Genomic DNA, 57,671 nt, shown 5'->3' with positions numbered 1-57,671 from the left:
GATACAGCAGCGTTCCGATACCGTTAAACAGCAGCACCGTCGCGGGGTTGATATGAAACAGAACTGGCACCAGCACGGTCGCGCCAAACATGGCGAAAAGGTGCTGTAAACTAAGCGGGATTGTCTGTAAAAGCGGCGGTCTTTCACTCACCCCGATAGCACGGCGCGTCATAGTGTTTTCCTCTAAGTGTGTTTGTTATGAGTTGTTTTATTCAAAAAAAAGCCGACTCTTAAAGTCGGCTTTTAATTATTTATTCACTTACTTGGTACCAAAAATCTTATCGCCGGCATCGCCAAGCCCCGGAATAATGTATCCGTGCTCGTTAAGCCCCTGATCGATAGAGGCGGTGTACAGTTCAACGTCCGGGTGCGCTTTTTCCAGCGCCGCAATGCCTTCCGGCGCGGCGACCAGTACCAGCACCTTAATGCTGCTACAGCCTGCTTTTTTCAGCAGGTCGATGGTCGCGATGACAGAACCGCCGGTCGCCAGCATCGGGTCGACGATCAGCGCCATGCGCTCATCAATGTTCGATACCAGTTTCTGGAAATAAGGTACTGGCTCAAGCGTCTCTTCGTTACGGTACATCCCGACTACGCTGATACGCGCGCTCGGTACATTTTCCAGAACGCCTTCCATCATGCCCAGACCCGCCCGCAGAATCGGCACAACGGTAATTTTTTTACCTTTGATCTGGTCGATTTCCACCGGGCCATTCCAGCCTTCGATGGTGACTTTTTCCGTTTCCAGGTCGGCTGTCGCTTCATACGTCAGCAGGCTGCCTACTTCTGAGGCGAGTTCACGAAAGCGTTTAGTGCTAATGTCGTTTTCACGCATCAGACCCAGCTTGTGTTTGACGAGTGGGTGTTTGACTTCCACGATCTTCATACTCTTCTCCTATCCTCAGATGACTGGCAACCACAAAAAAAATCGCCGGATTATACCGCTTTTCCTCTCTGACGCAACACAATGTATGCTTGACCTGGATCAACCAAAAGCGCAGATAGCGGAAAAGTGAGTATAAATCACTCACGTTGAAACAGGCGATAAAGGCTAACAACCGTTTGAATCTTAGCAATTTTAAGGATGAATAGCCTGTCCAGGCCACCTGTCGTAAACCAAGTGCTGGATATCCTTTTCTTTTTTACCAACAGAGAAATTTTCAAGCAGCGACCGAAACCATGCCAAAAAAATCGTCCGGATATCCAGGGCGCAGACCACGCTCGCAAACGTTTGCTTTCCCTGTTAGAATTGCGCCGAATTTAACTTTTACCGCAAGAAAAAACGTGGGGAATCAGGCAGTGACCGATAAGACCTCTCTTAGCTATAAAGATGCCGGCGTCGATATTGATGCGGGTAACGCTCTGGTTGATCGAATCAAAGGCGTAGTGAAGAAAACTCGCCGCCCGGAGGTTATGGGCGGTCTGGGCGGTTTCGGTGCGCTGTGCGCGTTGCCGCAAAAATATCGTGAACCGGTACTGGTTTCCGGCACTGACGGCGTAGGCACCAAACTTCGCCTGGCGATGGACTTAAAGCGTCACGACGCTATCGGTATTGATCTGGTGGCGATGTGCGTAAACGATCTGGTCGTTCAGGGCGCGGAACCGCTGTTTTTCCTCGATTACTATGCCACGGGTAAACTGGATGTCGATACCGCCGCCAGCGTGATCAACGGTATTGCCGAAGGCTGCCTGCAATCCGGCTGCGCGCTGGTTGGCGGCGAGACGGCGGAAATGCCGGGCATGTATCACGGCGAAGATTACGATGTGGCGGGTTTCTGCGTCGGCGTAGTCGAAAAATCAGAAATCATCGACGGCTCCCGGGTTGCCGAAGGCGACGTGCTGATTGCGCTCGGCTCCAGCGGCCCGCACTCGAATGGATATTCGCTGGTGCGGAAAATTATTGACGTTAGCGGCTGCGACCCACAGACCACTCTGCTGGAAGGGAAGCCGCTGGCCGATCATCTGCTTGAACCGACCCGTATCTACGTAAAATCGGTTCTGGAACTGATTGAAAACGTCGATGTACACGCTATCGCCCACCTCACCGGCGGCGGCTTTTGGGAAAATATTCCGCGCGTTCTGCCGGAGAATACCCAGGCGGTAATTAATGAGTCGTCATGGCAGTGGCCCGCCATCTTTACCTGGCTGCAAACCGCCGGTAATGTCAGCCGACATGAAATGTACCGTACCTTTAACTGCGGCGTCGGCATGGTGATTGCGCTCTCCGCTCCGGAAGCGGACAAAGCGCTTGCTCTGCTAAACGAGAAAGGTGAAAACGCATGGAAAATCGGTATCATCAAAGCCTCTGATTCCGAACAGCGTGTGGTTATTGAATAATGAATATTGTGGTGCTGATTTCCGGCAATGGAAGCAATTTACAGGCGATTATCGATGCCTGCGAAGCGAAGAAAATTAAAGGCACCCTCAGGGCAGTATTCAGCAATAAGGCCGACGCGTTCGGCCTTGAACGCGCCAGAGAAGCAGGCATTCCGGCGCAAGCGCTGACTGCCGATCGGTTTGACAGCCGCGACGCCTTCGATCGCGAGTTGATTCGCAAGATAGACGCGTATGCGCCCGATGTGGTCGTGCTGGCCGGTTTTATGCGTATTCTGAGTCCGATGTTTGTCGCGCATTACTACGGGCGTCTGCTGAACATTCACCCTTCCCTGCTGCCAAAATATCCGGGGTTGCATACCCATCGCCAGGCGCTGGAAAACGGCGATGAGGAGCACGGTACCTCGGTGCATTTCGTGACAGACGAACTCGACGGCGGCCCGGTCATTCTCCAGGCGAAGGTGCCGGTTTTTGCCGACGACAGCGAAGATGATATCACCGCACGCGTACAAACTCAGGAACATGCGATTTATCCGCTGGTGATTGGCTGGTTTGCGCAGGGGCGTCTAAAGATGCGCGATAACGCCGCCTGGCTGGACGGGCGTCGTCTGCCGCCGCAAGGTTATGCGTCTGACGAATAATACGTCATCGAACAGGACTGCGTCTGCTTGCCGGATGGCGGCATAAATGCCTATCCGGCCTACTCTTTTCCCTTCCTTTATGCTATCAGTTTATTGTCATATTTTTCTGGCGCAGTTGGACATTAACGCGTAATGCTCGCCATAATCATCAGGCAGTGTCCCGTGAATAAAACGGAGTATAGGTAGTAATGGGTCAGGAAAAGCTATATATCGAGAAAGAACTGAGCTGGTTAGCATTTAACGAACGCGTGTTACAGGAAGCAGCGGATAAATCCAACCCGTTGATTGAGCGGATGCGGTTCCTGGGAATCTATTCTAATAACCTCGACGAGTTCTACAAAGTGCGTTTCGCTGAACTGAAACGACGCATTATTATCAGCGAAGAACAGGGTTCAAATTCTCATTCACGCCATTTGTTAGGCAAAATTCAGTCCCGCGTGTTGAAAGCAGACCAGGAGTTCGACGGCCTGTACAACGAATTACTGCTGGAAATGGCGCGTAATCAAATCTTTCTGATCAACGAGCGTCAGCTCTCGGTGAACCAACAAAGCTGGTTGCGCCACTATTTTAAGCACTATTTGCGCCAGCATATTACCCCGATTCTCATTAACCGGGAGACGGATCTTGTTCAGTTTTTAAAAGATGATTACACCTATCTGGCGGTGGAGATTATCCGCGGCGATACCATCAACTATGCGCTGCTGGAGATACCGTCCGACAAAGTCCCACGCTTCGTTAATCTGCCGCCGGAGACACCGCGCAGACGCAAGCCGATGATTCTTCTGGATAATATTCTGCGCTACTGCCTGGATGACATTTTTAAAGGGTTCTTCGACTATGACGCGCTTAATGCCTATTCGATGAAAATGACCCGCGATGCCGAATATGACCTGGTGCATGAGATGGAATCCAGTCTGATGGAGCTGATGTCTTCCAGCCTGAAGCAGCGCCTGACCGCTGAACCTGTGCGCTTTGTCTATCAACGCGATATGCCCGCCGCGCTGGTCGACGTGCTGCGGGAAAAACTGACGATCTCCCGGTATGACTCAATCGTACCCGGCGGGCGCTACCACAATTTTAAAGACTTTATTAATTTTCCGAATGTCGGTAAAGCCAACCTGGTCAATAAACCGTTACCGCGGTTACGCCATCTTTGGTTTGATAAAGAGAAGTTTCGTAACGGTTTCGACGCGATTCGTGAACGTGATGTGCTGCTCTATTATCCTTATCACACCTTTGAACATGTGCTGGAACTGCTGCGTCAGGCGTCGTTTGACCCAAGCGTGCTGGCGATCAAAATCAATATTTATCGCGTAGCGAAAGACTCGCGCATTATTGACTCGATGATCCATGCCGCCCATAACGGCAAAAAAGTCACCGTGGTGGTGGAGTTGCAGGCGCGCTTCGATGAAGAGGCGAATATTCACTGGGCCAAGCGGTTAACCGAAGCGGGCGTCCATGTTATTTTCTCTGCGCCTGGGCTGAAAATTCACGCCAAACTCTTCCTCATCTCACGAAAAGAGGGCGATGACGTGGTGCGTTATGCGCATATCGGCACCGGTAACTTCAACGAAAAAACAGCGCGGCTGTATACCGATTATTCGCTGCTGACCGCCGATGCGCGCATTACCAATGAAGTGCGCCGGGTCTTTAATTTTATTGAAAACCCCTATCGCCCGGTCACTTTCGATTATTTGATGGTTTCTCCACAAAACTCACGGCGTCTGCTGTATGAGATGATCGATCGTGAAATCGCCAATGCCCAGCAAGGCTTACCGTCAGGGATTACGTTAAAGCTTAACAACCTGGTCGATAAAGGGTTGGTCGACAGGCTATACGCCGCGTCGGGTTCGGGCGTCCAGGTCAATCTGCTGGTGCGCGGTATGTGTTCTCTTATTCCGCAACTGGAAGGCATTAGCGATAATATTCGTGCGATTAGCATTGTGGATCGCTATCTGGAGCACGATCGGGTTTATATTTTCGAAAACGGCGGTGATAAGCAAGTTTGGCTCTCTTCAGCTGACTGGATGACGCGTAATATTGACTACCGTATCGAAGTCGCTACGCCTATCCTCGACCCGCGGCTTAAACAACGCGTCCTGGATATCATTGACATTCTGTTTAGCGACACGGTAAAAGCGCGTTTTATCGATAAAGAACTCAGCAACCGCTACGTGCCGCGCGGCAATCGCCGTAAAGTCCAGGCGCAGCTGGCAATTTATGACTACATCAAATCACTCGAGCAACCAGACTAACGCTATGCCAATTTACGATAAATCCCCTCGCCCACAGGAGTTCGCTGCGGTCGATCTCGGCTCAAACAGCTTTCATATGGTCATTGCCCGCGTGGTTGACGGCGCAATGCAGATTATCGGGCGCTTAAAACAGCGCGTCCATCTGGCGGACGGGCTGGGCGCGGATAACAAACTCAGCGAAGAAGCCATGGAACGAGGGCTTAGCTGTCTGTCGTTGTTTGCTGAACGCTTACAAGGTTTCTCCCCTTCCAGCGTCTGTATCGTAGGCACCCATACGTTACGTCAGGCGCAAAATGCCGCTGATTTTCTCAAACGCGCGGAAAAGGTTATTCCCTACCCGATAGAGATTATTTCCGGTAACGAAGAAGCGCGCCTGATTTTTATGGGCGTAGAACATACGCAGCCGGAAAAAGGCCGCAAGCTGGTGATCGATATCGGCGGCGGGTCAACAGAGCTGGTCATTGGCGAAAACTTCGAACCCAGGCTGGTTGAAAGCCGTCGTATGGGCTGCGTGAGCTTCGCGCAGCTCTACTTTCCCGGCGGCGTTATCAATAAAGAAAACTTCCAGCGCGCCCGAATGGCGGCAGCGCAAAAACTGGAAACCTTAACCTGGCAGTATCGTATTCAGGGTTGGAACGTGGCGATGGGCGCTTCCGGTACGATTAAGGCCGCTCATGAAGTTCTCCTGGCGCTGGGTGAGAAAGATGGCTTCATTACGCCGGAGCGCCTCGATAAACTGAAGTCAGAAGTGTTGAAGCACCGCTCCTTTAATGCGCTCAGCCTGCCGGGTCTGTCTGAAGAACGAAAAGCGGTCTTTGTGCCGGGCCTGGCGATTCTGTGCGGCGTTTTTGATGCTCTGGCTATCCGCGAGCTTCGCCTTTCCGACGGCGCGTTGCGCGAAGGCGTGCTGTATGAAATGGAAGGCCGCTTCCGCCATCAGGATGTTCGCAGCCGTACCGCAAAAAGTCTGGCCAATCAATACAACATTGACAGAGAACAGGCCAGACGCGTGCTGGAAACCACCATGCAAATGTACGAGCAGTGGCAGGCCCAGCAGCCAAAACTGGCGCATCCGCAGCTTGAAGCGTTGCTCCGCTGGGCGGCAATGCTGCATGAGGTTGGACTGAATATTAATCACAGCGGTTTACATCGCCATTCGGCTTATATTCTGCAACACAGCGATTTGCCCGGCTTTAATCAGGAGCAGCAAATGATGATGGCGACGCTGGTGCGTTATCATCGTAAAGCCATAAAACTGGATGATATGCCCCGCTTTACGCTGTTTAAGAAAAAACAGTATCTGCCGTTAATTCAGCTACTTCGGCTGGGCGTATTACTGAACAACCAGCGGCAGGCGACCACCACGCCGCCGACGCTGCGGCTAACGACCGATGACAGCCACTGGACGTTATGTTTTCCGCATGACTGGTTCAGCCAGAATGCGCTGGTACTGCTTGATCTGGAAAAAGAACAGCAGTACTGGGAAGCGGTAACTGGCTGGCGTCTCAATATTGAGGAAGAAAGCTCGCCGGAGATCGCCGCGTAAATTGTGGATCAGACGCCGCGCTGCGGCGTCTGCCTTTACTGAATCTCAGATAATAGCTGCGGCTCGCCAATTAAATATCCCTGAAGATAGTCGATCCCCAACGACAGCACGACGCTTCGTATTTCTTCGCTCTCGACATACTCCGCGACGACCTGCATTTTTTTCATTCGCGCTAAATGACAAATAGAAGCCACGATCTGATAATCGAGACTGTTTGACACTATATTGCGAATAAAACTGCCATCAATTTTAAGAATATCGGCGTTAACGTTTTTCAGCCGCGCATAGCTGGCGTAGCCTGTACCGAAATCATCAATCGCTATCTGACAGCCAAACTGCTGTAGCTGTCCCAGCGTCAACTGCGCCTGCTCAGCATTGGTGAGAGAGTTGCTTTCCGTTACCTCAAAAACCAGTTGCCAGGGTTCAACCTGATATTGTTTAAGCAACTGCTTAACTTCTGCAGGAAAACGGGCGCGACATACCGATGTTGGCGACAGATTAATGGCAAAACGATGCGCGGGCATATATTCCCGGCTGGCCGCCATAAACCGCAGCGTGTTTTCAATCACCCAGAGATCGATAGCGGAAGACAAACCAAACTCATGCGCCACGGGTAAAAAATTGTCTGGGTTGATAACGTCGCCGTTATCATCCCTGAGTCGCAGTAAAATTTCATGGTAAACGTCCCCACGAACACCGAAAATAGGCTGCGCCATCAGGAAAAAATGATCGTGCTCCAACGCCTGTTGCAGCCGATTCATCATCGCAATTCTGCCCTTCAAATCGCGCTGCAGGTGCATTGCGCCGCGCCGCTGTAAATCCTCCGGCGCGTTAGTCGTCAACGAAAGATCGGAACTGGTGCTTAATTCGCCCAACAGCAGATAAAGGTGGCTAACCGGAGAACGCACGCAGCAGTAGCTCACGCCGACAGGCGGCTGTAGCGGCAGTCCGTCCCAGATAAACCGAAACTGCTTAATATGTTTATCCAGCGCTTCAATACGCTGCTGATGCGCCTCTGTATTAAGACGCAGCACCAGGTCGTGCCCTGACATCTGGTAGACGCACTCATTTGAGGCCAGCATCGGCGTAATCCAGTGAGAGAGCTTTTGCTTATACTGGATGCGTAGCATGACGCCATAATTTTTACCCAATAGCTCCAGACCCGGCACGTGTAAAAAACAGATCGTAGACCAGGGCGCATTTTGGAGCGCGCGGTTTAACGCACGTAAATTGGGAAGATGTACAACCGGGTCAAGATAGGCCAGCCGCCGTGCGCGACCACTCACTACGCGCTGGCGCGTGGCCAGCACAGACATATAATTAACAATAAAAGAAAAAACCAGATAGCTCGAAGAGGTAATCGCTAATTGCGTATCATAACCTGAATACCAGGGCATATAACGCTGATAATAATGAATTGACGTAATTAGCACGACGGCCCAGATAATTGAAATAAACTTATAGCCATAGCGCATCGCGCCCCACAGCATGACCGGCAATAATAACGAAAGCGTATAGTTGGTACTAAATATTGAACTATTATCAGTCAATGGCATACACAGTATAAACATTAGTGTAGTCAATACGGCCAGCCAAATAACGATCTCTTTTTTAGTGACCTTGCTATCAATCTGTAGCTTTAATTGCTGATAATACCCGCGCAGGTGCAGCGGATTGCGGAGAGTACGAATAATAAAATAGCACAATGGCACGCCGATAAGGTTACCGACCAGTAACGCCTGGTAATTAATCAGCGTGTTGATATTAAAGGGCATTACCCCCATCAGGCTGGCTTTACTTTCGTACATGCCAACAAAAGCGGCAAACTGGTAGATGACCAGAAATAATGTTGCTGAACAAAATACCTGCCAGAACATTCGTTGAAACAACAGGTGGGCGTCGCCGTGGGAAACATTATTTCGCCGGGGGGAAAAGACACGATAACCGCCCCAACTTAGCACGATAGTAATGATAAAGTGCATTGTCACAGAAAGGGTTTCATACAGACCTGTCTGCGGGTATCTGCGCCAGAAGATAGCAAGCACAATGCCCGGCATTGCTGCCCAGCCGAAAAAGAGCATCAGGCTAAGCATAAAAGCTAACGGCAGGTAAAAAAGAACCACATTTCCAGTGCTGGTAAGCGCATAAGTATTTGCGCTACTTAAAACAGGTAGTAAAATCGAAGGGAGAATGAGCGGTAGTCCCCACCATTTATCTCTGATATTTATATAAGTTTTATTTAGTTTCATAGATGCTCAGCAGAACCCCCCAATCCCAAAGGGGCGTTAACAGACAGGCATCCCACCTGACTTTAAATTGATGATGCGATATACATCACACGATAGTCATCGATTGTAATTATTAAACAAAAGTAACATTTGATTTAAGTCAATTATTACCTTTCTCCTGCAGCCTTTATTCGTCTTTTTATTCTTTGTTATCATTAATTTATTATTAATGTAAATACTAAAATTATCTTCCATAACAATATAAGATAAATCAACTGACGCAATTTTACATTAAGAGGAATTGACCATCGGTTCGCAGTATGCCTTAATGTAGAGTGAACGCAGGCTTGTTACGTTCTTCGCCTTGATAATACCCTTGAAGAACCCAGCCTGATCCCGCCCATACCGCTGGGCCAACGTTAAGGAACCCTTTGTGAGTCAGGCCAACAGTATGCGAAAACGACATCGATTTAACACTCGCATGACCCGTATCGTACTGCTTATCAGTTTTCTCTTCTTCTTTGGACGTTTCGTCTACTCTTCTATCGGCGCCTGGCAGCACCATCAGGATAAAAAAGAAGCGCAACAGTCATCGCTTTCTGTCACCACGCCGGGACAACGTTAAGCTGTTATCCGTTAAAAAGCCCGCGCAAGAAAAAGGAGCTTTAGCGTTAACGCAAAAAGACAATCCCACTCAATGGGTTCAGGCCATGATCAGACGCTTAAAGAGCAACCGCGGCATATCCTGCCTGGGTGATAAGATCATATGCGCGGTTACTAAGATTCCCTCGACCGAATACAAAATCCGATAGCCTTCAGCGTGGTTAAACTCCCGGTAGCTGGCACAAGTTCAGGGCAAATCTGGCATCCCAGCGGGCACTGGCGTACGGTACTCTCAAACTGTGTGAGTATCTCTACGATAGCCGGATGCGGCTCAACCTCAACGCGCTTCAGGAAACCCGCTATTGTGTCGATGCAGTGCTTTACCGTAAACGTATACTCAAAGGTCACCTGCGGTTCCGCCCTATCCGCCAGAGCCAATGCGAAATCAGGAAGATAACCATCGTGGGAGGAGAATAAGGTGACCAGTCCCATACGTCAGAATTTGTTTTGTAAAGAGCCACGAGGGATCAGATTACCAACGTTGACAGGCAAAACCATCAATTCATTGCAGCTAAGCTCAACGAATAATTTAGGTCGTTTCGTTGGTCGTAATGTACCCTGGCTCGGTTGGGTTATGACATTCACTACGATTTATGATATCCAGCGTGATATTAAAGATACATTTAATCGTGTGGCGGTTCCTAAAGATCGCATTCAGTGGACGTACTTCTAATGAGAGATATTGAGAAAGAAATTATCGATTTTATCGATCAGGAATATAACACTAAAAAGTACTTTCTCTGTGGGTCAAAGCGAACCATCACGCTTGATACCAGTATTAGGGATGATCTTAAACTCGTTTTTGAAGATAGTGAAGAATTTCTACAAGAGTACTTCAAGCGTTGGAATGTAGATTCAGAAGGATTTGACATACTCAACTATCTGAATCCAGAGTATTTTGGAAGTAAAGAGCCTGATCCGCGTAAGCCACTAACAGTTGGTATGCTCGGTGAAAGTGCTAAAGCTGGACGTTGGTTATATAGTTGAAGAATAAGTTATTATATTTTAAATACCCCTTATTTGGGCTGAATCGCCACGGATAATCTGGACACTTCTGAGTCGTTGGTAGATCTTTTTCTTTATCCGCTCACGCTTCAGTAGCTGGAAAAAGCTTTCTGCAACCGCATTGTCATGACAGTTGCCACGACGGCTCATACTGCCCTCCAGTCCGTGCGATTTCAGGAACGACTGCCATTCATAGCGGGTGTACTGACTACCCTGATCAGACTGAACCAGCACCTGTTTTTGGGGATGACGTCGCCACACGGCCATCAGAAGCGCATTCAGGACAATATCTTTTGTCATTCGTGGTTGCATTGACCAACCGATAACTTTGCGCGAGAACAAATCAACGACCACGGCAAGATACAGCCAACCTTCGTGGGTTCGTAATTACGTCAAATTTGCCGTCAAGAGCTGTGCGCTACACAGAAAGCTCATCTATGCACATAAATAAAAACCCTCTGTAAAAACAGAGGGTTAAATTCACCTTTACCTGTTCATGAAAACACAGGAAGGGTTATCGGCTTATTCCCACTCAATGGTAGCCGGTGGTTTACCGCTGATGTCATACACCACACGGGAAATCCCGTTGACTTCATTGATAATGCGGTTGGAAACACGACCCAGGAAGTCATACGGCAGGTGCGCCCAGTGCGCGGTCATAAAGTCGATGGTTTCGACGGCACGCAGGGAGACCACCCAGTCATACTTACGACCATCGCCCATGACGCCTACGGAACGGACCGGCAGGAAGACGGTGAACGCCTGGCTGACTTTGTCGTACAGATCCGCCTTACGCAGTTCTTCAATGAAGATAGCGTCCGCGCGACGCAGCAGGTCGCAGTACTCTTTCTTCACTTCACCCAGTACGCGCACGCCGAGGCCCGGCCCCGGGAACGGATGGCGATACAGCATGTCGTACGGCAGGCCCAGCTCCAGACCAATCTTACGCACTTCGTCTTTGAACAGCTCTTTCAGCGGTTCAACCAGCCCCATCTTCATCTCTTTCGGCAGGCCGCCGACATTGTGGTGAGATTTGATGACGTGCGCTTTACCGGTTGCAGACGCCGCAGATTCGATAACGTCAGGGTAGATGGTGCCCTGCGCCAGCCATTTCACGTCTTCCAGTTTGAGCGCTTCTTCGTCGAACACTTCCACAAAAACGCGACCGATGATCTTACGCTTGGCTTCCGGATCGTTCTCACCAGCCAACGCGGACAGGAAGCGGTCTTCTGCCGGTACGTGAACAATGTTCAGACCAAAATGGTCGCCAAACATGTCCATCACCTGCTCGGCTTCGTTGAGGCGTAACAGGCCGTTGTCGACGAAAACACAGGTCAGATTTTTACCGATCGCGCGGTGCAGCAGCATTGCGGTTACGGAGGAATCCACGCCGCCGGAGAGACCGAGGATTACTTTGTCGTCGCCCACCTGCTCGCGAATGCGCGCCACGGCGTCGTCGATGATCTTCGCCGGCGTCCACAGGGCTTCACACTGGCAGATATCACGCACAAAACGCTCCAGCATACGCATACCCTGGCGGGTGTGAGTCACTTCCGGGTGGAACTGTACGCCGTAGAAGCGTTTTTCTTCGTTGGCCATAATGGCGAACGGACAGCTCTCGGTGCTGGCGACGGTCACGAAGTCGGACGGAATCGCCGTCACTTTATCGCCGTGGCTCATCCACACGTCTAGCAGCGGTTTGCCGTCGGCGGTCAGGGAATCTTCAATACCGCGAACCAGCGCGCTGTCGGTCAATACTTCGACCTGCGCGTAACCAAATTCACGCTCATTAGAACCTTCTACATGACCACCAAGCTGCATCGCCATGGTCTGCATCCCGTAGCAGACGCCAAATACCGGCACGCCTGCTTCAAAGACATACTGCGGCGCGCGCGGGCTGTTTTCTTCGGTGGTGCTTTCCGGGCCGCCGGAAAGAATAATGCCGCTTGGGTTGAAGTCACGAATTTGTGCTTCTGTCACATCCCACGCCCATAGTTCGCAGTAAACGCCCAACTCACGCACGCGGCGTGCAACCAGTTGAGTGTACTGAGAACCGAAGTCCAGAATGAGGATGCGATGCTTATGAATGTTTTCCGTCATTGACGCTTATTCCGAGGCAAGTGAAACAGATTAAATAAATCGCCCGACACGAAGGTCGGGCGAAGAAAATCAGGAGCCCAGACGGTAGTTCGGGGACTCTTTGGTGATGGTCACGTCGTGAACGTGGCTTTCCTGGATACCCGCACCGCTGATACGCACAAACTCCGCTTTAGTACGCAGTTCGTCGATGGTAGCACAACCGGTCAGCCCCATACAGGAGCGCAGGCCGCCCATCTGCTGGTGAATGATCTCTTTCAGGCGACCTTTATAGGCTACGCGGCCTTCGATACCTTCCGGCACCAGTTTGTCGGCGGCGTTGTCGCTCTGGAAGTAACGGTCGGAGGAACCTTTGGACATCGCGCCCAGAGAACCCATACCGCGGTAGGATTTGTACGAACGGCCCTGGTAGAGTTCGATTTCGCCCGGGGATTCTTCGGTACCGGCCAGCATAGAGCCCACCATGACAGCGCTCGCGCCTGCGGCGATGGCTTTGGCGATATCGCCGGAGAAACGGATACCGCCGTCAGCGATAACCGGAATCCCGGTGCCTTCCAGCGCTTCAACTGCGTCAGAAACAGCGGTGATTTGCGGAACGCCCACGCCAGTCACGATACGAGTGGTACAGATGGAACCCGGGCCGATACCCACTTTCACCGCGCTGCAACCGGCTTCCGCCAGTGCGCGAGCGCCTGCGCCCGTCGCGACGTTGCCGCCGATGATTTGCAGGTCAGGATATTTAGCTCGCGTCTCACGGATACGTTGCAACACGCCTTCTGAATGACCGTGAGAGGAGTCGATCAGCAGTACGTCAACGCCTGCCGCCACCAGCGCGTCAACGCGCTCTTCGTTGCCCGCGCCTGCGCCAACCGCCGCGCCGACACGTAAACGGCCCTGCTCATCTTTGCAGGAGTTTGGTTTACGTTCCGCTTTCTGGAAATCTTTTACGGTAATCATGCCAAGCAGATGGAAGTTATCATCAACGACCAGCGCTTTTTCAACGCGTTTTTCGTGCATTTTTGCCAGCACGACTTCACGGGCTTCGCCTTCACGAACGGTCACCAGACGCTCTTTCGGCGTCATGTAAACACTCACCGGCTGGTTCAGGTCAGTCACAAAACGCACGTCACGACCGGTGATGATACCCACCAGCTCGTTATCTTCAGTCACCACCGGATAGCCCGCGAAGCCATTACGCTCGGTCAGGGCTTTCACTTCATGCAACGTGGTGGTTGGCAGGACGGTCTGCGGGTCGGTCACTACGCCGGACTCGTGTTTCTTCACGCGGCGAACTTCTTCCGCCTGGCGCTCGATGGACATGTTTTTGTGGATAAAACCAATGCCGCCTTCCTGGGCTAGGGCAATTGCCAGGCGCGCTTCCGTCACGGTGTCCATCGCCGCAGAAAGCATAGGAATATTCAGACGAATGGTTTTCGTCAACTGCGTGCTGAGATCGGCAGTATTCGGCAAAACGGTGGAGTGAGCGGGAACAAGGAGGACGTCGTCAAACGTCAGGGCTTCTTTAGCGATACGTAGCATGGGCAATATCTCACCTGGGAGGTTAATAAATATTGCCGCGGCATTATACAGAACGTAATCGGTTGCATCTACATTTTTTTGCAAATAGTGCTTGCGATCCCCCGTGAGCAGGTTACTATCGATTGAATAACCTGCTGATTTAGAATTTGATCCCGCTCACATGTTATCCTCTCAAACTTCCTCAATTTTTACCGTAAGCCGCCTTAACCAGACGGTTCGTCTGCTGTTGGAACAGGAGATGGGACAGGTATGGATCAGCGGCGAGATTTCTAATTTCACGCAGCCTGCGTCGGGCCACTGGTACTTTACGCTCAAAGACGATACCGCTCAGGTGCGCTGTGCGATGTTCCGTAACAGCAACCGCCGGGTGACGTTCCGCCCGCAGCACGGGCAGCAGGTGTTAGTCCGCGCCAATATCACGCTGTACGAGCCGCGCGGCGATTATCAAATCATCGCCGAAAGTATGCAGCCCGCGGGCGAAGGCTTGTTGCAGCAGAAATATGAGCAGCTAAAAGCCAAACTGCAGGCCGAAGGCTTGTTCGATCAGCAGCATAAACAGCAGTTGCCCTCCCCGGCCCACTGCGTTGGGGTGATCACTTCGAAAACCGGCGCGGCGCTGCACGATATTCTCCACGTGCTAAAGCGTCGTGACCCATCCCTGCCCGTTATTATCTATCCAACCGCAGTCCAGGGCGACGACGCGCCGGGGCAGATCGTTCGTGCTATCGAACTGGCGAACGCGCGCGGCGAATGTGATGTACTGATCGTCGGACGCGGCGGCGGTTCGCTGGAAGATTTGTGGAGTTTTAACGACGAACGCGTGGCGCGGGCGATTTTTGCCAGCCGTATTCCGGTGGTCAGCGCCGTCGGTCACGAAACGGACGTGACGATAGCTGATTTTGTCGCCGACCTGCGCGCGCCGACGCCATCAGCAGCGGCAGAAATTGTCAGCCGCAACCAGCAGGAGTTGTTGCGTCAGATTCAGTCCGCCCAGCAGCGCCTGGGCATGGCGATGGACTACTACCTCGCCAACCGCAGCCGTCGTTTCACGCAGATTTTTCACCGTCTGCAACAGCAACATCCGCAACTGCGTCTGGCCCGCCAGCAAACCGCGCTGGAACGTTTACGCCAACGGATGGGATTTGCGCTTGAGGCCAGAATTAAGCAGGCCACTCAGCGCCAACAGCGCGTAAGTCAACGCCTGAGCCAGCAAAATCCGCAGCCGCGCATTCACCGTGCGCAGTCGCGCATCCAACAGCTGGAATATCGTCTGACGGAGAATATCCGCTCACGGTTAAGCGAACAGCGCGAACGCTTTGGCAACGCGGTCACGCATCTGGAGGCGGTCAGCCCGTTAGCCACGCTGGCGCGCGGCTATACGGTTTCGACGACAACGGACGGCAAAGTGCTGAAAAAGATCAAACAGGTCAAAGCAGGCGATATCATGACCACGAGACTGGAGGACGGCTGGCTTGAAAGTGAAGTCAAATCCGTCACGCCGGGCACGTAATCCAACATTCCCCCACCCTTTGCAGCGCGATGTTGGGGTTCGACTTCGCCTCAGCCAACCTACGCGCCACATTGGATAAGGTGTAGCCATAATCTGACGATCAATCGGTTTGTCATTCGCCTCAAAACCGGGCAGGGAACGCCCGCCCGGTTTTGTCTAACTTACCAGTTATAGCGCAGATTGAGGCTACCGTTCAGATCGCCAAAATCATTGCTGCCAGTCTGCCCGGCAACCTGAGCGCGAACGCTCCACTGCTTATCGATATCTGCCTGCAGACCTACTTTCAGCTCCGCACGGTTAGCCGGAAGATCCTGTTTCACCGTAGCATCATCAAACGATACCGACACATCATCGCTGGTGTGCAGCCAGTTAGCTTCAGCAAACGGCTGGATAACCGTACGACTGCCCTTGTACAGCTTGCCGTCAACTCGCAGACCCAGGCGCGTTGTCCAACTGTCACTATCCTGACCGTCGATCCGGGTGCCGTAGTTATCCTTCACGCTATCCGCTGAGTAATTCTGCCAGACAACCTGCGCCTGCGGCGTCAGACTGACAGTATTGCCGTTACTCAGCGCAATATCGTAGCGATAACCGGTTTCCAGCGAGACAGCGTTAGCGGTTGAATCGTAAGATTCAGAACCCGCATCACCGCTCTCTACGCTGTTGTTGTAGAAACCATATTGGTACCAGCTGTCGACATACGCGCCGCTATGCGTTTGGGCATCGGCAAACCAGGTGGCATAGACGCCAAGGTTGTAGCCGTCTACGTTGCTGCTGCTGGTGAACTGGCTACCGTCCGCGCCACGGTTACCGGTGCTGTCGGTATCGGCGTTGATGTAGCTCGCCATGACGCCAACGGTAACGCTCTGCTGGCCGTTGCCCCAGGCCAGAATGTCGCCGCCTAACTGGAACTGGGAGTAGTTGCTGTCCATATCGATATTGCCGCTGACAGCCTCGGATTCCGCTTTACCCGCTTTGAAGCGCGCCCATACGCTACCATCGGCGTTACGATACTGGCTACCCTCGCGGTCATAGAGGGTCTGCATTTGCAGGTTGCGCGCCATCCACTGGTTGCCCATGTACGCGCCGATATCCGCACGGTACTGCGGTGCGACATCGCCGCCATCGTCCGGAGGCGTGACATTACCGCCATCGTCGCCGTCGTCCGAAGGCGTGACATCACTGTCATCATCTGGAGGCGTGACATCACTGCCGCTGTCGTCATCATCAGACTGTGCTTTTGACGCCAGATACCAGTCGTTGTCACTTTCATTCCAGTACAGACGGTAGGTATACAGACTGGCGTTAACTTCATTTTTTAACACAAACGCATCGCTTGTCGATGTGCCGCCAACATCCACCACTTCGATACCGTTAGTGGTCTGCGCCCCATTGCCGATGCCGTTGATGTACAGATCGGTGGTGCCGGAGGCATCGCCGGTAATGACTAACTTATCGGTCGCCGAATCATCGTCGCCCAGGACGGTATTCAGGTAAAGCGAGCCGCCGTTGCCGGTGTAATCGCCATCGACATAAAGCGTATTGCCAGGCGTGCTGGAGGAGCTGCCGCTGGCGAGCGTCCCCATGTTGATCAGATCGCCATTGAGGGTGAGGATGGCGCCAGTTTCCTCGCTGTCGCCGAAGACCAGCGTCCCTTCGTTGGTCACCTTACCGTTAACGGTCGTACCGTTGCTGCCGCCGAAGGTCGCGTCAGAGGCGACGTTCACCGCCTGCTGGCTGCCCATTTCGCCAATCGTACCGTCCCCGGACAGCCACAGTGTGCCTTCCTGTACGTTGGTATCGCCGCTATAGGTATTCGCGCCGCTCAGCGTCAGTTTACCCGCGCCCAGTTTGGTCAGCGATTTACCGTCCCAGTCGCCGTTGCCGGTTTTATCGCCCAGTACGCTGGTGACTTCAAAACTGTCGCCTGCGCCCAGGGTAAACGTGCCGTGTGCTGGCGTCGCTGACGTGGCGGTCGCATTCCAGCTCAGCCCTTCGGTAAGCAGATATTCTGACGCATCTTCAGGATTGATTGTCCCGGTTACGGTCAGATAGTCCGGCTTGTCAGTAAGGTTCATCGTCAGGCTGGTAAAGTCGCCGCTGATATCGCTGTCCATATCCATCAGTTTAAAGGACTGGAACTCCGCGTCGGAGGCGCGCGCTTGCAGGCTGGCGTCGCTGACGACCAGATCGCCGCCAAGCGTGGCGCTGCCGCCGGTAATCAGCGGTTGCACTGAGTCACTATTCAGCTCAACGTTCAGCGTACTGCCATCTTGCTGAATTAACGCGCTGTCGCCGAGATCCAACGAGGTGCCGAGCGCCAGTTGGGTCGTCGCGCCGCTATGAGTGGTGATGCCGCCCACCGCGCTGACTTCACCATCTGCGTCCAGCACCAGCGTGGCGTTATTGTCGACCAGGCCGGTGCCCAGCGCCGTCGTACTGGCGGCGACCAGCGTACCTTCATTGATGGTGGTGCCGCCGCTGTAGTCGTTGTCGCCGGAGAGGATCAGCGTGCCTGCGTCTTCTTTGGTCAGCGATTTACCGTCCCATGTGCTATTCGGATCAAGCGTGTCGTCAACGTCTGTCAGATTAGCCGCAACGTTAAAGCTGCCGTCAGGGTCGCTAAGGGTAAAGGTACCGTGAGCGTCGGTAGAAGCGTTGTCTCTGTCCGCATACCAGGAGAGGGAGGCCGTCAGATCATAGTGGGTGTTGTCTGCTTCGTCGACTTTTCCGTCGATAGTCAGGAAGTCAACATCTTCTCTATTCATTCCCGCGACGGTCAGATTGTCGAAATCGCTGGTAATGGCGCTGTCGCTGTCAATCAGCGTGTAGGTGTATGCCTCAGGCGTCCAGCTGTCTGTAACACTGCCGATGCCGGTGACGTTCAGCGTGCCGCCCAGCGTGACGCTGTCGGCGGTAATGGCGCTTTCACCGTTGGCCTTACTGAGGTCAATATTCAGCGTACTATCGGCTTGCTGAGTCAGCGAGTCGACGTTGAGCGTCGTACCTTTGGCCAGCTCAGTCGTTGCTCCAGACTGGGTTGTGACATTCGCAAGGTTGAATTCGCCCTCCGCGTCCAGCTTCAGCGTACCCGCGTTATCGACATCACCGCCGCCCAGCGCGTTAACGTTGGCGGCAATCAGCACACCGTCGTCAATAGTGGTGCCGCCGGAGTAAGTGTTATCGCCGCCTAACGTCAGCTCGCCCGTACCGGTTTTCACCAGCGAGCCGCTGCCAGAAAGCGTATTTTCCAGCTCGCCTTCGCCGACCTGAAGCACGCCGCTGTTGGCAATAACGCCAGTGCCCAGTGAATCCGCATAGTCAGCCGTCAGCGTACCGCCGGTTATGGTGGTGCCGCCGCTGTAAGTGTTATCGCCGGTCACGATCAGCTCATCGTTACCGGTTTTGACAATTTGGCCCCCACCGGTCACGTTGTTATCCAGCGTGCCCTGACTCAGCGCAAGCGTTGCGCTTTCTGTAATCGTCACATCGCCAGTACCGAGCGAGGCGGCGTCTTTGGCGGCCAGAATGCCGCCGTCAATTTCAGTGTCGCCGTAGTCGTTGCCAGTGTTGCTGAGGATCAGCGTGCCGTCGCCCTGTTTGGTTAGCTTGCTGCCATCCCAGTTGGAGGTCGCCGTGGTTTCGTCCAGTTCGCTGGTGACGGTAAAGGTACTGCCTGCATCAACGGTAAAAGTGCCATGCGCAGCGCGCGTAGAATTTGCGCCCGCGTACCAACTCAAGCCCGTAGACAACTCGTAGTTGGTATTATCATTCGCATCAACGCCCGCGTTGATCGTAAGGTAATCCGGCATAGCAGAGATGTCGGCATCCAGCGTTACGCTGTCAAAATCGGTAGTGATCGCAGTTTGCGAATCAATCAGCGTGAACGATCCTAAGTGTTCGTCGGTTTCGGGCGCGACAAAGGTGGCCGTTGAGCTAAGGTTCAGCATCCCGTCCAACGTGACGTTGGCGGCTTTGATAATTGGCGAGCTGTTGGCGGTATCCAGCGTCGCGTTTATCTGGCTGCCGTTCTGCAAGGTCAGGGTATTGTCCACCGTCAGCAGCGTACCTGTCGAACCGCTCGCGTTGCCCAGCGTAATGCCGCCGTCGTTGGTCAGGTTGCCGACGGTTGACGGGTCGGTCATGTTCCACTGGCTGGTTTCGTCAAGCGTCAATGAACTGTTCAGGCCGTTGACGCTCCCTTGCAGTGAGGATTTTTCGGCCAGCGACAAGGACGATACTGTGCTCCCCGCGTCAATGTTGCCATTCAGCGTTGTGTTGTTGGCCTCTACGGTTGCCGCATTATCCAGTTTAATAGCCGTTGGGCCAGTCAATGTGCTGTCGGTTAATGTAATGGGCTTTTCCATCACCGTGTTTTTATCAACGTGCAGCGCGGCGGCGTCGTCTGAGGTCACGTCCGCATTATTGACCGTCAGCCCGGAGTTATTGCTGTAAAAACTGCTGCCCCCCGTGGTCATCAAAATACCATCGCCTTTGGCGATGATGGTGGCGCCGTCAATGTTGACGGAAGATTTGGCGCTCTTAATGCCGATATCTTCGGACGTAATGACCATCGAGTTTTTATTATCGCCGGAAATGGTTACCGTTGAGGCATTACCAGCCTCAATGGCTGCGCCTTTGGCATTATCGTGCATGATGGTTGAGTTCTTGATATCAAGAATACCCTGGTTGGAGGCAATAACCGTACTTTTCGTGCCCGTAGAACTCACCGTACTATTGGTCACATACAGAAAGGCGTTGCTTGTCGTGTTACCAGCCACGCTCAATTGACCATTCGTCAGCGTAACTTCGCTTCCGTCCTTTATTTTCAGCGTGCTGCCCTCGCCAACCGATATGTTGCTAGTGGTTTCCGCTGTTGCTGTTACCTTGATATCGCTCAATGTCGCTTGTGACTCGCCGCTGAGCGTCATGATGCCGTAATTGCCTTTGACCTGGAGGGTCCCTCCCGTTAGCGTTATGCTGCTCTGTCCGGTGAGTTCGATACCAGTACTATAGTTTCCTGTCGTTGAGATTTCTGCGTTGGTGAGATTAAGCACCGCGCCGCTGGCGAGCTTAATCGCCGTGGCGATTGCGTAGCTACCGTCCGGGAGGAGATCTCCGCCGCCGTCCGTCTCAATCACAACGCCCGTGCCTGTGCCTGAGGTTGGCTGCCATCCCCCCTTAGCCGTTGCCAAACCTTCCAGATACAGAGCCGTACCCTGGCCGGTACCTGAATAAGAAATTGGCGACGTTTCTGCGTTCAGGTCGTGGTCGGTTCCGTCAATGTAGGACACCGGATTATCGGCCATAGCCAGCGGACTGGCGAACCCAAGCGCGGCAACAATTGCGAAGGCCAGCGCATTGTGTTTTGCACTAATTGTCCATCCTGACTCAGGCTTTTCAATAGAAAGGGCGACTTCATTAGCGTGCGCCTGTATTTTAACTTTGCTGTGGCCTCGCGCCAGTTCTGAAGCCACGACATACATATTTCGCACGGCGCTCCAGACGATACTGTAGGTCCTGTTCAATTTTTAAATTTCCTTTTAATAACGTTCACGAAGCAAACTTGATTTTGATTGGCTGTAAATAGCTTTTAAATGGTGTATATAAATGAGATAAATAATAAATAACAAAAATATAGCTCTATGAATGATTACAATCATCTGTAACAATATATTATCAAAGACAGATTATTAACTAATTTCAAGGTCTATTTCAATGCCAGGTCAACCTTTGATTAATTTATAATTGATATAAATACATCCATCCATTTTATAAATATTTATATTATGAATGATATTTAATGGTTTCATATATTGAGATAAATAGATGCGTGAGGAAAAAGGTGTGATTATCATGCGACACCTGGTGTTATTGTAAATATACTCGTCATACTTCAAGTTGCATGTGCTGCGGCTGCGTTCCCTCACCCCAGTCACTTACTTTATGTCGCCTTCCTGCAACTCGAATTATTTAGAGTATATGGGTAGCGCTAGATGCCGGGTTGCAGAAGCGAGACGGCGCTTTTACACACTCGCGGCAAACGGTGGTGACTCCAATTAGCAGAACATATACTTTTCAATGAATGTGTCGATTACTTTTTCATGAAGCTCAATGGAACGTGAAAAGCAGATTTTTTTCGTGCCAGACGCTTAATACGTTAATCCACGCACGTCGCATAACCTGCTGAACTTGCCGGCTTAATGGCGCAGTTTTGATTCCTGGTATTCTCATCCACGCCGCAATACATGCCGCCGCTCGAGGTTGATTTAGATAAATAGGGGTAGCCCTGCGTCGGCCAGCCTAACGAGCTAATGGAATGATACAGCGTCAACAGGTCGTTATTATCCGGTGCTTTGCTAAGGCTACCGCACTGCTTGGCAATATCCCATTTAGTGTTGTCCACCGTATGCGCCATCGCCCAGTACTCGTTATTTGTATGCACTCCGTTGGTAAATACTGGCGTCACGCCTGACAGCAGCTCAGCCTGAAGCCACGGACGATGCAGCGTTTTTCCGTTAACGGATGTCGTATCCGCCATATTTCCCCAGAACAACGCTTTATCCGTATCCGGACTGGTAAGTACCATAAAAATCACATCCAGTGATGCGTGAAGAGTCGTATTGTCCGTCAGTTTCACCGTGAGTGGCGTTTTCAGCCCCAGGCTTTTATCCTGATTAAGCGTAAACGTTGCCGTACCGTCGCTGCCGGTAGTGCCGGTAAAGACAATCCCGGTGGTGGTCATACTTTGGCTGGCGCTTGCGGGTGTCAGCGCTTTAAGCATGAGATCGTCTGCTCCGGCATCCGCTGCCACGTCGCCATCCGTTACCACCGTACCTGCCCGATTTTTCGAATCGCCACGTGACAACGTAAAACCGACGTTGGCGACCGGGTTACCGCTGCTATCTTTTACCGTCACCGTTAACGGCATCGCGCTTCCCTTCTCCACTACCGCCGCGTTTTTCGCGCCGTCCATCGCCGTCGAGGTCAGCGTAATACTGGCAGGAGTAGAAGTACGCGGCTCGACCAGACACACCTGAGCGCCGGTGGCAGTCGATGAACTGGCGGTGCCTTTATCGCCGCTATTCAGGTTTATAAATTGGTAATATCCGGTATTCGGCGCACGATCCGCCGCCCACCAGGATTTGTTCCCCGCCACCGGCCAGCCGTAGTTTGTACCGATTGCGCCGTCAGGATTGTCGCCATACAACGTTTGCAGATCACCTGACAACGGCTGGTATTCGACATCACAGCCGGTTGCGCCCGCTTTTTCAGTGTTCGCTGCGGTGACTAAGGGCCATGTTTCATTGTTAACCAGGTAAGTACCGCTATTCGATGTCATCTCCGCCGCCAGTAGCGGACGCCGGAACTTCACGCCCGCGCTGTTAGTCACGGTTTCCGGCATATGTCCCCAGTATTTGGCTTTCTCGCTGTCCGGGCTGGTAATGACGGTGAAAATGACGTCCATATCGCTAACTGTCAGCGGATCGTCGACAAGCATCGCCTGCAGCGGTGTTCTCAGGCCACGGGAGTCATCCTGCGTCACTTCGAGTTGCGCTTTACCATCCTCATCCGTAATGCCATACCAATAACTTGTGCACGAAGATACCGTGCAGTTAAACGTCATTGAGCCCGTAGACGGCGCAACCGATGTGAGTACCATGCCTCCGCCGGAACTGCCATCAACGACACCCGCCCGGTCTATCGAAAGCGTTCGTCCCAAACGGATAGCAGTATTGGGCTGCGGCGTGCCAGAACCATCCCTCACAGTGACGGTCAACGGCAGACTCTCGCCCTTCTTCGCCACTGGAGCGCCTTTATCCGCATCCATGGCGCTGGAGGTGAGTTCTATCGACAAGTCCCGGCGCTTTGCCAGACAAAGCTGCGCCGTGGCGGTATTGGCTTTGGTTGTCAGCGTATTATTATCGCTGAGTCTGACATACTGGAACTGACTGTCTGAGTGCGTGGCATCCGGTACTGAGTTACCCGCCCCCCAATATTTTCCTGATGCCACTGGTAGGCCAAGCGTTGTCGTGAGTGCGCCATTGGGATAATCGGTATATAGCGTCTGTAAATCATTTACCGTCGGCAACCCCAGCCGATCGCACGGGCTGGCGGTGTCCTGATACATATTCGGATAACGGCTCCAGGTATACCAGGACTCGTTATTTTCCGTATAACCCGACGTGTCCGCCGTTGAAGAAAGTTCAGCGCGCAGCAGCGGTCGCTTAAATTCAACCCCCTTACTGTTGGTAAAGGTTTCCGGCATATGGCCCCAGTATGTGGCCTTGTCGGTATCCGGGCTGGTGATAACGGTAAAGATAGCGTCTTTACTGTCCGTCAGGTTGCTGCCGTCCATCGTGGCGGCGCTGATAGTGGTCTTTAAACCTGTGGTACTGTCCTGAGCCAGGGTAAATGTCACCTGACCCAGTTCATCAGTTTCCACGTACAGATATTTCGCGGAGGTATCCAGCAGGGATGTCGCAAGGCCGGACGGCATCACATTACGTAGCGTAATATCGTCTGTGGCGCCTGAAGCCGATGCGGCGCTGTTGGCGCGATTGTACGACGTTCCCCGGCTGATTTTCACCATCACGTTTTTCATCGGCTGGCCTGCGGCGTCTTTCACCGTGACGGTGGCGGCAATCTGCTCGCCCTTCTTCGCCTTTGCGATTCCGGTGGCTTCATCCTGGCCTGCCAGCGTCAGCGTCAGGCTGGCAGCGGCGCGGCGCGCCGAGACAAGACAGGTCTGCATGTAGTAAGCCGTGGTGCTGGTCGTCGTTTTGACATCATTGCCGTCGTTAAACAGGTTGACCGCCGCGTACAGCGACTGCGCTCCGTCTGACGATATCACGTAATCCCCCGCCCACCAGTAGCGGCTGACGTTGTTGTTGCCCGAACTGGTCATCGGCCAGCCGTTACGGCTGCGCATGGCATTATCAGGCCAGGTATTGTACAGCGTCTGGAGGTTGCTGACGCTGGGCAGATAATCGCGCCCGCAGCCGCCGCTGACGCCGTTCCAGGCTTTATCGACGGTTATCATGCCCCAGGTTTCGCCCTTGTCGTAGTAGCCGTTGGCGATGGTCAGCGTTTTGCCGGGCGTAGCGCTGAACTCGCTCGCCAGCAGCGGACGTTTGTACACAACGCCGCTGCTGGCGGTTAACGTTTCCGCCATATGGCCCCAGTAGCTGGCCTTCGGGGTGTCCGGGCTGGTAACCACGGTGAAAATAACCGGCAATGGCGCGGTCGTTGTGGCGTTGCTGTGCTCTATCGACGCCATCAGCGGCGTTTTAAAGCCAGCGCCCCCGTCCTGGCTGATATCCAGCGTCAGCGTACCGTCCGCGCCGGTAGCGGTGTAATACTCAACGCCGCTGTTGCGCGCGTCGCTGTGGTTAATCTGTATGGCTGCCGCCTGCGAACCGTTAACCTCCTGATTCGCCCGCCCAATGCTGTCGCCGCGCGTAAAGATAACCGGCGTGTCCGCCACCGGCTTGCCCTGGGCATCCAGCGTGGTGATGGTGACCGGAATCGTCTCGCCGACCTTCGCTTTAGCGAAACCATCGCTGTCGTTATACTGCGGCGAAGTCAGCGTTATCTGCGTCGCCACCGGATGGGCGTTTTGCAGGCAGACAAAATAGAGTTTTTCAGCCCACAGCAGCGAACCGATGCCGCCGTCGCGCAGATTAATCGACTTAACGTAGCGGTTTTCCGATGTCCTGCTTAAATCGGCGGTGCTGTCCTGGTAGTTTTTACCGTCCAGCGGCCAGCCCTGCTGGGTATTCATGGCGCCGCCGGGCCAGGCGTCGTACAGCGACTGGAGATCGGCAAGCGAGGGCACAAATCCCGCGCCGCAGGCGTCTTTCGCTACATCAAAATTCACGCTGCCCCAGGTTTCGTTATTTTCCGTATTGCTGCCGTGGGTAATGCCGCTGGCGATTTCAGCCGATAACAGCGGGCGCTTAAATACCTCGCCGTTGGCCGCCGCTACCGTTTCCGGCATATGGCCCCACATTTTAGCCTTATCGCTGTCGGGGCTGGTGACCACGGTAAAGATGGTGTCGATACTGGCCGTCGCGCTGGCGTTATCGTACAGCGCCGCCGTAATCGCGACCTTCGTACCGTGGGTATCCGGGCGGGTGACGGTGATAATTTTGCTGCCGTCCTCGCCGGTCAGTTCGCCGATTTTGGTGGCGGTATCGTTGAGCGATTCACCGTCGATGACCACCGCAGAAACGATGCCGTCGCCGCTACCGGCGATATGTTTTTCCCCCTGGCGGGTATAGCCGTCGCCGCGACTGAGCACAAACGGCGCATCCGGGACCGGATTGCCGCTGGCGTCTTTCGCCGTCACCTTGAGCTGAAGGGTGTCGCCTTTTTTCACTTTCACCGCGTGCTCGCCGCCGACGTCATACCACAGCGACGTATCTACCGGTTCGATGGTAATTGAGGCGGCCGTGGGATTGACGCCAACCAGGCAACTCACAAAATCGGAAGCGTCGCCGGAAGCGGTTTTGTCGCCGGAGGCCAGCGATACCGTCTGCCACGAACTGGCGCTGGCGAAGGTGGAAGACCAGTAGTTATACGACGTCGGCCAGCCGGATACGGTGTGAATTTTATTGCCATCGTTCGCGGCATAGAGTGCGCTAAGCTGGTGATCTTGCGGCAGATGATTAACCTCGCAGCCTCCGGCGTTGGGGTTGTTCAGCGCATCGGCATGGGTAACGCGCGCCCAGGTTTCGTTATTCTGATCTTCGGTCCTGGTCGCGGCAGTCGCTTCCGCCGCCAGTTTTGGCCGCTGGAATTCCATATTGTCCACGGTGATAGTATCCGCCATATGTCCCCACATATGCGCTTTTGGCGTGTCGGGGCTGGTGGGTACGGTGAATTTCACGCTGCGGTTGACGGGGGCGGTGATCAGCGAGTGGAGCGGCAGTACGGTCAGCGGCGTCAGCAAGCCGACGCCCTGCGGCTGTTCAATCACCAGCGTGGCGTTCCCCTCGGCATCGGTGATGCCCTGATACGTCATCGACGCCTGGGAGGAGCCAAACGAGGTTCCCCCCATGACCAACGTTCCGTCGCTGGGATCGGTAAAACCGGTCGTCGCGTTGTCGCGATTTTTGCCATGCGACATGGTCACGGTAAACGCGGCGTTAGGCACAGTCAGTCCGTTCAGCGCGTTGACGGAGTGCACGTTCATCGTTACCTGTTCGCCCACTTTGGCGACCACATTGCGTAACGACTCGTTGCCATCGAAGTAAACGTTCAGGATGGTCACCAGTTCGTTGCCGGAACAGGAAAGATAGTTCGGTTCAGCGCCGCTGAACATGCTGTCCGCGCCGGTCGCCAGGTTGACGTGCGCGGTGGTGGAGCCATCGGTATCCGCCGCGATATAGCTGTGTTTCTGCGTCGGCCAGCCGTAGGTCGTTTCCATCGCGTTGCCGGAATGGGCCGCATACAGCGTATCCAGCAGCAGTTGCCCCGGCACCTGGCCCGCGCCGCACTGGTTTGTCGCCGCCGTTACCGAGTTAAACGTGGCCCAGTATTCGTTATTCTCAAATTCAGAGCCGGTGTCCTGCGCGGCTTCGTCCGCCAGCAGCGGACGTTTGTAGATATTGCCCGCCTCCACCACGCCCTGCATATGGCCCCACATGCGCGCCTGCGCCACGTCCGGGCTGGTGACTACGGTAAAAATGACGTTCTGCGTCGCTTCTGTCCCGTCGAACAGCACCACGCGCACCGGGGTTAACACGCCCGCGCCCCGATCCTGGGTCAGCGCCAGCGAGAACTGGCCGTTGGCGTCGGTGACGCCGTGATAGTGACCGTCGCTGCCTGCCAGATTGGTGATAATTACCGGATCATCCGTCCACTGATGCCCGCTATCAATATCGGCGTTCTTTTGATTCTGACGATTCTGCTCGTCGCCCAAGTAGACATTAAAGTAGCGATAAGGCAGCGGTTTAGTGGTGGCGCTGTCGGTGACGGTGATCTTCATGTTGATGTCATCACCGACCTTCACTTTCGCCGCATTGACCGTTGAATCAACATTATCGGCGCTAATCACTAACTTCGGCGTAACCTCCGGCGAGGCTTTATCCACGCAGCTTACCAGCGATTGCGTGGCGTCCGGCATTTGCGTAAGGCTGCGGCTGCGCATATCAATGCTGATATGGTCGGCGGCGATCGACCCCTGGGAGGAGGACCAGTACTCTTCATCTCCGGATGTCAGCCCCACCGGCCAGCCGAGGGTGGTGGATAAATCGCCGCGCTCAATTTTTAACCCTTCCAGTTGGCGCGCATCCGGCAGAATATCGCAGTGTTTATCCGCATTAGCCCAGTTGAACTGCGCCCAGCTTTCATTGTTGATACTGACGGCGCGGTCTTCGCCGTCGGTTTCCGCCGCCAGTTTGGGGCGGCTAAAGGTGTAGCTTTCGCCATCCACCGTGGCGGTGGAATTGTCCGCCATATGGCCGTACATATTGGCGCTGCCGCTGTCCGGGCTGGTGAGGGTGGTAAAAATCACGTCCACGTCGGCTTTCAGCGCAGGCGCGCCTGACGGGTGCGCCACCAGCGGGGTTTTTACCCCCGGACCGTTAGCCTGGGTGACGGTCACCGTCGCCACGCCTTCCGCATTGGTGGTGCCGTGATATTCGGTGGCGGTGGTGGTCAGTTCGGTATTGCCGACGCGTACCGGCACGGTATTGTTCACCACGCCCTGGCGATTCAGCGCATCGCCGCGGGTAATCACGAACGCGATATTGCCCGCAGGCTCGCCGTTACAGCCTTTGGTATTCACCGTCAGCGTGATGCTTTCACCGGCTTTGACCTTCGCGGCGTTGAGCGACTCGTCCAGATGATCGGCGGCGAGCGTTACCGGGTCGCCCACGGCGGGGGCAATATCCACCGCAATCTTTTGATTGAGTATCTCTACCGCGCTGTCATAAGGCACGCCGGTGCGGGTAAGCAGCCACAGCGGCGGTACGGCGGTTGAGGTATCCAGTTGCGGCCAGACCACCAGGTGGCGGCCCGCCATATTTTGCTCACAGAACGTCAGGTTTGCCGATGGCTGCGGAGACAGCGGCGTATCCGGCGTGGCGGCGTCGGCCCAGACCAGCGTGACGGTGGGCGCGCGTTCAGCCTGCCAGGCCAGCGGCGGATCGGCGAAAATATCGCCTTCAGTATCGTGCGGGTTGGTTAAGGTCATCGCGCTGCCGGCATCGCTGGTGCTGAACTGGCTGGGTTTCGCGGAGTAATCAACAGAATTAGCCGCATCAGAGCGCAACTGCACGCTGCCCTGATAGACCGGGATCGTCACACTATCGGCCTGAGGGGGAGTACCGTTAATAGCCGCAGTTTGCTCAGTGAGTTCCTGCCATGCACCGCTGCTTCGCACGGCCTGCGCGAAGAAAGGCGTTAAAATAAAGGCGCATAACAGCAACCAGGATAAAAAACCGACACACTTTTTCGATTTCACTGACGTACCTGAGAAAAGTCCATTTCGTTGCAGCTCATTCCATTAATACAAGGAATTAAAAATGCATCGCGACCGGCACAACGCCAGCCGCAAGGGATACTCAGGTTGGGCGCGCCTCACCCAACCTACTGCACCCGGCACGAGGCATAAGCAAAACCTTGACTTGAAAGCGTACAGTTTTCCGTATTGGTCGTTTCGTTAAATGAGCAATACTTACCGCCAACCATCGTTTGCGATGCATAGTCATATGTATACGACGACGCCGGCGCAGCCGTAGGCCAGTGCAGGTCGCCAATGATGTTCTTCAGCGCCTTCAGATCGTCCAGCGTCGCGGCGTTTTCCAGCGAGCCGCAAAGATAAGGCAGCGATGTCGTAGCATGAATGGATGTTTCACCATAATCAATATAGTTCGCCGCCCAGGTTTCATTATTAAGCGGCCAGGTGCCTGGCGGCATTTTGGACATCTCTGTTTTCAGGAATGGGCGGCGCAGCGTAACGCCGTTAACCTCAACGGTATCCGGCATATGGCCCCAGTATGACGCATACGGCGTATCCGGGCTGGTTGGTACCGTAAAGATCGCATCGACGCTCGCCGTCTCGCCAGCCAGCTCCGAAAGCGTCGCCGTGATGGATGTTCTCAAACCCAGCGATTTATCCTGGTTTAACGTGAACCGCAACTTACCGTCATCGCCGGTGACGCCATACCATTTCGTGCTGGTTCCCCTCTGGTTATTAAACACCACTGCCGCACCCGCAGGCGATACCGGCGTCAGGGTCATGTCTGATAACGCGCCTTTGGACGCAACCGGCTCGCCAATCACACCGGCCTGAATGTATTTGCTATCCACCGTGCCACGCGAATAAGAGTAATCACGCGTCAGCATAACCGTCGCCCCCGCCTGCGGCTGCCCGGCGCCGTTAGTCACCGTTACCGTCATCGGTATCGCCTCGCCTGTTTTCGCCACCGCCGCCGATTTATCCGCGTTCCACACGTCCGTAGATAACGCAATCTTCATCTGTCGCGGTTCCGTCAGACAGAGCTGGTAATAGAAATTCCCCGGAGTTTCCAACGTGGTGCCGCCATTACCCGTATTGAGATCGGTAAATTGCCAGTAAATGGATTGATTTTTTACCAGGCTGTCGCCTGCCCACCATTTTTTCTTGATGGGTAATCCAATGTCGGTCGTGATCTTACCTTTGGGGTGATCGCGGTACAGCGACTGGAGATCATCCTGCGTGGCCATCTGATTTATCGGGCACGCGCCATAATTCCCGGTATTAAAATTATTCACCGTAAACCAGGTTTCATTGGTTTCGAAGTAACTCGACGTATGATTCTGCGATGAGAGTTCGCCATACAGCAGCGGGCGCATAAACTCCGCGCCGTTGCTGGCGGTGAAGGTTTCCGGCATATGGCCGTACATATTGGCCTTGTCGCTGTTCGGGCTGGTGATGACGGTAAACACTGCCGGCAGCGACGAGGTTACTGTCGGCGTATCATACAGGCTGGCAGTCACCACGCTTTTCACCCCGACTCCGCCAGGTTCGTCAAGCGAAAGGGCCAACGTACCGTTCGCCCCGGTCGCCCCATAAAGAACCGATGAACTGTAGGCAAACTCTTGCGTCGCGCCACCAGACTGCGTCATCGTCATGGTGTAGCTGTTGGTAAACGGGTAGTCAGCTTTACGCGGCGTCCCGGCGTCGCGCTTAAGCGAAAACGTCGTATAAGGCACCGGATTACCCGCCGCATCGGTGGTGGTGACGAGCAGTGGGATCGACTCACTGTTTTTAGCCTTCACCGCCTGAATAGTGTCATCCGTCGCCAGCGTGGAGGTGAGCGTAATTTGCGTAGCCTGCGTCTTCGGCGTCGTTGCGCAAATTTGGTATTGCCTGTCGTTCACACCGTCATTAACGACGCCCCGGCGCGAATCATCATCCAGATCGACAATGTAATAGGATCGGGGCTTTCCGCCGGTTAACGACCCGGAACTGGAACCGCTCCAGTAAGAACGGTTGATCGGCCAGCCCTGGGCGGTTTTTATCGTGCGGTTTGGGTATTTGCTGTAGAGCGAATCCAGCGCCTCGACGGAAGGGAAATAGCCCGCAGCGCAGTTAACAGCGGGGTCGGTTTTTGAACTGTCTGGCCCATAAAGCCCCGCCCAGATTTCGTTGTCTTCGGTATATTGCGCGGCACTTGCCTGATTGGCTAATTCAGCGTAGAGCTGTGGACGCTGATACTCCGCGCCATCCGCCGCCGTGAGCGACGGCAACATATGCCCCCACATGCGGGCAACGTCGACATCCGGGCTGGTGATGACGGTAAAGATGGTGTCAATGCTGGCGCTCACGGCGGCATTTTCATACAGCGCGGCGATAATGGCCGTTCGGGTGCCGTGTGTGTCCGGGCGGGTAACGCTGATGATGCGGGTGCCGTCAGCGCCGGTCAGCATCCCCATTTTGGTGGTGGTCCAGGCCAGGGATTCGCCATCGATCACCACGGGCGTGACGATGCCTTGCTGATCGTTGCCCTCACTGGCGGTGTACTTCTCGCCCCTGCGATCGTAACCGTCGCCGCGGGTGAGCACAAACGGCGCTTCCGGGATCGGGTTGCCGCTGGCGTCCTTCACCGTCACCTTCAGTTGCATCGTGTCGCCTTTTTTCGCTTTGACCGCGTGAACGCCGCTGCCATCGTACCACTGCGACGCATCCACCGGTTCAATGGTAATCGAGGCCGCCGCCGGGTTATCGCTGGCCAGACAGCTGGCGTAAATGGAGACGTTGGCGTTGGCGAATTCACTGCCGCTAAACAGCGAGATCAGTTTCCACGTGGTAGCGCTCTGGAAGGTCGAAGACCAGTAGTTAAGCAGCGTCGGCCAGCCCTGGGTGCTTTTCATCACGCCGTCGCTGTTGGCGTTGTACAACGCCTCAAGCTGATCGATGCGCGGCAGGCGGTTCGCCGCGCAGCCGCCCTTATCCGGGTTGCCCGCCGCGTCAGGATGCAGAACGCGCGCCCAGGTTTCGTTAGCCTCAGCCTGAGTACGTTCCGGCGTCACTTCATCCGCCAGCTTAGGCCGCTCAAAGGTCAGATCGCCGACGGTGATGGTATCAGCCATATGGCCCCACATTTTGGCTTTTGGCGTATCCGGGCTGGTGGCGACGGTAAACTTCACGCTGCGGGAAACGGGCGTGCTGATTAATGAATCGACGGGCGCAATGCTTAACGGCGTCAGCAGCCCTACTCCCTTCGGCTGGGTGAGGATAATGGTCGCATCGCCGTTGGCGTCGGTGATCCCATGATAAGCCTGCCCGGCAAGGTAGCCCACGTCATCAAACAGCATCTGACCATTGCTGGTGTCGGTAAAACCGGTCGTCAACCCGTCGCGCCGTTTGCCGTTCGCCATGGTGACGGTGAAGTCGGTATAGGCGATCGGCATGCCGTTGAGGGCGTTGCGCGAATGAATGTTCAGCTTAATCTGTTCACCCACTTTGGCAACCATATCGCTGTTTTTGGTCGCCGGGTCATCGTTGAAGTAGACGTCCAGCACCGCCACCATTTCGTTGGCCGAGCAGGTCAGGTAGTTCGGTTGATTGGTAAATTTACCGCTATCGCCGTTTTCAAGGTTGACGTGCGCCGTTCCCGAGGCGTCGCTGTCCGCGGCGATGTAATAGTCTTCGGTTGGCCAGCCATGTTCGCTTTCCATCTTGCCGCCAGCATGTTCGCTGTATAAATGCGCCAGCGATGACTGATCCGGCACCTGGCCGATGCCGCACTGCGCGGTGGCTTTTTCCACTGAATTAAACGTCGCCCACTCTTCGTTGTTTTCGCTGAACTGACCGTCTTTGTGGCTGGTTTCCACCGCCAGCAGCGGGCGTCTATACAGGTTGCCCGCGTCCACCACGCCCTGCATATGGCCCCACATGTTGGCGCCGTCCACATCCGGGCTGGTTATCACGGTGAAAATTACGCTAAAGGGCAACTCGATGCTGCCGCCTTCATCATCCGGCATCACGATGCGGATGGGCGTATCTACGCCCAGGCCGCTGTCGTGTTTTAACGTCAGGTGTACCTAGCCGTTGGCGTCGGTCACACCGGTATAGTGTTCCGGCGACGAGGCGCGCATATCTTCGGTGTTGATTGTAACCCGTTGGTTATCCCACGCGTCCTGATGCTCTCCTTTGCGGTTTTTCGCAGGGTCAATGAACAGCTCCATATAGCGATAAGGCAGCGGCTTTTGCGTGTCGCGATCCACAACGGTCATCACTAAATCAATCGATTCCCCCACCTGTGCTTTATACGGCCCCTCTGGAGAGAGCGTTATCTGCGGATGCGCCGCAGGCTGGGCCTTATCCACACAACTGACCAGTAGCGTGTCGCTGTTGGCGGCCCTGACGACCGACGCGCTGTTCATATGCACGGCAGCGTGGTAGTCGTTTATCTGATCTTTGGTTGACGACCAGTATTCCGCATCGCCCGTCACCGGCCAGCCGGTGTACGTTGCCAACGCACTATGCTCATGCCTTAGCGCCACCAGTTGTTCGGCATCCGGCAGAATGTCGCAATGGTTATCCGCGCCACTCCAGGTAAACTGCGCCCAGGTTTCGTTGGTGTCCACAACGGTGCCGCCATTTCCGCTGGTTTCCGCCGCCAGTTTCGGGCGGGTGAAAGTGTAGGTCGTACCGTTCAGCGTCGCCGTGGCGTTCTCAAGCATATGACCGTACATGTTGGCCTTATCACTGTCAGGACTGGTGATGGTAGTGAAAATGACGTCGACATTGTCGGTCAGCGTGGGATAGCTTTGCGAAGAGACGATGAGTCGTGTTTTTACCCCCGGACCTTGCTCTTGCGTCACCACCACCGTGGCGTTGCCCTGCTCGTCCGTTACACCGTGATATTCTGTTTGCGTAGTCGTTAACTCGGTATCGCCAACGCGCACCGGGTTAGCGTTATTGACCACGCCCTGGCGATTGATTGCATCCTCGCGACGGATCACGAAGGCGGCATTCGGCGCCACGTCGCCATTACAGGCTTTGGTGGAGACAGTGAGGGTAATGCTCTCCCCCGCTTTGACTTTCGAGGCTGCAAAGTTGGCGTCAATATGATCGCCGCTCACAGAAACAGGATCGCTCACCGCCGGTTTGATATTCAGCGTCACTTTCGGGCTAAGTAGCGGAATGACCGCACTGTTCGGCACCCCGGTACGGGTATAAAGCCACAGTGCGGGAACGCTGTTCTCATCTTCCACCTGCGCCCAGGCAACCAGTTGCCGCCCGGCGAGGTTTTGGGCGCAAAAGGTCTGGTTAAGAATCGGCTGCGGCGAGAGCGGCGTATCCGGCGTGGCGGCATCGGCCCATACCAGACTCATGGTCGGCGGTTCTTGATTTTCCCAGGCGATGGAGGGCGGATCGGTAAAGAGATCGCCTTCCGTATCGGTGGAGTTGACCGCACGCATCGAGGTTGAGGAGGCATCAGCGCTAAAATCGCGCGGCATGGCGGTAAACTCGATATCGTAGGTCTTGGTAGGGTCAAGCAGCATACTTCCCTGATACAGGGGAATAGTGGCACCGTCGGCCAGCGGCGCGGTGCCGTTAACCGCGCCGGTCGTCGAGTTCAGCTCTTGCCAGGTTCCGCCCTTCAATAGCGCCTGCGCAGGCGCGTTCGACACTGCAAACATGATCAGTAATGTCAGTAAGAAATGTACCACTTTATTCACTTGCCGATTCCTGTTCATGAGCGATAGCCACCCGTATTCATTCTCTGTCGTGATTCAACCCACTTTGCTTAGCGTGCAGCTAAGCAAAGTGCGCGGAAAATACCACTCCCCGCAGGGAGTGGTATGTTGAGGACAACTTATTTGCGTCTGTAGTCGATGGACAAACCAAAGCCCTGGACACCGTCGGTACCCACGGTAACGCCGCCGTCTGCTCCCTCGAACGCCGTTTTCGCTTCGGCGTTGGTGACAGGGATGACAAGGTCTTTATCGTTCCAGCTTTCGTTAACGATACCGCCGGTACCAGTACCTGCAATTGCGCTGGTGCCAACGAATTTCCAACGGTAGTCGTACTGGCTGGTAACCTCTTCACCGGTATCGTATTTACCTGCCGTACCACCCTCTTTATCTTTCCACAACAGAACTTTATAAGTTGTGTTGGTTTTGAGCGGAGTAGAGGTACCCAGCAGGTTGGTGGTTGAGCCAGACTCGTAGATAACCACATGGACGTTTTCATCCACCACCGGACCTTCCGGAATATCGTCACCATCCGCACCACCGCCCGCATCGGTCGACAGGTCTTTCAACAGCAGTTCAGTTGCCACGGCAGGATCACCGGTGGTGGTGGTTGGCGTGATTTTGATACCGATATAGTGGTCGGCGTCACCCGCCTGAATTTCATAGGTATCGCTACCTTTGGTGCCAATCTCTTCGGGATTGCTACCATTCTGGTCGCTGTATCTCATCCACTGCACCGTCAGTTTCGTGGCGGCGTTGTCGGTATCCAGGTCACCTTCCTTATCGCCAATCGCCCAGTTCACCGTGACCTTATCGCCAACGTGGAACTGCTTATCGCCTTCGGTCACAACGGTACGATCGCCGCGATCGATAGTTACCGTTACGTGATCTTTGTCGGTATCCGCGGTTTTATCCGCCGCACGGGTAATCCACGGCACCGTACCCTGAATGGTGCCCGTCTGTTCAGAGACAATCTGCCACTGTCCCGATTTCAGATTACCGTTTGCCGCCACCGCTGGCGCGGCGCAATACCCGGCAACTACTAATGCTAAAGCGACCTTCGTCAGCCGCCGTTTTACTGTTGCTTGCATTCAGACTCTCCTTTTTCTCAAAATTCAGCGGCTGGCTGGTCAGCCACAACGCTGACGCTATTTCTGGCTATACGTAACGCGTATGCCGTAACCCTGAACGCCATCTTCCTCATTGGCGGCAAACTTCTGCGCCGCCTCTTTATTGGTTACTGGCAGGACAAGATCTTCATTCATGGTGTTGGCCAGCGCGCCGGTATGTCCGTTTGTACTCTGCCCGGTAAACTCCCACTGGTAGTCGTACAGCGCCATCTCTTCTTCCGTGAGCTGCTCGGACATCTGAAAAACATTGTCTTTATTCTTGTCGCGCCACAGCAGGAAACGGTAGGTATTATTGACCGTAGGGTGCTTATCTTCTTTGCCGATAAGGTTGACAGGGTTGGCGGCTTTGACCTGATAAATCACCGCATTCAGCGCGCTCAGGTTGTCGCCGATAAAAGTGACATCAACGTAGTTACTGTCGCCATAGGCGTCTGCTTTCGCCTTCCAGCGGAAAGTGCCCGGCAGGGTGCTGGAAAGCGTCACCGTCCCCGCTTCTTTGTCACGGCTGGCAATAAACACGCAGGGGGTTTCCGTAGTGCAGGGCGTCTGGGCCAGGGTGACTTTTTTATCATTGCTGTCGTACAACACGGGCGTCATGGCATCGTCCACCAGTTCGTTACCATTGCGATCCGTGGCGTCGCCAAAGGAATCGGTGATCAGGAGATCCATCACCACGCCGTCTTCGCCATCGGCCAGCGCGCTGGCTTCATGGCTATGATCGCTGCGATCGGTATCGGCAATGTTGTCGACGATCAGCTCAATTTTGCGATCCTGCTGGACAGTGATTTCCACCACGCCGGAGTTCTGCTTATTGCCCTTTTCGTCTTCCAGCGTCATGCGTACTTTCCAGGTGTTCAACGCGGTGCGCTGCTCTTCGGTATCGGCGTTAACCCAGGCAGGAAGCACCAGATTCCAGCGGTTGTTGTTACCTTCGGTTAACGCATCCGCTTTCACCACCGGCATCACCAGCGTACGGGCGGCGTTGTTTTTCGCCTGCCAGGAAGCAGAAATAATTTTGTAATGGTGGTTAATCAGCGCGTTGACAGTCCATTTGCATTTTTCCAGACCCACCGCGGCCTCAGGCGTATCTTCAATCACGCATTCCGGGTGTTCGTTGGTGGCGTCGGCCTTCAGCCACAACGTAACGTCCAGCGGATCTTTCTCGCGATATTCGAGAACGATGAAATTGTTACGATCGACAAAATCGGTGCGGCTGCCCATTAAGGAGTGCTGAATTTTAACGTTTTCCGGATCGAGCTGCGCCGCCAGCGGCGTGCCTATCTGGTAGTTCACGGTCGCGTTAACGCTAAAATCGTTACTATCGCCAGTACCGGCTTTGTAATCCGTACCAACCGTGACCAGCGGTACCGGCGTGTAATTTAGTCCGACGGTAACGGCATGAGGATCTTTTTGCAGGTTATCGGTGCCAAACAGCGCCACTTCATCGCCGTAGTACTGTTCATAAACTAATTTAGCGCCAAGCTGCGGATAAAACGGCAGCCAGCTTTCCATGCGGATATCCCAGCCGCGCGCGGGTCGTTCTTCATAAAAGTCGAAATCTTTGGAATCTTTCCAGTCAGAAAGAGGATGGTAATAGTTGCCGGAGAATTTCAGGTAATCCGTCCAGGCTTCGGTTCCCAAACCTAATCGACGGTGACCGCGCGTAAAATCGTAGTCATAGAATGCGTTGCCGCCAAGCAGCCAGTTGCCGACGTTCTGGCGCACGCCAAGCCCAACGTTACCAATGGTGCGGTCTTCCTTACGCTGAGCCGAAATCTGGCTAAAGAAAAGCGTGCTCTGGTTATCATACCAGGGAATAAAATAATCCAGCGAACTGCCGTCCAGATCGCCGCCTTCGCCAATAGATAAACTGGTGCGCACTTTACCATAAGGCGAAAGCATACCTTCGAGATAGGATTGCGCAGAAGACGTGACTTGCCCTTGAATATAACCGCGCGCCTGGGATTCCAGCGCTTCCGGAGTGAGATTATCAAAGCCCTGGGTGGCGGAATTAATAAAGTAGTTAGCGCCCTGTTCTTTAAAGGTCTTTCCTTTATTTTCCTGTTCTTCTTTTTTCGCGGATTCGCTGGCTAAATCAGGCAGGGAGGAGTGGCTTTCATCATTTGCAGATACAGAGTTATCTGCGCCGGAAACCGCAACTGATACTCCAGACACTAATAGCAAAACCAGAATGCGAATCCTTCGCACCATATGATATCCCTGTCGTTAAATAAACACGCCGCTATGAAAAGATATTATATGGATGATTCAGATGGAATCATAACTAACAGACCTAAATATATTCCTAAAAAGAAAAGTTTAATATGAAACAGATTTATAATATTGATATAATAAATAAAAAAGAAAGCTATTATTTATTTCTAATATTAATTTTCGGAAATAATATTCCCTATAAATAGTTGAATAAATAAAAAGAATAAAATAGCTACCGGGCAGGATACGATGCTGATATTACGGGAGTATCGAATAACGCTTTTGTCCTTAGCCGGATAAGACGTCGGCGCCTCTGCTCTGCGGCGCAACGTCGACAGCGATTTTATTGATCGGAAATGACGAAGTTAACCCGTTTTTTTGAAATTAAACCATGACCGTTCTGGCAAAAATAGTCCACTGCGCCGCAGGCTTTCAAAACCTGTAATGGCTGGCGGCAGTCAGGACAAATTGCCTGTAACGAGAAATCATTAGCGCATGTCTCGCAATGCGCTGTATCGCCATTGCGCTCCAGCGCGTGATGGCAAACGGGGCAGGTTATTTCCATAACATTCTCCTCAGGCGCGTGACTCACTTTTACTTGAAAGGCCTGATAGCGCAGCGCTTGTCAGGCCTGGAATATTACTGAAAAAGCATTACTTGCTTTTCTTGATATGTTTCATCAGACGCTTACGTTTGCGCATTTGCGTTGGCGTCAGTGTGTTACGCTTGTTCGCATACGGGTTCTCCCCTTCTTTAAACTGAATGCGAATCGGCGTCCCCATCACTTCCAACGACTTGCGGAAGTAGTTCATCAGATAGCGCTTATAGGAGTCTGGCAGATCTTTTACCTGGTTGCCGTGAATAACCACAATCGGCGGGTTATAGCCGCCAGCGTGGGCATATTTCAGTTTCACACGGCGACCGCGCACCAGCGGCGGCTGATGATCTTCAACCGCCATCGTCATGATACGGGTCAGCATCGCAGTGCTCACCCGGCGAGTGGAACTGTCGTAAGCCTCGCGTACGGACTCAAACAGGTTGCCGACGCCGCTGCCGTGTAGCGCAGAGATAAAATGAACACGGGCAAAATCAATAAAGCCCAGACGGAAATCCAGCGTCTCTTTCACCTGCTCTTTGACTTCCTGGCTCAGGCCATCCCATTTGTTGACTACGATAACGAGTGAGCGCCCACTATTGAGGATAAAGCCCAGCAGAGACAAATCCTGGTCGGAGATCCCCTCGCGCGCATCGATAACCAATAGTACGACGTTAGCGTCTTCAATCGCCTGCAACGTTTTAATCACCGAGAACTTTTCTACCGCATCGGTGATTTTTCCGCGCTTACGCACCCCCGCCGTGTCAATCAGCACATATTCCCGTTCGTCGCGTTCCATCGGGATATAAATGCTGTCGCGAGTGGTGCCCGGCATGTCGTATACCACCACGCGCTCTTCGCCGAGAATACGGTTAGTGAGTGTGGACTTACCTACGTTCGGGCGACCAACAATCGCCAGCTTTATCGGCAGGCTTTGCGGGTCAAAATCATCTTCCGGCGCTTCTTCGCCATTTTGTTCCGCCTCGAACTGCGCCCAGTATTCCGCGTCTTCATCCACCTCTTCCTGCGGCGCGACATCATCCATCCACGGCAGAAGCACATGTTCCAGCAGGCTCAATACGCCGCGACCATGTGAGGCGGCGATAGGGTAAATTTCGCCTAACCCCAGCGAGTAAAAATCGACAACCGCCTGATCGGGATCGAGACCATCCGTTTTATTCGCCACCAGGAAGGTCGGTTTTTCACGGGAACGCAGATGTTTGGCAATCGCTTCATCCGCCGGCATCAGGCCAGCGCGCGCATCTACCATGAATAACACCACATCCGCTTCTTCAATCGCCAGCAGCGACTGTTCCGCCATCCGCGTTTCGACGCCATCTTCGGTGCCGTCAATACCGCCGGTGTCGATACAGATAAACTCGCGGCCTTCAACCTCTGCACGACCGTACTTACGGTCACGAGTCAGACCCGGGAAATCCGCAACCAGCGCATCTCGGGTGCGGGTCAGACGGTTAAATAGCGTGGATTTTCCGACGTTAGGGCGCCCGACAAGCGCGACCACAGGTACCATGTTTAAAGCCTCATTAAAAAAATCATCAGACAACGCGCGCATTTTGCGCCATTGTTAAAAACAGGAAAACGGCCCCTACACCAGGAGCCGTTTTTTAAAACGCACAACCGTGACGATTAACGCGTAATTGCGTAGACCGTACCGTCTTTGGCCTGGATAAGCAGTTTACCATCCGCCACCGTCGGTTCGGTCAGAAAACCGGAACTGTCTACTTTTTGTTGGGCCACAAAACGCCCGTCATCAACATCAATCCAGTGCAGATAACCTTCGCTATCGCCGACGACTAAATCACCATTATACAGTACCGGGGAGGTCAGCAAACGGTGCAGCAGATCACTTTGCGTCCACAGCGTTACGCCGCCGTCAGTGGTCAGCGCCAGCACGCGATCGTTCTGATCGACCAGGTAGATACGGTCGCCGTCGACGATAAAGTCATTGACCGAACCCAGCTCGCGTTTCCACATAATCTGACCACTGCGCAGATCCAGCGCCGTTAAGTTACCATTATACGCCAACGCGTAAACGACGCCGTTTACCACAACCGGCGTGGTATCAACGTCGCTCAGACGGTCAATTTCCGTTGGGCCAGTGGCCTGGGAGATACGCTGTTGCCAAATCATCTGGCCTTGTTGCATCAACACGGCGCTGACGCGGCCATTGTCGCCACCAACGATAGCCGCGCCGAACGCGGTTGCCGGCGCAGATTCCCCGCGCAGCGACAGCGAAGGCATATCCAGGTTCACCGTCCATTTAATGGCGCCATCCGCCTGATTTAGCGCCTGCAACTGACCGTTGCTGGTATGGATAAGGACGATTCCATCACTGACAACCGGGCGAGACAACGCTTCGCCAGCGACCTTCGTCTGCCATGCTGTAGTGCCGTCGCTGGTATTCAGCGCATAAACCTCGGCCTTTTCACTGCCGATATAGACGTGACCGCCCGCGACCGTGACGCCGCCGGACAACAGCGCGGACGAACGAGAGAACCAGCCGTCTTTTTCGCCCAGATTCACAGACCAGATCTCTTTGCCATCATCCGCATTGAGCGCTTTTACCACGCCCGCGCGATCGGCTGCATAGACCACGTTATCTGCCATTACCGGATGAAGGTTAGAATAAAATTCGCCAATTCCGTTACCGACAGAGGTACTCCAGACAGTGGTCGGGGTAAACTGGTTTTCAACCTGCGGTAATGGAGACATCTTGACGACATCTTCTTCGCCGCTAAACAGTGAACAGCCGCTGAGCAGGGTAACGGAAAGCAACCCTGGCAGAAGTAATTTACGCAATTGCATCGGGTCCCTCTCAGATGGACAAATTATTGATTTTCATCTGCATCATTTCGCTCAACGCCGGAGAAGCATCGCTATTGACGCCCGCTTCCCATGCGCTGCGCGCGCCTTTTTTATCACCCTTACTCAGCAACGCTTCGCCGCGCAAATCCGCGACAATGGCCGTCCATCCTTCGCCTTTAACGGCATCCAGAGTTTTCAGCGCGGCATCAGCTTGCTTAAGCTGTAACTGAACGCGAGCGAGACGCAGATTAATCACCGCTTTGAGATTTTCATCGCTGGTGGCCGCCAACCCCTGCTGCAACTGGGCTTCGGCTTTTTTAAGTTCATTCTTATCCACAAACTGCTGCGCCAGTTCCATAGACGCCAGCGCACCATAGGTATTTTTATTCTCAGCCGCGAATTTTTCAGCGGCCGGAATGCTATCCGGCTTATCGGCGCTTACCGCCGTCACCGCATTTTGATACGCCAGAGAAGCAGCACGCGCGGACTCCGTCTGATGGCTGCTCCAGTAACGCCAGCCAACCAGCGCGCCAACCCCTAAAATCACTCCGACAGCCAGCGCTTTGCCGTTTTCGGCAAAGAAGCGTTTAATCGCATCCACCTGGTCGTGTTCGTTCTCGTAAATTTCCACGCTGTCCTTCTCCTTAGCCCAATAAAGTGCGCAAATGCGCGGCGACGCTGTCCTGCGCCACTGCCGTTTGCTCACCGGAGCGCAAATCCTTCACTACAACAGTCCCATCGGCGACTTCAGATTCGCCAAGAACCAGTGCAATACGGGCGCCCCACTTATCGGCGCGGGCAAACTGTTTCTTAAAGTTGCCGCCGCCGTGGTTTGTCATTAGCTTCACGCCTGGCATTTCATCGCGCAGCCGCTCCGCCAGCGTCATTGCCGCAGACTGCGTTTGTGCGCCGGCAGCCACCAGGTATATATCGACAACAGGAGAGGCAATAAATTCCGGATTAACTGCCTGAACTAACAAAACAAGTCGTTCCAGGCCCATCGCAAAGCCCACTGCCGGGGTAGCGCGACCGCCCAGTTGTTCCACCAGACCGTCATAACGACCACCCGCACAGACGGTGCCTTGTGACCCCAGACTGTTTGTTACCCATTCAAATACGGTGCGGTTGTAGTAATCCAGACCGCGTACCAGACGCTGGTTGACGGTGTAGGCAATCCCCGCCGCGTCCAGCAATTTACACAGGCCGGCAAAGTGCTCGCGTGAATCGTCATCGAGATAGTCGCCGAGAGCGGGCGCGTCGTTGAGCAGCGCCTGCACGTCCGGATTTTTTGAATCCAGCACGCGCAGCGGATTGGTATACATGCGGCGTTTGCAGTCTTCGTCCAGCGTCTCTTGATGCTGTTCGAGGAACGCGACCAGCGCATCGCGATAGTTCGCACGCGCCTCTAACGAACCAATAGAGTTCAGCTCCAGGCTAACGTGTTCAGCGATGCCCAGCGCGCGCCACCAGCGTGCGGTCAGCATAATCAGCTCCGCGTCAATATCCGGGCCTTGTAAGCCGAAGACTTCGGCGCCTAGCTGGTGGAACTGACGGTAGCGGCCTTTTTGCGGACGCTCATGACGGAACATCGGGCCGATATACCACAAACGCTGTTCCTGATTGTACAGGAGACCATGTTCGATGCCGGCGCGTACACAGCCCGCCGTACCTTCAGGGCGCAATGTCAGGCTATCGCCGTTGCGATCCTCAAAGGTGTACATCTCTTTTTCAACCACGTCAGTAACTTCACCGATCGCGCGTTTGAATAACGGGGTCTGCTCTACAATCGGCAAGCGGATTTCACTGTAACCGTAGCTGCCGAGCACGTTTTTGAGTGTGCCTTCAATGCGCTGCCAGATGGCGGTTTCGCCAGGCAGATAATCGTTCATGCCGCGAATGGCTTGAATGTTTTTTGCCACGTTTATTCTCTTTCTGAATATAAAAATGAACCCTCAGCGCTTCCCCGAACGAACCGGGAGCCATGCGGGTTCAATCATACACGGGAAGCGCGCCGCTTCCCATCACGTTCTTATTTTTCAACCTGCAGCACGTCAATCCGACGCGCTTCATCAAGTTGACTTGCTTTCGCGCGAATACGGGATTCAAGCTGCGCGATCATATCGTCGTTATCGAGTCTGTCCTTACGCACGCCGTCTTCATACAGGCCGCTTTTCTTATTGCCGCCCGTCACGCCCAGCGTCGATACCAGCGCTTCGCCCGGCCCGTTCACCACGCAACCGATGATCGAGACGTCCATCGGGGTGATGATATCTTCCAAACGCTGCTCCAGCGCGTTCACCGTGCCGATAACGTCGAACTCCTGGCGAGAACAGGTCGGGCAGGCGATGAAATTGATGCCGCGCGCGCGAATGCGCAGCGACTTCAAAATATCGAAACCGACTTTGATCTCTTCCACCGGGTCGGCCGCCAACGATACGCGCAGCGTGTCGCCGATGCCTTCCGATAACAGCAGACCTAAACCGATCGCCGACTTGACTGCCCCGCTACGCGCGCCGCCCGCTTCGGTGATCCCCAGATGCAGCGGCTGATCGATCTGTTTAGCCAACAAACGATAAGACTCAACGGCAAGGAATACATCGGACGCTTTTACGCTCACTTTGAACTGATCAAAGTTGAGACGATCGAGATGATCGACATGGCGCATGGCTGATTCCAGCAGCGCCTGCGGCGTCGGCTCACCGTATTTTTCCTGCAGATCTTTTTCCAGCGATCCGGCATTTACGCCGATACGAATAGGGATGTTTTTGTCTCGCGCGCAGTCCACCACCATACGAATGCGTTCTTCGTTACCGATATTGCCGGGGTTAATACGCAAGCAGTCAACGCCGTATTCCGCTACTTTCAGCGCAATGCGGTAGTCGAAGTGAATATCGGCAACCAGCGGAACTGAAACCTGCTGTTTGATAAGCTTGAACGCTTCGGCGGCGTCCATGGTCGGTACAGAAACACGAACAATATCTGCGCCAACGCGTTCCAGCGCTTTGATCTGATTAACCGTCGCTTCCACGTCAGTGGTACGCGTGTTAGTCATCGACTGGACGGTGATGGGGGCGCCATCGCCAATCGGCACATTCCCAACGTAAATACGTGTCGATTTTCTACGTTGAATCGGAGCCTGGTTATGCATGAAAAATCTCCCGCGTTACCCGTCTGTTACTGCGCCGGTGTCGGTTCGGCATTAAGGGTCAGACGCGCAACCTGATTAGTTCTGATAAAGCGGCTCAGATCGACAGGTTTTCCTTGATACTGGATCTGCACCGCGGCCGGCGCGCCAATTTTAAGTTTATAAGGCGCCTGACCTGTTAGGTTTAAATTACCATCTTTACGCTGCATACCGCTAAACAGCTTCTTACCCGTGGCGTCAGTGACTTCGAGCCAGCAGTCAGCGGTAAAATTCATCACCAGCGCGTTCGGATCGGCAGCAGGCGCCGCTACGCCAGCCTGACTGGTCGGCAGCGCGGACGGCGTTTCCGTTGCCGCTGGCGCGGCAGATGTCGCAGCCGTATCGACATTCGCCTGCGAAGGCGCGACTACCGTATTTTGCGTTGCCGTTGACGCTGGCGTTTGCGTCGCCGCTGTCGAATCAACCGGCGTCGCAGGCGCCGGAGCCGTTTGCGCTGGCGTCGTATCCTGACTTGTCGCGTCACGGGTGTCCAGCGGTACATTTTGGCCGCTGTCTTTATCTGCGTTCAGTTCAGCCGTGCTTTGATCGGCCATTGTCGTGATCTCTTCCTGCTGCGCCTTATGGTTCTGCCACCACCAGGCGCCGGTCAGCCCTACGACCACAAACAGTACCAGCCAGGTAAAAGACATTAACCAGCCGTCACGTTTTTTGCGACGCTTTCCTAATGAGAAACTCTGCATCGGAGCGACTTTGGCGGCGCGCAGCGGGGCCTGTTTTTCCAGCCCCGGCAGCAGTTCCTCTTCTGGAACATGCACCAGACGCGCATATGAGCGGATATATCCGCGCAGGAAGGTTGAAGCAAGATCGGACGGCGCCTTATCTTCTTCAATATCGCGTACCGTAGAAACCTTCAGGCAAAGTCGCTCAGCGACAGCCTGCTGGCTGAGTCCGAGTTGTTCACGGGCATTGCGCAGACGAACGCCGGTGGTTTGTGCTTCATTTTGGTCGTGCGTGGCTTCAGTATTCATTCGCTACAGCTACAGGTACGTGTAAATTAGGATTCAGGCGCCGACGAGCCGTAATGCCCGCCCACACCGCGAAACATCAGGTTAGTTAACCTTAGTCAGACAGTATAAGCCTGTCAGGCCGCAGATGACAAAACCGCGTAAGACACAAGGCTAAACTCTTGTTGCACCGTTACATACTGCCTTAAAGTCGACAAAAACGCACCGTTATTATTGACCAGACAAGTACAACGCCAGACATTATTCAACTGACATTGCGCCACGGTATAATGAATGCACCGTGGCGCAACTGCTATCAAATAGCCTTGATGTCAATCACCTCTCCCTGCATACGCTTACGCAGGGTACGTTTAGTACGGTCAATCACATCGCCTGCCAACTGTCCGCATGCCGCATCAATGTCATCGCCACGCGTCTTGCGTACGATGGTCGTGAAACCATAACTCATCAAAACTTTAGAAAAGCGATCGATACGGCTGTTAGAGCTGCGGCCATACGGCGCGCCAGGGAACGGGTTCCACGGAATCAGATTAATCTTACAAGGCGTCTCTTTTAGTAGCTCCGCCAGTTGATGCGCGTGTTCAGTGCCGTCGTTGACGTGGTCAAGCATCACGTATTCAATCGTCACGCGCCCCTGATTGGCGTTGGATTTCTCCAGATAGCGGCGAACCGCACCCAGGAACGTTTCGATATTGTATTTTTTGTTGATCGGGACGATTTCGTCGCGAATAGTGTCATTCGGCGCATGTAAGGAGATAGCCAGCGCGACATCTATCATATCGCCCAGCTTATCCAGCGCAGGCACCACGCCGGACGTTGAGAGCGTGACACGACGTTTGGACAGGCCGAAACCAAAGTCATCGAGCATAATTTCCATTGCCGGTACGACATTGGTCAGGTTAAGCAATGGCTCGCCCATCCCCATCATGACCACATTGGTGATCGGACGCTGGCCGGTGACTTTGGCCGCGCCGACGATTTTCGCCGCACGCCAGACCTGACCGATAATTTCCGATACGCGCAGGTTGCGGTTAAAGCCCTGCTGCGCAGTTGAACAAAACTTGCACTCCAGCGCGCATCCTACCTGTGAAGAGACACACAGCGTAGCGCGGTCGTCTTCCGGGATATAGACCGTTTCAACGCGCTGATCGCCGACAGCAATCGCCCACTTAATGGTGCCGTCTGAGGAACGCTGCTCTTCAACGACCTCCGGCGCGCGGATTTCCGCGACCTCTTTTAATTTACCGCGCAACACTTTGTTGATGTCGGTCATCTCATCAAAATTATCGCAGCAATAGTGATACATCCATTTCATCACCTGATCGGCGCGGAAAGGCTTTTCACCTAAGTTTTTAAAAAACTCGCGCATCTGCTGACGGTTGAGATCCAGCAGGTTGATTTTTGTTTCGTTGTTAGGAACTACCGGGGTACTGCTTTCAGGTGTGACAATTTGTTCAGACATATGCTATTCCGGCCTCGTTATTACACGTTATGGCCCCTGGAGGGTTGAAAAAAGAAACGCCCCGGTAAGCTTACTGCTCGTCCGGGGGCGCTGCATTGTACAAATTCTGGCGTAAGGATGCCACGTCTGCACGCGGCATTAGCAAAAATAATATTTGAACCGATAATTTATCGCCAACGCATTTACAGCGTGAAAGACGAAGGAGATTAACGGGTGCGCGGGCACACTTCGCCTTCACCGAAGAAAAAGGCGATTTCGCGCTGCGCGGATTCCAGCGAATCCGAACCATGGGTGCCGTTTTCAGTTAAGCTATCAGCGTAGTCGGCGCGCAGCGTACCCGCCAACGCGTTCGCCGGGTTGGTGGCGCCAAGCAGATCGCGGTGACGCTGTACCGCATTTTCACTTTCCAGCACGGATACCACGATAGGGCCAGAGGTCATGAACTCCACCAGACCGTCAAAGAACGGCTTGCCGTCGTGCTCAGCATAGAAGCCGCGCGCCTGCTCAACGGTCAGGTGCAGCATTTTAGTGCCAACAATTTTGAACCCTGCAGCTTCAAAGCGCGCAAAGATGCTGCCAATAACGTTTTTTGCCACCGCGTTGGGTTTAATGATGGAAAAAGTCCGTTCAATAGCCATGTTTACCTCTGAAATATGTTCTGTTGTTATGTCAGGCGCGGATTATAAAGAGCATCCCATCAATTGCCTATGGATGCAGGTAACATTTTTTTAAAATAAAATGAGCATTAGCAACAAAAGTTAAAGGCGCACAGCAAACTCAGGGGACTGACACAGCACGCAGTGCGTGTGTTCAGGCGTGAGAGCATGGAAAGTACGTTTGCAGCTTTCGCAGATGAGCGTATGCACCGCACTATGCCGCGTTAAGGCGGGTTCCACGTCAAACCGCAGCCGTAGCGCCTGATGCGGACATACCGCCGCACAGCCGCCGCATCCCGTACAACGCGCCGCCGCTATCGTCAGGGTATTGTCGTCAAACTGGATAACATTTTCCGGGCAGCTTCGCCAGCAGGCGCCGCACATCCTGCACTCTTGCGGACTGATTTCGGGTACGCATTCGCTGAACGCGGAAAACGCCTGTCTGAGACGCCGTTTCCCCGGCTCGACGGCGCACGGGGTAATGGCGTCGCGCGGAACATGAAACAGAGTGCGCCGCGAGGCGTTAATCTCCGCGCCGACAACGTGTTTGAAAGACCAGCCCGGCTCGCCGTAGCGGCGCAGCGCTAAATTTAGCCCCGCCAGCGCCATCAGCCACTGCGCCGATCGCTCCACCGCAATATCAATAAAGCGAATACCGTACTGGCTGTGCCAGAGAAGCAGTTCATCGACCGTTGGCGCCTGTAGCGAAAACGGCCCCACCAACGTATCCCCCTGCACAAAGCGTTTAACCGGTTTGATACCGGTAATGGCGTCAACAGGACAGACAAACAGACAGTCGCCACAGGCTATGCAGCGTGTCGTATCTATGCTGACCTGCCCCTGCGCCAGCGAAAACGCCTGCGCCGGACAAACATCGGCGCAAGCGCGGCAGGAAGAAAAACGAAAGCGACGACGGACGCAAGCCTGCGTCACGTCTACCGCCGGATCGATCGTCAGGTTAACCATCAGCCAATACTAAAGAAGACGTAGCGCAGCATAATCTCGCCGAGAAGCAGCAATACGCTGCCCGCCACCAGCGTCCCTCTGGCGTTTCGCAGACCGCCTGCGGCAAAGCAGAGCATTCCCGCCGCTGAGACACACCAGCCGAGAAGATAGACGTCGCGCAACTGCGCCAGCGCCTGTAGCGGATGATGCGGGAAAGTGACGACCGTCGTATCCACCGCATTAATATCCGCCAGCCATAGCGGCTGCATGATCAGGCGAATCAGCACCATCAGTGCGACCACTATCACAGCGCAGCGCATTGCGGCGCCAGCGTTGCGCAGATAAGCCAGCGCAATGACTACCGAACCGATAATGCCTGACGTGCCAAAAAACAGCGCCAGCGTGTTGCTATGCTGCCAGGTCGCCACCGAGGCATGGATATAAACCTGCGCCATGCAGAATACATCCACCAGCCCAAACGCTGCCGCCAGCGCCAGCAGCGGCTGCCAGCCTGGCTTTCGGAAAAACAGCAGCACACCCCCTAGCCCCAGCGCCGCCAGATAAAGGCTGGCAAAGACGATTTCGCGACTCAGCCACGAACTGGCGACATGACGTAACGCATTTAGCGCATTCAGGGGATAGCCCATGTGCAGCGCTGAAGCAAGCAGCCCTACGCAGGGCAGTACAAACGCCCCCGCCATCGCGGGAAGCGCGCCGCGTGCAGGCACGCGTCCCTCTACGGCGTACTGGCGGCCCAACGCCAGCCACACTGTCACACCCACAGACCCTTGCAAACAGAGCGTAAAAATCAGCAGCGGTAACTCATGCATGGCGTTTACCCTCTTTTTCTGCGCCCTGATGCGCTTTGACAACCAGATTAGGCTTGGTTATGTATGAATCTGGCAGCCCGTTAACGTCGCATACGCTACCGTACTTCGCGCGCAGTTCATCAATCGGGCCAAACTTGATGGCCTCCAGCGGACAGGTCGCAACACAGACGGGCGGTTCACCTTTCGCCAGTAAATCAACGCACATGTCGCACTTGGACATTTGGCCAGTCTGCTCGTTAAGCTGCGGCGCGCCGTAAGGGCAGGACCAGGCGCAATAGCCACAGCCGACGCATTTGTCGGTATCAACGCGCACGATGCCGTCGCCCGGGCGTTTATGCATAGCGGTAGTCGGGCAATTTTTGGTGCAGACAGGGTCCGCACAGTGGTTGCAGGAAATGGAAAGCGTATAAGCAAATACGTTATTGCTGACCCCGCCCTGCCCGGTCGGGATGAAACTTCCGCCCTTGACTTCATAGACGCGGCGGAAACGACGGCCTACCTCCAGATTGTTTTTGTCTTTGCAGGCCACCTGGCAGGCTTTACAACCGGAGCAGCGTGAGGAGTCGATGAAAAAACCCAGTTGTTTATCGCTCACCGGCGGGTAATGTGTAAACTGACTCATGCTTTAGCCACCTCCACCAGCATGGTTTGATGTGAATTTCCCTTCGCCAGCGCGGTAATACGGGCCGAGCTGAGGACGTTCGCACAGCCGCCTTTATCAATACCGTTCTCATCCGGCTGCCACCAGGCGCCGGCCTGCATCGCGACAACGCCAGGAATAATGCGCGGCGTCACTTCCGCCGGGATTTCGCAAATCCCGCGTGAGTTATGAATGCGCACCATGTCGCCATGCGTAATGCCGCGCTTTTGCGCATCCTGCGGGTTGATCCACAATGTCTGCTGCTGCACTTCAATCAGCCACGGGTTAGCGTATTGCGTTGAGTTGGCGCGGTTTTTTCCTTTCCACGTAATTAACTGGAGCGGAAAATCTTTTGCCAGCGCATCCTCCGGGCCTTCATGTGCAGGAACGTAGTGCGATAACGCCGGGATTTCCGGATGCTGCATGTCGTACAGGCGCTTCGAGAAGATCTCTATTTTCCCTGACGGCGTCGGGAACGGATGATTTTCCGGATCGCGAATATTGTCTTCAAAGGCGATAAATGGCGCGCTTTTGAACAGATGCTGACGGGTCTTTTGCAGCGTGGCGAAATCCGGCAGATTTTCGTCCGGCATCGCCAGGCGCGTCTGTTCCCAGATGTGTTCAATCCACGCTTTCTCATCGCGCCCCTGGCTAAATTCATTCTCAATGCCTAATTTCGCCGCCACCTCACGTAGCCAGTCGTAGTCGGAGCGCCGCTCAAATTCAGGCTCGATCAGCTTTTCAGAGAGTATCAGGTAGCTTGCCGTGCCCCAGGTTTCACCGATGTTCCAGCGTTCCATAAAGCTGGTTTCCGGCAGCAGTAGATCAGCGTATTTCGCGCTCGGCGTCATAAACAGATCGCTGGCGACAATAAACTGGATCTTTGATTCATCCTCCAGTACGCGTACCGCCTGGTGCAGATCGGGGTTCTGATTCGCCAGATAGTTCCCGGCCAGCGAGAACAGAATACGGATGTTACTGTCCAGCTTATCGGCATCTTTCAGCCCCATATCCGGCGTCACTTTGCTGGCGTCGTCTGCGGCCTGTACCCAGTTCATCACCGAAATTTTGGCTTTTACCGGGTTATCCGGCATCTCCGGACCCGCGGCAAATTTACGGTTAGCGCAGCCGCCGTAACCCGCAGCCCAACCGCCTTTGATGCCGACATTACCGGTAATGGTCGCCAGTAGGGTCGAGCCGCGCGCGGTGCGCTCGCCGCAGTTGTGGCGCTGTGGTCCCCACCCCTGAATCAACGCGGCGGGTTTGGTATTCGCGTAATCACGCGCTAACTGGCGAATGGTTTGCGCCGGCACATGGGTGATCTTTTCCGCCCACTCGGGGGACTTAACGACACCGTCTTTGGCGCCGGTCAGATACGCCACCAGCGATTCGTTAGCCGGTACGCCTTCCGGCATTGAGTCTTCGTCAAAACCGATAGCGTAGCGCGCAATAAATGCACGATCGTGCAGATTCTCGCTGATGATGACGTACATCATCGCGTCCATCAGCGCATTGTCGGTGGTGGGCAGTAGCGGGATCCACTGATCCGCCAGCGACGAAACGGTGTCGGAATAGCGCGGATCGACCACGATAAACCGCGTACCGTTCTGCTTCATCTTCTGCAAGAAATAGTTGGTATGACCAAAAATGGTCTCCGTCGGGTTATGGCCCCACAGAATCACCAGTTTGGTCTCCAAAAGCGTATCCAGCGAACTGCCGCTGGCGGCAATGCCGTAAGTATAAGGCGTCGCGGCCGCCGTGTTGCCCATACTCACAGAATGGTAGCTTTCGAGATAGCCGCCGGTCAGATTCAGCAGGCGACGCGCCATTTTATCGCCGGAAAAGGTGCCGCCGGAAACGGCAGTGCCAACATGAACATAGCGCGAAGCCGGGCCATATTTTTCAGTAATCGATTTTAAATTATCGGCGATTAAGGTTGTCGCTTCATCCCAGGAAATTCGCTCGAATTTTCCTTCACCGCGTTTTCCTACGCGCTTCATGGGATATTTAAGTCTGTCAGGATGATAAACAAATTTACGGTATGCGCGTCCACGAACACAGGCACGCATCACCGGCATTTGCGCATCCAGCGCATTATCCGGTCGCGTTGAAATTCGCGTCACGATACCTTCACTGACATGCGCCCGAATATCGCATTTGCCCCCGCAGTCAAAAGTGCTGCATGTCTGGACGACTTTTTCCGCAGGCCTGTTTTCAGTTGCCGTCACAGCGCGCGCCTGAGCGGTAGCTGGCGAGGAGACAAACGGTAACGCAATAAGCGCGGAGCTGGCCTGGATAAAATGGCGACGAGAAATAGCAGGCTGTTCGCCATTTCCCTGGCTTTTTATATTTTTCATGATCCGACTCGTCAAATAAAAACCCATTCTCACGTTTTTAAGTGTTAGATCTCTTGATATTTATCAAGCTCCCTCATTAAGGGTAATTCCGGAAAATTAATAATTCTCATTAACTTTAAATTAAATGAAATTCATAATTTATTCTGAAGAGTTGTTAACGTATTAATTCAAAATTAACCGCTGCAACCTGACCGGACTCATCCATTACGACAAGTTGATAACGTCCAGCGATATTGAGTAATAAAGAAAGACGATTATTTTCGCCATTAACAGGTTCGCCATTTAAAAACCACCAGCGACGCCCTTTACCGCCGGTAGTCGAGACGGGCAGCGTGACGTTTTCCTGGCCTGGCAATTGCCTGATCACCGCGCCATCCCTCACTCCTGACAGCATTAACGGCGCGGCATCATTGCCCTGCAGCGGCGGACAGTGGTCGGACGCCGCTGGCAAGCGGGCGCTACGTCTTTCCGCAGGCGGCAGCCACGGCTCCAGCGGCCGCGGCCAGACGATAAACGTATGCGCACGCGCCTGCGGACAGTCGGCAGCGACACGCCGCCCCGTATCATCCAGCCAGACCGGGAAACGAATACCGTTGATGTCTTCCTGCTCAGGTAACAGCAGCGTGGGCGGCTGGCTATCATCGAGCAGCCATGTCGCCAGTCGGCGGCGACAGTTGCTGTCTCCGGCAGGCAGAGTCTGTCCGCCCGGCCAGCAAATGACGCCGCGGCTTACCGTCTGCGGACGCGGATCTTCCGGCAGGCGTCCCGTATGCGCCAGTAACAGATTATTGACCTGGTTAAGCAATGGCACCGCGCTGGCAAAACCAAATTGCCCCACCACAGGCGTGCCGTCGGGCCTGCCTGTCCAGATGCCGATGATATAGCGCGCGTTAACGCCAATAGCCCACGCATCGCGATAGCCGTAACTGGTGCCGGTTTTCCACGCCAACGGCACAATGCGCGGCAGCGCGTTATCCGGCAAGGGTTGCGCTTCATCCGCCATAATCCGTCGAATGATCCACGCCGCTCCCGGCGACATTAATGGTCTTTCCGACAGCGGATCGTCCGGCTGTAACCGTAATTTCGCCGCTTTCCCATGACGAGCGAACGCGCTGTATGCCGCCGCCATCTCGTCAAGCCGCGCGCCCGCGCCGCCCAGAATCAGCGAAAGATTGGGCGCCGCGCCAGCAGGCAAATATAGCGGCAGGCCGACGTTACGCAGTTTTGCCGCAAATCGTTTCGGCCCATAGGCTTCAAGCACCTGAACGGCAGGCAGATTCAGCGAGCGTACCAGCGCGTCGCTCATGCTGACCGGGCCGTGAAATCCGCTGTCGAAGTTTCCCGGGCGGTAATCTCCGGTGCGGCGCGGAACGTCCTGTAATAATGATGCGGGATGGATCAAGCCGTCATCCAGCGCCAGACCGTACACAAAGGGTTTGAGTACCGATCCCGGCGATCGGATCGCCGTTACCATGTCGACATGACCAAAACGGCTGTCGTCATTAAGGTCTACCGATCCTACCCAGCCGCGCACGCTCATATCGGTATGATCGACGACGATCATCGCCAACGAACTGCGTGCCGGCAGCCGCCCTTTCCATGCCCGCGCCAGATCTTCCAGTTGCCGCTGCAATCCGGCGTCCAGCGTGGTCACAATTTTGTCGTTCTGGCTTTTACTCAACATCATTCGGGCAAAAAGCGGCGCCAGTTGCGGCATTTGACGCGGCGCCAGCCAGACCGGTTCTTCACGCGACTCGCGTACCGTTTCGGCAGGCCAGACGCCCTGAGCCGCCATCCGATCCAGCACTTTATTTCGTGCCGCTTCGGCTCTCGCAGGCCAGCGGTCGGGGCGTAACCGGCTCGGCGCCTGCGGCAATACGGCCAGCAGCGCCGCGTCAGCGTAACTCAGGCGCGCGGGCGGCTTGCCGAAGTAGGCCCAGCTTGCAGCGCCAATACCCTGTAGCGTGCCGCCGAACGGCGCGCGGTTCAGGTACAGCGTCAGGATATCGCGCTTGGACAAATGCCATTCAAGCTGGAGGGCGCGCCAAAGCTGGCGGATTTTACCGCCGAACGTGCGCGAATGCGGATCCAGCAGTCTCGCCACCTGCATAGTCAGCGTACTGCCGCCGGAAATAACGCGCCCGGCGGTAAGATCCTGCCACGCCGCGCGCGCGACGGAGAAAGGGTTAACGCCAGGGTGCCGCCAGAACCAGCGATCTTCGTAATTGATTAAGGCCTCCAGGTAACGGGGAGAGACCTCTTCAATCGTCACCGGATAACGCCAGATCCCCCCGGCGTCGGCAAAGCGCCACAGCGGCGTACCGTCATGGGCTACCACGACCCGCGCAGGATGGACCTCATTGAGCGGCAGCGGCCAGAGTTTATCCGCCGCCCATAACGCCAGGAAAATAAAAAGCGGCGCGCCCGCCAGCCACAGCCAGCGGCCACGTTTACCACGCCAACCGTTCATTTAAGGCGTCACAATCAGCAGCCCCTCGCTCGCGCCGGTTGCCCGCCACTGAGGCACGTACATCGATTCCACCTGCGGTTGCGCAAGCTGGTACGTCCCCGGCGTTACCGCGCGCGCCAGGTAGACCAGCGTCACGGGCTGGCCCTCATTGACAACGACGGCAGCCACAAACCGATCGTCGCGGAATTCCATATACTGAATATCCGCCTGCTGCATCTGATTAAGCAGATTTTGCACTTCGCTACCGCTCTCCGGCAGGCTGGCGCTGCTGTCAGCCAGATTCTGGTTTTCCAGCTCCAGTCCGGCCGGGAGCAGGTCCACCACCAGCGCATCCGGCACATTGCGATCGGCCACTACCGTTAACCAGACCAGCACCACTTCGCCGCTACGCAACGAGGACAGCGATTTGCGCTGACCATCGGTCCCCAGTATTTGTCGTTCAATCTGCAAAACGTTGCTGGCAGGCTCAGGCGCAGATGAGGGATAACCGCTGCTATCCAGACGCAACCATAGCGGCTGGCTACCGGTGTTCGTCACCTCAAGGGCGGCCAGCTGGTCAGCATCCAGATTACGGGTCAGCGCCTTGTCGCCCGACAGCGGCTGCGCCTCTAACGAGGTCTGCGCCTGCCAGGCGCCCGCGCTGGCCTGTCGCGAATGCGCGGCGAGGAACAAGGCATTGTTCTCCTGGGTAGAGAGCCAGCGCTGACCGAAGGCCTGCTCAGAAAGCGAGCTTAATAGCGCGTTTTGCGCGTCCGGTCTGAGGTTGTTCTCTTCCAGTAGCGACAACATCAGAGCGTTATCGCGCAGAGAACTGCCGTAATCCGCTATCCATTGCCGTTCGTCCTGACGCGGCGTATTCAGCGCCAGCGTAATGGCCTCTTCGCCGCGTCTGGCATCACCCATCGTGTTTAACGCGATGCCCAATTGCATCAGCGGCAGTCCTGAAGCCGCCTGACTACGGCGCTCCCAGATTTCGCGCAGCGCGCCGAGCGGCGCTTTCTGCTGACGCGCCAGTACCAGCGCGGCGTAAGCCTGAGCGGCAAAAGTACTGGCCTGGGTATTATCGCTATAACGAATCAGCATCGTGCCGGGATCCTGCAGATAACGCAGCAGTCGCTCATTGCCCCGGTTAATGGCTTCCGGCGGGACGCTATATCCCTGCTCGCCCGCGCGAATGAGGAAATCCATCGCGTAGGCCGTTAGCCAGGGCTCTTCCGCCCCATCTTCATCCCATAGCGCAAAACCGCCGTTATCACGCTGCATCTGTAGTACCCGTGAGATGCCGATATCCACTGCGGCGCGCCGTTTTTCATCGCTATCGCCGGTAATACCGAGCGACTGCAATTGAGCGGCATTGGTATACAGCGCCGGGAATAACCCGCTGGTGGTTTGTTCCAGGCACCCGTACGGATATGCTTTCAGCTCGCGAATGTAGCGCGCCAGATTGAGCGGCGGTTTTCCGCTTAACAGCAGTTGTCCCTGTAACGTGGCTGGCGAGACGTTTGCCAGATGCTGCTCTGGTACATGCCAGCTCTCTCCCGGCGCCAGCGCAATGCCGCTATTTACCGTTTGGGCAGGCCAGGCCGGACGCACGCCGATTTGCCACTGCTTATGCTGCGCGCCGAGGGTTTCTCCCGGCAGATTCAGACCGCTAATGGTCGCCTGGATTTCGCCTTCGCCAAAACCTTCCAGCGCGCGTACCGGAACGAATAAGGTGGTGCGCACGCCCGGCGCCAGGTTGACCGGTTGCGGCTGCTGGCTAAGCAGTTCCAGTAACCCACTGGCGGCGAGCGCAATATTCAGCGTCTGCGGGCGGTCGGTCAGATTGGTGACGTCCAGCACCAGTCGCGAAACATCCCCTCCCGCCAGAAAACGCGGCATATTCAGCTCGGCAATCACTGGCGCGGCGACAACAACTTTGCTTTCGCCGCGACCAAAATCGTCCGCTGTCCATGCCTGCGCCATAACCCGCAGTTCGCCGTTAAAGTCGCCAATCGGCAGCGTTACGACCCCTTCGCCCTGCTCATTGAGCGTGATCGGCTGCGCCTGCTGCGCGATGATATTGACATGGTTTACCGGCGGTTTTCCGCCGCGCTTAAGGTCGTCGCCATCGCCGCCAAAACGCAACGCCGCCAGCCGCCCCTGCCCTTCAATGACCTGGCCGTAAATATCGTAGATATCCGCACCGTAGCGTTTTTGACCGAAGAACGCCTGCCACGGGTCCGGCGTCGCGTAATCGGTGATATTCAATACGCCGCTATCGACCGCGGAGACCAGCACGTTGATCTGTTTTGGCATTTCGCCGTGTTTAACGCTGGCTTTCACCCTGACGGTGAGCGGCTGATTCGGGCGCATTTTAGC

General features: G+C 54.6%; 32 protein-coding genes and 5 pseudogenes (2 of these 37 cut by a window edge). 8 read left to right on the top strand and 29 right to left on the bottom strand.

All coding sequences use genetic code 11. The annotated features are described in order from the left end of the window. Window positions 1-172, bottom strand: the start of a protein-coding gene (uraA, locus tag ACLJPE_RS17400) for a uracil permease (protein WP_000198344.1). It extends 1,118 nt beyond the left edge of the window; the window shows 172 of its 1,290 coding nt (coding positions 1-172); the start codon lies at window positions 170-172; the stop codon falls past the left edge of the window. An 87-nt stretch (window positions 173-259) separates the two neighbouring features. Next, window positions 260-886, bottom strand: coding sequence for a uracil phosphoribosyltransferase (gene upp, locus ACLJPE_RS17395; protein ID WP_000706208.1), 627 nt, complete (start codon window positions 884-886; stop codon window positions 260-262). Window positions 887-1,299: 413 nt separating this feature from the next. Here upp and purM point away from each other — a divergent pair, with 413 nt between their 5' ends. The 4 genes from purM to ppx all read left to right on the top strand — a co-directional run bounded on the left by purM (window position 1,300) and on the right by ppx (window position 6,776). After that, the gene (purM, locus tag ACLJPE_RS17390) at window positions 1,300-2,337 is read left to right on the top strand and encodes a phosphoribosylformylglycinamidine cyclo-ligase (RefSeq protein WP_000130477.1); all 1,038 of its coding nucleotides are present in this window, start codon (window positions 1,300-1,302) and stop codon (window positions 2,335-2,337) included. Continuing rightward, entirely contained in the window at window positions 2,337-2,975 is a 639-nt protein-coding gene (purN, locus tag ACLJPE_RS17385) for a phosphoribosylglycinamide formyltransferase (RefSeq protein WP_001028588.1), read from the top strand. The genes purM and purN overlap by 1 nt, the downstream gene beginning before the upstream one ends. 188 nt (window positions 2,976-3,163) lie before the next feature. Next, entirely contained in the window at window positions 3,164-5,230 is a 2,067-nt protein-coding gene (gene ppk1, locus ACLJPE_RS17380) for a polyphosphate kinase 1 (protein ID WP_000529555.1), read from the top strand. Window positions 5,231-5,234: 4 nt separating this feature from the next. After that, the gene (ppx, locus tag ACLJPE_RS17375) at window positions 5,235-6,776 is read left to right on the top strand and encodes an exopolyphosphatase (RefSeq protein WP_001123330.1); all 1,542 of its coding nucleotides are present in this window, start codon (window positions 5,235-5,237) and stop codon (window positions 6,774-6,776) included. A gap of 35 nt (window positions 6,777-6,811) precedes the next feature. Here ppx and ACLJPE_RS17370 read toward each other — a convergent pair whose 3' ends face one another. Beyond that, window positions 6,812-9,025: a sensor domain-containing phosphodiesterase gene (locus ACLJPE_RS17370; RefSeq protein WP_000773660.1), complete on the bottom strand. Its 2,214-nt coding sequence runs from the start codon at window positions 9,023-9,025 to the stop codon at window positions 6,812-6,814. 96 nt (window positions 9,026-9,121) lie between these two features. Continuing rightward, entirely contained in the window at window positions 9,122-9,259 is a 138-nt protein-coding gene (locus tag ACLJPE_RS17365) for a hypothetical protein (RefSeq protein WP_001581698.1), read from the bottom strand. Between the two features lie 178 nt (window positions 9,260-9,437). Between ACLJPE_RS17365 and ACLJPE_RS17360 the strand changes: the two genes are divergently transcribed. Further along, entirely contained in the window at window positions 9,438-9,629 is a 192-nt protein-coding gene (locus tag ACLJPE_RS17360; protein ID WP_000075924.1) for a YfgG family protein, read from the top strand. A 78-nt stretch (window positions 9,630-9,707) separates the two neighbouring features. On the opposite strand, the pseudogene ACLJPE_RS17355 reads toward ACLJPE_RS17360, so the two are convergent. After that, a pseudogene (locus ACLJPE_RS17355) lies at window positions 9,708-9,851 on the bottom strand (hypothetical protein); the annotation flags it as partial. A 267-nt stretch (window positions 9,852-10,118) separates the two neighbouring features. Here ACLJPE_RS17355 and ACLJPE_RS17350 point away from each other — a divergent pair. Both ACLJPE_RS17350 and ACLJPE_RS17345 read left to right on the top strand, forming a co-directional pair. Next, window positions 10,119-10,340, top strand: a pseudogene (locus ACLJPE_RS17350) (hypothetical protein); the annotation flags it as partial. After that, the gene (locus ACLJPE_RS17345) at window positions 10,325-10,654 is read left to right on the top strand and encodes a DUF1493 family protein (protein ID WP_077911334.1); all 330 of its coding nucleotides are present in this window, start codon (window positions 10,325-10,327) and stop codon (window positions 10,652-10,654) included. The pseudogene ACLJPE_RS17350 and the gene ACLJPE_RS17345, both read left to right, overlap by 16 nt. Window positions 10,655-10,732: 78 nt before the next feature. Here ACLJPE_RS17345 and ACLJPE_RS17340 read toward each other — a convergent pair. From ACLJPE_RS17340 to guaB, 3 genes and pseudogenes are all read right to left on the bottom strand, one after another. Further along, window positions 10,733-11,059, bottom strand: a pseudogene (locus ACLJPE_RS17340) (DDE-type integrase/transposase/recombinase); the annotation flags it as partial. A gap of 135 nt (window positions 11,060-11,194) precedes the next feature. Beyond that, the gene (guaA, locus tag ACLJPE_RS17335) at window positions 11,195-12,772 is read right to left on the bottom strand and encodes a glutamine-hydrolyzing GMP synthase (RefSeq protein ID WP_000138293.1); all 1,578 of its coding nucleotides are present in this window, start codon (window positions 12,770-12,772) and stop codon (window positions 11,195-11,197) included. A gap of 69 nt (window positions 12,773-12,841) precedes the next feature. Then, window positions 12,842-14,308, bottom strand: a complete 1,467-nt coding sequence (gene guaB, locus ACLJPE_RS17330) for an IMP dehydrogenase (protein ID WP_000944174.1) — start codon at window positions 14,306-14,308, stop codon at window positions 12,842-12,844. A gap of 160 nt (window positions 14,309-14,468) precedes the next feature. Here guaB and xseA point away from each other — a divergent pair, with 160 nt between their 5' ends. Continuing rightward, window positions 14,469-15,818 carry an exodeoxyribonuclease VII large subunit gene (gene xseA / locus ACLJPE_RS17325; RefSeq protein ID WP_000953174.1) on the top strand — a complete coding sequence of 450 codons (1,350 nt, stop codon included), beginning with the start codon at window positions 14,469-14,471 and terminating at the stop codon, window positions 15,816-15,818. Between the two features lie 161 nt (window positions 15,819-15,979). On the opposite strand, the gene shdA is transcribed toward xseA, so the two are convergent. From shdA to ACLJPE_RS17220, 21 genes and pseudogenes are all read right to left on the bottom strand, one after another. Further along, window positions 15,980-21,346, bottom strand: a complete 5,367-nt coding sequence (gene shdA / locus ACLJPE_RS17320) for a fibronectin-binding autotransporter adhesin ShdA (protein ID WP_071646157.1) — start codon at window positions 21,344-21,346, stop codon at window positions 15,980-15,982. Between the two features lie 531 nt (window positions 21,347-21,877). After that, a pseudogene (locus ACLJPE_RS17315) lies at window positions 21,878-21,978 on the bottom strand (IS1 family transposase); the annotation flags it as partial. Continuing rightward, entirely contained in the window at window positions 21,979-29,289 is a 7,311-nt protein-coding gene (ratB, locus tag ACLJPE_RS17310) for a DUF823/DUF824 repeat adhesin RatB (RefSeq protein WP_410966016.1), read from the bottom strand. Between the two features lie 125 nt (window positions 29,290-29,414). After that, a pseudogene (ratA, locus tag ACLJPE_RS17305) lies at window positions 29,415-35,018 on the bottom strand (DUF823/DUF824 repeat adhesin RatA). 119 nt (window positions 35,019-35,137) lie between these two features. Continuing rightward, window positions 35,138-36,106, bottom strand: coding sequence for a SinI family autotransporter-associated protein (locus ACLJPE_RS17300; protein ID WP_001149079.1), 969 nt, complete (start codon window positions 36,104-36,106; stop codon window positions 35,138-35,140). Window positions 36,107-36,163: 57 nt separating this feature from the next. Further along, window positions 36,164-38,356 carry an intimin-like inverse autotransporter SinH gene (gene sinH / locus ACLJPE_RS17295; protein ID WP_000252242.1) on the bottom strand — a complete coding sequence of 731 codons (2,193 nt, stop codon included), beginning with the start codon at window positions 38,354-38,356 and terminating at the stop codon, window positions 36,164-36,166. A gap of 346 nt (window positions 38,357-38,702) precedes the next feature. Then, a complete protein-coding gene (locus tag ACLJPE_RS17290) occupies window positions 38,703-38,924 on the bottom strand; it encodes a zinc ribbon domain-containing protein (protein ID WP_000406472.1) in 222 nt (73 codons plus the stop codon). Between the two features lie 88 nt (window positions 38,925-39,012). Continuing rightward, window positions 39,013-40,485 (bottom strand): ribosome biogenesis GTPase Der, encoded by a 1,473-nt coding sequence (gene der, locus ACLJPE_RS17285; protein WP_000249411.1) that lies wholly within the window; start codon window positions 40,483-40,485, stop codon window positions 39,013-39,015. Window positions 40,486-40,601: 116 nt separating this feature from the next. Continuing rightward, on the bottom strand, window positions 40,602-41,780 hold the full coding sequence (gene bamB, locus ACLJPE_RS17280; RefSeq protein ID WP_001177071.1) for an outer membrane protein assembly factor BamB: 1,179 nt from the start codon (window positions 41,778-41,780) through the stop codon (window positions 40,602-40,604). 10 nt (window positions 41,781-41,790) lie between these two features. Continuing rightward, complete coding sequence (locus ACLJPE_RS17275; protein WP_000409190.1) at window positions 41,791-42,411, bottom strand: YfgM family protein; 621 nt, start codon at window positions 42,409-42,411, stop codon at window positions 41,791-41,793. Between the two features lie 13 nt (window positions 42,412-42,424). After that, a complete protein-coding gene (gene hisS, locus ACLJPE_RS17270; protein ID WP_001107141.1) occupies window positions 42,425-43,699 on the bottom strand; it encodes a histidine--tRNA ligase in 1,275 nt (424 codons plus the stop codon). A gap of 110 nt (window positions 43,700-43,809) precedes the next feature. Next, window positions 43,810-44,928 carry a flavodoxin-dependent (E)-4-hydroxy-3-methylbut-2-enyl-diphosphate synthase gene (gene ispG / locus ACLJPE_RS17265; RefSeq protein ID WP_031568494.1) on the bottom strand — a complete coding sequence of 373 codons (1,119 nt, stop codon included), beginning with the start codon at window positions 44,926-44,928 and terminating at the stop codon, window positions 43,810-43,812. A 26-nt stretch (window positions 44,929-44,954) separates the two neighbouring features. Then, entirely contained in the window at window positions 44,955-45,953 is a 999-nt protein-coding gene (gene rodZ, locus ACLJPE_RS17260; RefSeq protein WP_001090886.1) for a cytoskeleton protein RodZ, read from the bottom strand. Window positions 45,954-46,245: 292 nt separating this feature from the next. Beyond that, entirely contained in the window at window positions 46,246-47,412 is a 1,167-nt protein-coding gene (locus ACLJPE_RS17255) for a bifunctional tRNA (adenosine(37)-C2)-methyltransferase TrmG/ribosomal RNA large subunit methyltransferase RlmN (RefSeq protein WP_000003213.1), read from the bottom strand. A gap of 206 nt (window positions 47,413-47,618) precedes the next feature. Continuing rightward, window positions 47,619-48,050 (bottom strand): nucleoside-diphosphate kinase, encoded by a 432-nt coding sequence (gene ndk, locus ACLJPE_RS17250; protein WP_000963846.1) that lies wholly within the window; start codon window positions 48,048-48,050, stop codon window positions 47,619-47,621. Window positions 48,051-48,170: 120 nt separating this feature from the next. Beyond that, complete coding sequence (locus tag ACLJPE_RS17245; protein ID WP_023221405.1) at window positions 48,171-49,034, bottom strand: 4Fe-4S binding protein; 864 nt, start codon at window positions 49,032-49,034, stop codon at window positions 48,171-48,173. After that, entirely contained in the window at window positions 49,034-49,843 is an 810-nt protein-coding gene (locus ACLJPE_RS17240; RefSeq protein ID WP_039514326.1) for a dimethyl sulfoxide reductase anchor subunit family protein, read from the bottom strand. Before ACLJPE_RS17240 ends, ACLJPE_RS17245 begins: the two co-directional genes overlap by 1 nt. After that, window positions 49,836-50,465 (bottom strand): DMSO/selenate family reductase complex B subunit, encoded by a 630-nt coding sequence (locus tag ACLJPE_RS17235; protein WP_039514328.1) that lies wholly within the window; start codon window positions 50,463-50,465, stop codon window positions 49,836-49,838. The genes ACLJPE_RS17240 and ACLJPE_RS17235 overlap by 8 nt, the downstream gene beginning before the upstream one ends. Then, the gene (locus ACLJPE_RS17230; protein ID WP_023214301.1) at window positions 50,462-52,840 is read right to left on the bottom strand and encodes a DMSO/selenate family reductase complex A subunit; all 2,379 of its coding nucleotides are present in this window, start codon (window positions 52,838-52,840) and stop codon (window positions 50,462-50,464) included. Before ACLJPE_RS17230 ends, ACLJPE_RS17235 begins: the two co-directional genes overlap by 4 nt. A 154-nt stretch (window positions 52,841-52,994) precedes the next feature. Next, window positions 52,995-55,310, bottom strand: a complete 2,316-nt coding sequence (gene pbpC, locus ACLJPE_RS17225; RefSeq protein ID WP_023201541.1) for a peptidoglycan glycosyltransferase PbpC — start codon at window positions 55,308-55,310, stop codon at window positions 52,995-52,997. Then, a protein-coding gene (locus ACLJPE_RS17220; protein WP_039514329.1) for an alpha-2-macroglobulin family protein crosses the window boundary here: on the bottom strand, window positions 55,311-57,671 show its end. The gene runs 2,574 nt beyond the window's last position; the window shows 2,361 of its 4,935 coding nt (coding positions 2,575-4,935); its start codon lies off the right edge, out of view — the gene reads right to left on this strand; its stop codon occupies window positions 55,311-55,313.

Origin of the sequence: Salmonella sp. SAL04196, from assembly GCF_046550835.1 — a bacterium.
Classification (GTDB): domain Bacteria; phylum Pseudomonadota; class Gammaproteobacteria; order Enterobacterales; family Enterobacteriaceae; genus Salmonella; species Salmonella enterica.
The sequence above is the reverse complement of the archived record's forward strand: the minus strand, read 5'-3'. Positions and strand labels throughout refer to the sequence as shown.

Coding starts and splice junctions, on each gene's coding strand:
- ACLJPE_RS17290 (WP_000406472.1), bottom strand. CDS start 38,924: ATGGAAATAACCTGCCCCGTTTGCCATCACGCGCTGGAGCGCAATGGC.
- ACLJPE_RS17365 (WP_001581698.1), bottom strand. CDS start 9,259: ATGGAAGATAATTTTAGTATTTACATTAATAATAAATTAATGATAACA.
- ndk (WP_000963846.1), bottom strand. CDS start 48,050: ATGGCTATTGAACGGACTTTTTCCATCATTAAACCCAACGCGGTGGCA.
- ACLJPE_RS17240 (WP_039514326.1), bottom strand. CDS start 49,843: ATGCATGAGTTACCGCTGCTGATTTTTACGCTCTGTTTGCAAGGGTCT.
- purN (WP_001028588.1), top strand. CDS start 2,337: ATGAATATTGTGGTGCTGATTTCCGGCAATGGAAGCAATTTACAGGCG.
- ppx (WP_001123330.1), top strand. CDS start 5,235: ATGCCAATTTACGATAAATCCCCTCGCCCACAGGAGTTCGCTGCGGTC.
- rodZ (WP_001090886.1), bottom strand. CDS start 45,953: ATGAATACTGAAGCCACGCACGACCAAAATGAAGCACAAACCACCGGC.
- ACLJPE_RS17255 (WP_000003213.1), bottom strand. CDS start 47,412: ATGTCTGAACAAATTGTCACACCTGAAAGCAGTACCCCGGTAGTTCCT.
- ACLJPE_RS17230 (WP_023214301.1), bottom strand. CDS start 52,840: ATGAAAAATATAAAAAGCCAGGGAAATGGCGAACAGCCTGCTATTTCT.
- guaB (WP_000944174.1), bottom strand. CDS start 14,308: ATGCTACGTATCGCTAAAGAAGCCCTGACGTTTGACGACGTCCTCCTT.
- ACLJPE_RS17235 (WP_039514328.1), bottom strand. CDS start 50,465: ATGAGTCAGTTTACACATTACCCGCCGGTGAGCGATAAACAACTGGGT.
- ACLJPE_RS17370 (WP_000773660.1), bottom strand. CDS start 9,025: ATGAAACTAAATAAAACTTATATAAATATCAGAGATAAATGGTGGGGA.
- der (WP_000249411.1), bottom strand. CDS start 40,485: ATGGTACCTGTGGTCGCGCTTGTCGGGCGCCCTAACGTCGGAAAATCC.
- sinH (WP_000252242.1), bottom strand. CDS start 38,356: ATGGTGCGAAGGATTCGCATTCTGGTTTTGCTATTAGTGTCTGGAGTA.
- guaA (WP_000138293.1), bottom strand. CDS start 12,772: ATGACGGAAAACATTCATAAGCATCGCATCCTCATTCTGGACTTCGGT.
- xseA (WP_000953174.1), top strand. CDS start 14,469: ATGTTATCCTCTCAAACTTCCTCAATTTTTACCGTAAGCCGCCTTAAC.
- upp (WP_000706208.1), bottom strand. CDS start 886: ATGAAGATCGTGGAAGTCAAACACCCACTCGTCAAACACAAGCTGGGT.
- bamB (WP_001177071.1), bottom strand. CDS start 41,780: ATGCAATTGCGTAAATTACTTCTGCCAGGGTTGCTTTCCGTTACCCTG.
- ppk1 (WP_000529555.1), top strand. CDS start 3,164: ATGGGTCAGGAAAAGCTATATATCGAGAAAGAACTGAGCTGGTTAGCA.
- ACLJPE_RS17300 (WP_001149079.1), bottom strand. CDS start 36,106: ATGCAAGCAACAGTAAAACGGCGGCTGACGAAGGTCGCTTTAGCATTA.
- pbpC (WP_023201541.1), bottom strand. CDS start 55,310: ATGAACGGTTGGCGTGGTAAACGTGGCCGCTGGCTGTGGCTGGCGGGC.
- ispG (WP_031568494.1), bottom strand. CDS start 44,928: ATGCATAACCAGGCTCCGATTCAACGTAGAAAATCGACACGTATTTAC.
- ACLJPE_RS17245 (WP_023221405.1), bottom strand. CDS start 49,034: ATGGTTAACCTGACGATCGATCCGGCGGTAGACGTGACGCAGGCTTGC.